The organism is Rhizobium sp. USDA 3886 (assembly GCF_056279785.1).
In genome coordinates, this window is the sequence record NZ_JBWCDC010000001.1 from 3,389,656 (window position 1) to 3,447,326 (window position 57,671).

The window sequence follows — 57,671 nt, forward strand, 5'->3', positions numbered from 1 at the left end:
CGGCGATCGCCGAACCAGGGCTTGGCAATATTTGCCCACTTGGCGCTGCTTGCCCAATGGATCGTGCCGCGATGATGCCGGTGGCGCTCGCCGGCCACGGCGGGAACCGCAATTAGAGCACATAACAGCAGCGAAACGACTTTCGAGATGCGCTGGAACATGGGACGTCAGCCTCCGGAAACTCGGTCATTAACAAATCGTTAACGCCAGCTTGCGTCAAAACTACCCCTCTGTCCACTTGAGCGATGAAAAATCAGCATAAAATTTGAGCCGAAAAGGCCAGTTTCCATTTCCGGCAACTTCCCGGTAACGCGAATCGATTAAATTAAAAGCAGACAGCAATTGTGCTTGTCGTCGGGGGTTTCGGTGATTAAACGTCGCCGTTGATGCAACGCACACAGACAAATTTGTCATTCCTGTGGTTGCCTCGAAATGCTCCGAAATTCGGGAGCGCAGAGAAGACGCCGCGAGGTTCTGATGGCGAATGTGACAAATAACCGGCCCCTGTCGCCGCATTTGCAAGTTTATAAACTTATTCCTACCATGGTCATGTCGATCATCCATCGTATCACCGGTGCCGCTCTTTATTTCGGCACGCTGCTGATCGCCTGGTGGCTGATTGCGGCTGCGACCGGCCAGGCTTATTACGACTGGGTGAATTGGGTGCTCGGCAGCCTCATCGGCAAGGTCGTCCTGCTTGGTTACACCTGGGCACTGCTTCACCACATGCTCGGCGGCCTGCGCCACTTGCTGTGGGACCTCGGCCATGGTTTCGGGAAGGAATTCTCCACCAAGCTCGCCATCGCCAATATTATCGGATCGCTCTGTCTTACCGTGCTGGTCTGGGTGATCGGCTTTATCATTCGCTTCTGAGGTCGCTCACATGGATATGCGTACCCCTCTGGGTAAGGTTCGCGGCCTCGGTTCCGCCAAAGAAGGCACCGAACATTTCTGGCGTCAGCGCCTGACGGCTGTTGCCAACATCCCGCTCATCGTCTTCTTCGTCATCTTCATGATCGTTTATGCTGGCGCGCCTTATGCGGATGTCGTGCATGCGCTGTCGAACCCCTTCGTGGCGGTCATCATGGGGCTGATGGTGATTTCAGGCATCGTTCACATGCGTCTCGGCATGCAGGCCATCATCGAGGATTACGTGCACAGCGAAATCGGCAAGCTCGTCCTGCTGATGCTAAACACGTTTTTCGCGATCTTGGTCGCGGGGCTCTGTCTTTTTGCCATTCTGAAAATTGCTTTCGTAGGATAACCGCATCATGGCACCGACTTCACCTGCTCAGAATGGGAAAGCCTACAAATATGTCGATCACTCCTATGACGTGATCGTCGTCGGCGCCGGCGGCGCCGGTCTTCGCGCCACGCTCGGAATGGCCGAACAGGGGTTCCGCACGGCCTGCATCACCAAAGTATTTCCGACCCGCTCGCACACCGTTGCGGCGCAGGGTGGCATTGCCGCCTCGTTGCAGAACATGACGCCGGACAGCTGGCAGTGGCACCTCTACGACACCGTCAAGGGTTCGGATTGGCTCGGCGACGTCGATGCCATGCAGTATCTCGCCATGGAAGCGCCGAAGGCGGTCTATGAGCTCGAGCACTACGGCGTGCCTTTCTCGCGCAATGAGGAAGGCAAGATCTATCAGCGCCCGTTCGGCGGCCACATGCAGAACTACGGCGAAGGCCCGCCGGTGCAGCGCACCTGCGCCGTTGCCGACCGCACCGGCCATGCCATCCTGCACACGCTTTACGGCCAGTCGCTGCGCCACAACGCTGAGTTCTTCGTCGAATATTTCGCACTCGACCTCATCATGTCGGAAGACGGCAATCGTTGCACTGGTGTTGTTGCCTGGTGCCTCGATGATGGCTCGATTCATCGCTTCGCGGCGAAGATGGTGGTGCTGGCGACCGGCGGCTATGGCCGCGCTTATTTCTCCGCGACCTCCGCCCATACCTGCACCGGTGACGGCGGCGGCATGGTGGCGCGCGCAGGGCTTCCGCTGCAGGACATGGAGTTTGTGCAGTTCCATCCCACCGGCATCTACGGCTCCGGCTGTCTGATCACCGAAGGCGCGCGCGGGGAAGGCGGCTACCTGGTCAACTCCGAAGGCGAGCGCTTCATGGAGCGCTACGCGCCGTCGGCAAAGGACCTTGCCTCGCGCGATGTCGTCTCGCGCTGCATGACGCTGGAAATCCGCGAAGGCCGCGGGGTTGGCAAGAACAAGGATCATATCTTCCTGCATCTCGACCATCTCGATCCGGCCGTTCTGCACGAGCGCCTGCCGGGCATCTCCGAGAGCGCCAAGATCTTTGCCGGTGTCGATGTGACGCGCGAACCGATCCCGGTCCTGCCGACCGTCCATTACAACATGGGCGGCATTCCGACGAACTATTGGGGTGAGGTGCTCAATGCCGATAACGCCAATCCGGAACGCGTGATTCCCGGGCTGATGGCCGTCGGCGAAGCGGGCTGCGCTTCGGTGCATGGGGCCAACCGCCTCGGCTCGAACTCGCTGATCGATCTCGTCGTTTTCGGCCGAGCAGCGGCAATCCGTGCCAGTGAGGTCATTGACCGCTCCGCACCGACCCCGCATCTGAATATAGCTGCCTGCGACAAGATCATGGATCGCTTCGACGGTCTTCGCCACGCCAATGGCGGAACGCCGACGGCGTATCTGCGCGAGAAGATGCAGCGCGCCATGCAGGAAGACGCTGCCGTGTTCCGCACTCAGGAATCGCTGGAATCTGGCTGCCAGCGCATTTCGGCGATTTGGCAGGAAATGTCGGATATCAAGGTCACCGACCGTTCGATGATCTGGAATTCCGATCTCGTCGAGACGCTTGAATTGCAGAACTTGATGGCGAATGCGATCACCACGATCTACGGCGCCGAGGCCCGCAAGGAAAGCCGCGGTTCGCATGCCCGTGAGGATTACACCGAAGGCGCATACGCTGGCCGCGACGACGTCAACTGGCGCAAGCACACGCTCGCCTGGGTCAACAATGCCGGCGAGGTCAAACTCGACTACCGCCCGGTTCACACCGAGCTCATCGCAGAAGGCATCGATCCCAAGAAGATCGCGCCGAAGGCTCGCGTGTATTAAGAGGACTGGACATGGTTGAACTCGCTCTCCCCAAGAACTCTCAGATGCGCGAAGGCAAGGTCTGGCCGAAGCCGGCGGGCGCAAAGAACACCCGCGAATTCCGCGTCTACCGCTGGAGCCCGGATGACGGACAGAACCCGTCGATCGACACCTTCTATATCGATATCGACGACTGTGGCCCGATGGTGCTTGATGGCCTGCTCTACATCAAGAACAAGATCGATCCGACGCTGACGCTGCGCCGTTCCTGTCGTGAAGGCATCTGTGGTTCCTGCGCGATGAATATCGACGGCACGAACACGCTTGCCTGCACGAAGGGCATGGAGGAGATCAAGGGCACGGTGAAGATCTATCCGTTGCCGCATTTGCCGGTGGTGAAGGATCTCGTTCCGGACCTGACGAATTTCTATGCGCAGCACCGCTCGATCGAACCCTGGCTGAAGACTATATCTCCGGCACCCGCCAAGGAGTGGAAGCAGAGCCACGAGGAACGCCAGAAGCTAGACGGCCTCTACGAGTGCATTCTCTGCGCCTGCTGCTCGACCTCTTGTCCGAGCTATTGGTGGAACGGCGACCGCTATCTCGGCCCGGCCGTCCTGCTGCAGGCTTATCGCTGGCTGATCGACTCCCGAGACGAGGCGACCGGCGAACGTCTCGACGACCTCGAAGATCCGTTCCGGCTTTACCGCTGCCACACGATCATGAACTGCGCGCAGACCTGCCCGAAAGGCCTCAATCCGGCAAAGGCTATTGCCGAGATCAAGAAGATGATGGTCGAGCGCCGGATTTGATAGCCGATGCTCGCCAATTGCCCGGCGCTCAGAGAGGCGGCGCCGGGTCTTACCGAGTTTTTGCCCCCACCGGTCCGAATCCGGCGATAGATCGTGCAGATCATCACCTTGCTGACAAATTCTATCTGCAGGAAGTTCTCCGGCAGGCAAGTTGAATTGCTCTATTTCCGGCATAAGCGTTGTCGCGAGCAATTTATGGCTGTGCCGACTTGATTAACTAAAGTGAAATACGTTAATTCGAAATTAGTCTGATGACCAATTCTGTGCTGCAAGAGCGGACAATCGGGAGCATGATGATGCAGTTGCGATATGCGATGACGGGTGTGGCGGTTGTTCTGTCATTGGCGGGCTGCCAGCGCACGGCATATGACAATGCGAGTTACAGCTCGCCGGCACCGCTGACCGCGCAGCCTGTTCCTTCCGTCCAGGGCGGGCAGCTGCCGCCGCCTGCGGGCGCTTCGCAGTTTCCCGCCGCTCCGACGGCGGCGCCGGCGACTCCGGGCCAGCCGGGTGCCATGGCGGCCAATGCACTTGACGTCACCAAGGAATCCATGGTCGGCAGCTGGCGCGTCAACGGCAGCTGCGACATGTTCCTGACGCTCACCAATCTCGGCAGCGGCTCGCGCGGCGGCACGCGCGGCTGCGTCGGCGAGCTGACGGCGATGGGCTCTTGGGAAGTTGCAGGCAAGCAGGTTCTTCTCAAGGATCGCAGCGGCAACCAGATCGGCAGCGTCTACAAGACGGCCGACAACAGCTTCAGTGGCCAGACGAGCACTGGCCAGCCGATCACCCTCAGCCGGTAAGACAACCGGCGGCCACCCCGCCGACGACGCGTAGGCGGACTTCTCCATGCAGCCTATCCCCGATTATACTTCGAGCGTCAGCGAGCACTTGAAATCGCTGACAGCTTCAGGCGCTCTCCAGATCGATTCAGCGCAGATGGATGTGGCAAAAAGCCTCGATCGGGTGCTTTTTGAACTGAAGCGCCGCCGCCCCGCCGCGAAATCCAGCTCGCTCGGCTGGCTCTTCGCTCCGAAGAAGAAGGCGGAGGATCACATCAAAGGGCTTTACATTCATGGCAGCGTCGGCCGCGGCAAGACAATGCTGATGGATATCTTTTACGGGATGGCGCCCTGTTCCAAGAAACGCCGTGCGCACTTCCATGAGTTCATGACCGATGTCCACAACCGCATCGCCGCGCACCGGCTCAAGCTGAAGAACGGCGAGATAAAGCAAGCCGATCCCGTGCCGCCGGTGGCGGCCGCACTTTACGAGGAGGCCGAACTCCTCTGCTTCGACGAGTTTACGGTGACGGACATCGCTGATGCGATGATCCTCTCGAGGCTGTTCTCGGAGCTTTTTGCGCGCGGCTGCGTGCTCATCGCGACCTCGAATGTCGAACCTGACAATCTCTATAAGGACGGCCTCAATCGCGGTCTCTTCCTGCCTTTCATCGGTCTCCTCAAGAAGAATGTCGAGGTCGTGACGCTCGACTCCCCGACGGATTACCGGATGGAGAAGCTGAACAGCCAGCCCGTCTATCTGACGCCGATCGACGAGCGGACGGATATGGCGATGGATGCTTCCTGGGCGCAGGCGCTGCACGGGCGCAAGGCGCAGCCCCTCGATATTCCGATGAAAGGCCGCTCGATCCATGTGCCGCTCGCGGTCGATCGCATGGCGCGCTTTTCCTTTGCCGATCTTTGCGAGAAGCCGCTCGGTGCTGCAGACTTTCTCGCAATCGCCAAGCGCTTCGATACGATTTTTGTCGACCGCATCCCAAAACTGGGTCCGGACAAGCGGAACCAGGCGAAGCGCCTCATCATTCTCGTCGACACGCTCTACGATCACGGCGTGCGGCTTCATGCGTCCGCAGCGGAAATGCCGGAAGATTTGCTGGTCGAACGGCGTGGGACGGAAGGCTTCGAATTCGATCGGACCGCCTCGCGTCTTTTCGAGATGCGCAGCGCAGAATATCTTGCGGTGCACCATGAAAAGCATGCCGCCGAGTAACAATTTGGTGACGAAATATCTTACGTTTACGTAAGAATTTTTATATCTAAACGATTGAAATTGCTGCACCAAAAATAACACGTTGCCATTTTTTGGCTTTAAGGCTATGCGATTGCGGCATTGGACGACGCTTGGACGCGCCGCCCGACTGATTTTGATCGCAAAGGAAACAGCGAAATGGCGCGTAACAAGATCGCACTTATCGGTTCTGGCATGATTGGCGGCACGCTGGCACATCTCGCCGGCCTGAAAGAGCTCGGTGACATCGTTCTCTTCGACATTGCCGACGGCATTCCGCAGGGCAAGAGCCTCGATATCGCGCAGTCGTCTCCGGTCGAAGGCTTCGATGCCAATCTGACGGGTGCCAGCGATTATTCCGCCATCGAGGGCGCAGATGTCTGTATCGTCACCGCCGGCGTTCCGCGCAAGCCGGGAATGAGCCGCGACGACCTCCTCGGCATCAACCTCAAGGTCATGGAGCAGGTCGGCGCCGGCATCAAGAAGTACGCCCCGAACGCTTTCGTCATCTGCATCACCAATCCGCTCGACGCCATGGTTTGGGCGCTGCAGAAGTTCTCCGGCCTTCCGGCCAACAAAGTTGTCGGCATGGCCGGCGTTCTCGACTCGTCGCGCTTTCGCCTCTTCCTTGCCAAGGAGTTCAACGTTTCCGTCCAGGACGTCACGGCTTTCGTTCTCGGCGGCCATGGCGATACGATGGTGCCGCTCGCCCGCTACTCGACCGTCGGCGGTATTCCACTCACCGACCTCGTCACAATGGGTTGGGTCACCAAGGAACGCCTCGAGGAAATCATCCAGCGCACCCGTGACGGCGGCGCCGAAATCGTCGGCCTGCTGAAGACCGGCTCGGCCTATTATGCTCCGGCTGCTTCGGCAATCGAAATGGCTGAATCCTACCTCAAGGACAAGAAGCGCGTCCTGCCCTGCGCGGCACATCTTACCGGACAGTACGGTGTCAAGGACATGTATGTCGGCGTTCCGACAGTTATCGGCGCCGGCGGCGTCGAGCGCGTCATCGAGATCGACCTCAACAAGGCCGAGAAGGAAGCCTTCGACAAGTCCGTCGGCGCTGTCGCCGGGCTGTGCGAAGCCTGCATCAACATCGCCCCCGCGCTGAAGTAATCGAAACAGGGATAAACCCATGAACATTCATGAATATCAGGCCAAGGCTCTGCTGAAGAGCTATGGCGCGCCCGTCGCCGAAGGTGTGGCCATCTTCAAGGCCGACGAGGCTGAGGCTGCTGCAAAGCAATTGCCGGGTCCGCTCTACGTCGTGAAGAGCCAGATCCACGCCGGCGGCCGCGGCAAGGGCAAATTCAAGGAGCTCTCGCCGGAAGCCAAGGGTGGCGTTCGCCTTGCGAAGTCGATCGACGAAGTCACCGCCAATGTCAAGGAAATGCTTGGCAATACGCTGGTTACCAAGCAGACCGGTCCTGCCGGCAAGCAGGTCAACCGCCTCTACATCGAAGACGGCGCCGATATCGACCGCGAACTTTATCTCTCGATCCTCGTCGATCGTTCCGTCGGTCAGGTTGCCTTCGTCGTTTCGACCGAAGGCGGCATGGACATCGAGACCGTTGCGCACGACACGCCCGAGAAGATCATCACTGTCGCGATCGACCCGGCAAAGGGCGTGACGGCTGAGGACAGCAAGAAGCTTGCGGACGCTCTGAGGCTCGAAGGCGACGCCCGCAAGGATGGTGACACGCTGTTTCCGATCCTCTACAAGGCGTTCGTCGAAAAGGACATGAGCCTGCTCGAAGTCAATCCGCTGATCGTCATGAAGAACGGCCGCCTGCGCGTCCTCGACGCCAAGGTATCCTTCGACGGCAATGCGCTCTTCCGTCACGAAGATATCGTTGCGCTGCGCGACAAAACGGAAGAAGACGAGAAGGAAATCGAAGCCTCCAAATACGACCTCGCCTACGTTGCCCTCGACGGCAATATCGGCTGCATGGTCAATGGTGCAGGCCTTGCCATGGCGACCATGGACATCATCAAGCTCTACGGTGCCGAGCCTGCGAACTTCCTCGATGTCGGCGGCGGTGCTTCGAAGGAAAAGGTCACCGCGGCTTTCAAGATCATCACCGCTGATCCGGCCGTGAAAGGCATCCTGGTCAATATCTTCGGCGGCATCATGCGCTGCGACGTCATCGCCGAAGGCGTGATTGCGGCAGTGAAGGAAGTGGGCCTCCAGGTGCCGCTGGTCGTCCGTCTCGAAGGCACCAATGTAGAACTCGGCAAGAAAATCATACGAGAGAGCGGGCTGAACGTGATCCCTGCCGACGATCTTGACGACGCGGCGAAGAAGATCGTCGCTGCTGTGAAAGGGAACTAAGGCATGTCCATTCTCGTCAACAAAGATACCAAGGTCCTGGTCCAGGGGCTGACCGGCAAGACCGGCACTTTCCACACCGAGCAGGCGCTTGCTTATTACGGCACCAAGATGGTGGGCGGCATCCATCCGAAGAAGGGCGGCGAGACCTGGGGATCGCTCGAAGGCGAAGCGCAATTACCGATCTTCGCCTCCGTCGCCGAGGGCAAGGAAAAGACCGGCGCCGATGCATCGGTGATCTATGTGCCGCCGGCCGGCGCCGCCGAGGCGATCATCGAGGCGATCGAAGCGGAGATCCCGCTCATCATCTGCATCACGGAAGGCATTCCGGTCGAGGACATGATCAAGGTCAAGTCCAAGCTCGACAAGTCGAAGTCGCGCCTGATCGGTCCGAACTGCCCGGGCGTTCTGACGCCTGAGGAATGCAAGATCGGCATCATGCCGGGCAACATCTTCCGCAAGGGCTCGGTCGGCGTTCTCTCGCGCTCCGGCACGCTGACCTACGAAGCCGTCTTCCAGACCTCGAATGAAGGCCTCGGCCAGACGACAGCTGTCGGCATCGGCGGCGACCCGGTCAAGGGCACCGAGTTCATCGATGTACTCGAGATGTTCCTTGCGGACGACGAAACCAAGTCGATCATCATGATCGGCGAAATCGGCGGCTCGGCCGAAGAAGATGCGGCTCAGTTCCTGAAGGACGAAGCCAAGCGCGGACGCAAGAAGCCGATGGTCGGCTTCATCGCCGGGCGTACGGCACCTCCCGGCCGCACCATGGGCCATGCCGGCGCCGTTATTTCCGGCGGCAAGGGCGGTGCGGAAGACAAGATCTCGGCCATGGAATCGGCTGGCATCACGGTGTCCCCGTCTCCGGCCCGTCTCGGCAAGACGCTGGTTGAAGTCCTCAAGGGCTAAGCCAACTTATACCCGGGCGGAAGAAAGCATCTGCGCTTCCGCCCGGCCCCAAGTTTCGACAGCAGATGTGCCGCGGACAGGCGGCAAATTCGAATGCGGCAGCCGGGTAGAGCCGGCAAATTCATCAAAGTCAGGAGGCGGGCGGAAAGCGTCCGCGTAAAACCATGGCACGGCAAGAAGCCAACGAGCAGTTTCAGATCACCTCGTTTCTGGATGGCGCCAATGCTGCCTATATCGAGCAGCTCTATGCGCGCTACGAGGAGGATCCGTCTTCGGTCGACGATCAGTGGCGGACTTTTTTCAAGGCTCTGGAAGACGATCCGAACGATGTGAAGAAGGCGGCCAAGGGTGCTTCCTGGCGCAAGAAGCACTGGCCGATCCAGGCCGGCGGCGATCTCGTATCGGCGCTCGACGGCGATTGGGGCACGGTCGAGAAGGTCATCGAAACCAAGGTGAAGGCAAAGGCCAAAGCTGCGGGCAAGCCGACCGACGGCGCCGACATTCTCCAGGCGACGCGCGATTCCGTCCGTGCCATCATGATGATCCGTGCCTATCGCATGCGCGGCCATCTGCATGCCAAGCTCGATCCGCTCGGCATCGCGGCGGCGGTCGAAGACTACAAGGAACTGTCGCCGGAAGCTTACGGTTTCACCCCAGCCGATTATGATCGCAAGATCTTCATCGACAACGTGCTCGGTCTCGAATACGCGACCATTCCGCAGATGATCGAGATTCTCGAGCGGACCTATTGCTCGACACTCGGCGTCGAGTTCATGCACATGTCCAATCCGGAAGAAAAGGCCTGGATCCAGGAACGCATCGAAGGACCGGACAAAGGCGTCGCATTCTCGCCGGAAGGCAAGAAGGCGATCCTTGCGAAGCTCATCGAGGCGGAAGGCTACGAGCAATTCCTCGACGTCAAGTTCAAGGGCACCAAGCGCTTCGGCCTCGATGGCGGTGAATCGCTGATCCCGGCTCTTGAGCAGATCCTGAAGCGCGGCGGCCACCTCGGCCTCAAGGAAGCCGTGTTCGGCATGGCGCATCGCGGCCGCCTGAATGTGCTTAGCCAGGTCATGGGCAAGCCACACCGTGCCATCTTCCACGAGTTCAAGGGCGGTTCCTATGCACCCGACGAGGTCGAGGGTTCAGGTGACGTGAAGTACCATCTCGGCGCATCTTCCGACCGCGAATTCGACGGCAACAAGGTTCACGTCTCGCTGACGGCAAACCCTTCGCACCTCGAAATCGTTGATCCGGTCGTCATGGGCAAGGTCCGCGCCAAGCAGGATATGAGCGCCACCGTCTGGGAAGGCGATATCATTCCGCTCTCCGAGCGCGCCAAGATTCTGCCGTTGCTGATCCATGGCGACGCGGCTTTCGCTGGTCAGGGCGTCATCGCTGAAATTCTCGGCCTTTCGGGACTCCGCGGCCACCGTGTCGCCGGCACGATGCACGTCATCATCAACAACCAGATCGGCTTTACGACGAACCCGGCCTTCTCCCGCTCGTCGCCCTATCCGTCCGATGTTGCGAAGATGATCGAGGCACCGATCTTCCACGTCAATGGTGATGATCCGGAAGCTGTCGTCTACGCAGCCAAGATCGCGACCGAATTCCGCATGAAGTTCCACAAGCCGGTCGTGCTCGACATGTTCTGCTACCGGCGCTACGGCCACAACGAAGGCGATGAGCCGTCCTTCACCCAGCCGAAGATGTACAAGGTTATCCGTGGCCACAAGACGGTGTTCCAGCTTTACGCCGAGCGTCTAGTTGCGGAAGGCCTGCTGACCGAAGGCGAAGTCGAGAAGATGAAGGCCGACTGGCGCGCCCATCTCGAGCAGGAGTTCGAGGCCGGGCAATCCTACAAGCCGAACAAGGCCGACTGGCTGGACGGCGAATGGTCTGGCCTGCGCACGGCAGACAACGCCGACGAGCAGCGCCGTGGCAAGACGGCCGTGCCGATGAAGCAGTTGAAGGAGATCGGCCGCAAGTTGTCGGAAATCCCGGCGGGCTTCCACGCGCACCGCACGATCCAGCGCTTCATGGAAAACCGGGCCAACATGATCCAGACGGGCGAAGGCATCGACTGGGCAATGGGTGAGGCGTTGGCATTCGGCGCGCTCTGCCTCGAAGGACATAAGATCCGCCTTTCGGGTCAGGATTGCGAACGCGGCACTTTCTCGCAGCGCCATTCGGTCCTCTACGATCAGGAAACTGAAGAACGCTATATCCCGCTCGCCAACCTGTCGCCGACGCAGGCCCGTTACGAAGTCATCAATTCGATGCTTTCCGAAGAGGCTGTTCTCGGCTTCGAATACGGCTATTCGCTGGCCCGCCCGAATGCGCTCACACTCTGGGAAGCCCAGTTCGGCGACTTCGCCAACGGTGCGCAGGTCGTCTTCGACCAGTTCATTTCGTCGGGCGAACGCAAGTGGCTGCGCATGTCGGGTCTCGTCTGCCTGCTGCCGCATGGCTACGAAGGTCAGGGTCCGGAGCACTCGTCAGCCCGCCTCGAACGCTTCCTGCAGCTTTGCGCGGAAGACAACATGCAGGTTGCCAACGTCACGACGCCGGCGAACTATTTCCATATCCTGCGCCGTCAGCTGAAGCGTGACTTCCGCAAGCCGTTGATCCTGATGACGCCGAAGTCGCTGCTGCGCCACAAGCGGGCGGTTTCGGGCCTCGCAGAGATGGCGGGCGAATCCTCTTTCCATCGTCTTCTCTGGGACGACGCGGAGGTCATCAAGGACGGGCCGATCAAACTGCAGAAGGACAACAAGATTCGCCGCGTCGTAATGTGTTCCGGCAAGGTCTACTACGACCTTCTGGAAGAGCGCGAGAAGCGCGGTGTCGATGATGTCTACCTGCTGCGCGTCGAACAACTCTATCCTTTCCCGGCCAAGGCGCTCATCAACGAGCTCTCCCGCTTCCGCAATGCGGAAATGGTCTGGTGCCAGGAAGAGCCGAAGAACATGGGGGCATGGTCGTTCATCGATCCATATCTCGAATGGGTTCTCGCCCACATCGATGCGAAGTACCAGCGCGTGCGCTACACCGGACGTCCGGCTGCGGCTTCACCTGCAACGGGCCTGATGTCCAAGCATCTGTCGCAGCTCGCCGCATTCCTCGAGGATGCGCTGGGCGGCTGAGGAGTTGGGGACGATGGCATATTTCTTCTTGAGACTCGTGCCGCCTCGTTCCCACTTTCCGAACGACGCGACCGAGGAGGAAATGGCTGCGATGGAACGGCATGCCGAATATTGGCGCCAGAACGCAGAAGCGGGATCGGCAATTGCTGTCGGCCCCGTCTTCGAGGGCGAAGGTGCCTGGGGCATGGCTGTCGTCTCGGTCGAGGATCAGGAGGCCGCGAAAGCGCTCGCCGATGCCGATCCGATCATCCGCTCCGCTTTCGGTTTTCACTTCGAAATTTTGCCGATGCCCTCGATCATTCTCCGGCCGTCTGGTGCCGGAAACGAATAAATGAAAACAACCAAATCAGGATTTGAACAATGGCCACAGAAATCCGCGTTCCAACTCTCGGTGAATCCGTCAGCGAGGCAACCGTCGGCACCTGGTTCAAGAAGGTTGGCGACGCCATCAAGGCCGATGAGCCGATTCTTGAGCTTGAAACCGACAAGGTGACCATCGAAGTACCAGCACCCACCTCCGGCACGCTGTCCGAAATTGTCGCTCAGGCTGGTGAAACCGTTGGTCTCGGCGCGCTGCTTGGCCAGATCGCCGCGGGCGCTGCTGTCCCGGCTGCCGCTCCCGCAAAGGCCGCCGAGCCGGCCATCGCGGCTCCGGCCGAGGCAGCGCCTGCCGCTCCGGCCGCTGCCGCTGCAGCATCGGTTGCTTCCGCCCCGGTTTCGACGATGCCGCCGGCGCCGGCTGCCGCCAAGATGCTTGCTGAAAACAATCTCTCGGCCGATCAAGTCGAAGGCAGCGGCAAGCGCGGCCAGGTGCTGAAGGGCGATGTAATCGCTGCCGTCGCCAAGGGTCTTTCCGCGCCGGCCGCTGCGCCTGTGGCTCCCGCTGCAGCCCGTGGCCCGTCGACGGTGGAGGACGCCACCCGCGAGGAGCGCGTGAAGATGACGCGCCTGCGCCAGACGATCGCCAAGCGTCTGAAGGATGCGCAGAACACCGCAGCCATGCTCACCACCTACAATGAGGTGGACATGAAGGCGGTCATGGACCTGCGCGCCAAGTATAAGGACGTCTTCGAGAAGAAACACGGCGTTAAGCTCGGCTTCATGGGCTTCTTCACCAAGGCCGTGACGCATGCGTTGAAGGAATTGCCGGCCGTCAACGCCGAGATCGACGGCACCGACATCATCTACAAGAATTACTGCCACATCGGCATGGCCGTCGGCACAGACAAAGGCCTGGTTGTTCCGATCATCCGCGATGCCGACCAAATGTCGATCGCCGAGATCGAGAAGGACCTTGGCCGTCTTGCCAAGGCTGCGCGCGACGGCACGCTCTCGATGGCCGACATGCAGGGCGGCACCTTCACGATCACCAATGGCGGCGTTTACGGCTCATTGATGTCCTCGCCGATACTCAACGCACCGCAGTCGGGCATTCTCGGGATGCACAAGATCCAGGACCGTCCGGTCGTCGTCGGCGGTCAGATCGTCATCCGTCCGATGATGTATCTCGCCCTCTCCTACGATCATCGCATCGTCGACGGCAAGGAAGCCGTGACCTTCCTCGTCCGCGTCAAGGAAAGCCTGGAAGATCCGGAGCGCCTGGTTCTCGATCTCTAAGAGAATGATGGGGCCGCACGAGCGGCCCTGTTTTTCGCGGCAAGGAGTGCCTTATGGCGCGTGGAGTTCCGGCGGTGGACGGCAGTTCGCATCGCATCGTTAGGCTGAAACTGGCCGCTGCCTTGGCGGCGCCGTTCTTCCTGTGCGCGATGACGGGTGCTGCGCTGCCGGCCGATTGCAAGCAGTCGAATGCTGTCTATGCGGATCGCAATGATGCCTACGAACTCCGCTTTTCGCCGCTCGGTTCCGATGCTGCTGCTGCAAGCAACCAGTTCAAGATCAGTGTGGTGAAAACCTCGATCTCCCTGGACGGCTATGTAATGCCGTCGGAGGATCCGGATCGTGCGATCGGCATAATCATGTTCAATTGCCCAGGTGGGGATGTGACAGGTGCCGACCTCGACGCCTGCACGATCTGGCAGGGCCCGGTCTACAGCGTCAGTGCTGCGGGCGAACTGGACAACCTTCAAGCCGAGACGGCGAGCGCCGCAGATAGGATCGTGCTACCTGGTTTTGGTCCGGCGATCCGCGAGTCCTCGATCTGGGGCGAAGGCAAGGCGACGGTCGCGCCCTGGGACGTCCTGACCTTCAAGGAATGCGCGAAATGAGCGATGCGCCTGTTCTGCTCGTGACCGGCGGAAGCCGTGGCATCGGTGCTGCCGTCTCAAGGCTTGCTGCTATGCAAGGCTGGCGGGTTGCCGTGAATTACGCCTCGAACAAGGTCGCCGCGGATGCCGTCATTGAAGCGATCACGGCGGACGGTGGCGAGGCGATTGCCGTGAAAGGCGATGTCGGCAACGCCGCTGATATCGCTTTGATGTTCGAAACCGTTGATCACCATTTCGGCCGGCTTGATGGGCTGGTGAACAATGCCGGGATCATCGATAAGGCTCAGCGCGTCGACGAAATGAGCGTCGATCGCATCGAGCGGATGATGCGCGTCAACGTCACCGGCTCCATTCTCTGCGCGGCGGAAGCCGTGCGCCGCATGTCGAGCAAGCACGGCGCCAAGGGCGGAGCGATCGTCAACATCTCGTCGATGGCTGCGATCATCGGATCGCCGTCGCAATATGTGGATTATGCCGCATCGAAGGCTGCGATCGATACCTTCACGATCGGGCTCGCCCGCGAAGTCGCCGCTGAAGGCATTCGGGTGAATGCGATCCGCCCGGGAATTATCGACACCGATATTCACGCCTCCGGCGGATTGCCGGACCGTGCGCGCGATATGGCGCCGAGCATTCCGATGCAGCGGTCGGGAACGGCGGAGGAGGTAGCCGATGCCGTGCTCTATCTTCTTTCTCCGGCAGCCTCTTATGTCACGGGTGCAGTCCTCAACGTCAGTGGCGGACGCTAGGTCGCAAAGGGCGAAACGATGCAATATATGTTTGAATTCCTGGGCCTGATGGCCATCTTCTCGATCTTCATCGTCGTTCCGGGTGCCGACTTTGCCGTGATCCTTCGCCAGAGCATCGTGCATGGCCGCCGCGCCGCGATGATGACCGGCCTCGGCATGGGTTTTTCGCTGCTCTTCCACATCAGCTACACGATCCTCGGCCTCGGCCTCGTCGTGTCGCAGTCCCTGATGCTGTTTGCGATGATCAAGTGGGCGGGTGTGGCCTATCTGGTCTATCTCGGCATCAAATCCTTCCGCGAGCCCGGCTTTAAGGTGAATGAGATCGATGTCACGGAGGCGGATCGCAGGCCGTTTTCGGCGATCAAGTGCCTCGGCACGGGTTTCATCACCAATGCCCTTAATCCGAAGCCGGTGCTCTTCTTCCTGTCGCTGTTTTCGACGCTGGTGCATCACGATACGCCGGCGCTGATCCAGTTCGGCTATGGCATTGGCATGGCATCCGCACTCGTTGCATGGTTTGCCGGCGTCTCGATCTTCTTCACGGTCAAGCCCATCCGCGACCGCTTCATTGCCAGCGGCAAATGGTTCAACCGCATCACCGGCGCCGCATTGGTTGGCTTCGGCTTCCGCCTCGCACTCACCCGCGCGGCCGACTAAACGATTAAAGCAAAGGAAAAGAAATAATGTCCTATGATGTGATCATTATCGGAACCGGCCCCGGCGGCTATGTCGCCGCGATCAAGGCGGCCCAGCTTGGCCTCAAGGTCGCGGTCGTCGAAAAGCGCGCGACCTTCGGCGGCACCTGCCTCAACGTCGGCTGCATCCCCTCCAAGGCGCTGCTGCACGCTTCCGAAATGTTCCATCACGCCGGTCACGGCATGGAAGCGCTCGGTATCGAGGTGACGGCTCCGAAGCTCAATCTCGAAAAGATGCTGGCGCATAAGGATACGACGGTGAAGGCGAATGTCGACGGCGTCGCCTTCCTCTTCAAGAAAAACAAGATCGATGCCTTCCAGGGCACTGGCAAGATCGTTTCGGCCGGGAAAGTCTCCGTGATGGGCGACGATGGCAAGGCGCAGGAAATCGAAGGCAAGAACATCGTGATCGCCACTGGCTCCGATGTTGCCGGCATTCCGGGGGTCCAAGTTGAATTCGATGAAAAAGTGATCATCTCCTCGACCGGTGGTATTGCGCTGGAGAAGGTGCCGGAAACGATGATCGTCGTTGGTGGCGGCGTCATCGGCCTCGAACTTGGTTCGGTCTGGTCGCGCCTCGGCGCGAAGGTAACCGTCGTCGAATATCTCGACACGATTCTGGGCGGCATGGATGGCGATGTCGCCAAGCAGTTCCAGCGCATGCTCGCCAAGCAAGGCATCGACTTCAATCTCGGCGCCAAGGTTGTCGGCGTCGAGAAGGGCGGCAAGGGTGCGAAGGTGACCTTCGAGCCGGTCAAGGGAGGCGACAAGGTGACGCTTGACGCGGAAGTCGTTCTTATCGCCACTGGCCGCATGCCCTATACTGAGGGCCTTGGTCTTGAAGAAGCGGGCGTCAAACTCGACAATCGCGGCCGCGTCGAGATCGACGGCCACTTCAATACCAATGTCGCTGGCATTTATGCGATCGGCGATGTCGTGAAGGGTCCGATGCTGGCGCACAAGGCGGAAGACGAAGGCGTGGCGCTTGCCGAAATCCTTGCCGGCCAGGCCGGTCATGTGAATTACGATGTCATCCCGAGCGTCGTCTACACACAGCCGGAAGTCGCTTCCGTCGGCAAGACCGAGGAAGAGCTGAAGGTTGCAGGCATCGCCTATAAGGTTGGCAAGTTCCCGTTCACCGCAAATGGCCGCGCTCGCGCCATGCTCGCGACGGACGGCTTCGTGAAGATCCTGTCGGACAAGGCAACGGACCGCGTTCTCGGCGGCCATATCGTCGGCTTCGGTGCCGGCGAGATGATCCACGAGATTGCCGTCCTGATGGAATTCGGCGGTTCTGCCGAGGATCTCGGCCGCACCTGCCATGGGCATCCGACAATGTCCGAAGCCGTGAAGGAAGCAGCACTCGCTGCCTTCTTCAAGCCGATCCATATGTAAGCTTCGAAGGTATCCGGATCAAAAGCCGCAGTTCGAAAAGGCTGCGGCTTTTTCAATTCACGGTGCTAACAGTGAAACCCTGCTTGCGGAGCAGTTCGACCACGCCAGCCTCCCCAGGAAGATGAAGCGCGCCGACGGCCATGAAGACATTGCCGTTAGCGAGGATGGGGGCGGCGCGCTCGGCCATTATTTTGTTGCGGTCAAGGATGATGCGCTGCTCGAAGCTGGCGTAGTCGCTCTCCTCGTTCTTGCCGTCCGGCGAAACCGTCTTCAGCATTGGTATGGTCATGCCGATATCGCCGGAGAGATAGAGATCGGTCATCGTTTCCACGACGTCGTTCATCTTGGAGCCGAGCTCCAGGGTCTCGATCAGTGACTTCAGGTGAAATTCGACCGGAAGTTCGGCCATTGCCTGCAGTTGTTCGGCGAGCGTTTCAAGCCCGCGCACCTGCTTGCCTTCGGCGGCAGCGTCGGCTGCGATTTCCTGATCGAGGAACTGGATGCCCTTCGCCTTGCGAGAAATCTCGCAGGCGGGGAGCGCGACGGCGCTCGCAATCATCCACGGTCGCATGCGTGAAACGGCGGCGAGCGGAATGCCGCGTTGCTTGAGGCCCGCGTCGAGACGGGCATAATCTTCAGGCGAGAGCAGTTTTTCGATCGTCGTGCCATCGGTGAACATGGTGAGGTCCGGCCGGGCAAGGAGCGCCGCTGCCGCCTTTTTCTCACTCAGGATCTCATCGGATTCGATGATAATCGTATCGACGCTATCGCGGGCTGCCTGGGCATAGGGCGGCAGGTCGAGCACGCGCGGATCGGTGACGTGCATGCTGCCAAGCAGCCACGAAGGCTTCAGACCAGGCTTTTCAATTCTCCAGAAAATGCCTTTGCCGTTCGGCACCGCATCCGCTTCCTTGACGACCTCTGCATAGCGGGCAGGGTTTTTTTGCTGCAACTCGGTCATCAGATTCTTGCCGGTGCAAGTATCGTCGGCAGCCTGAGCTGAAGACACCGAAAGGAGCGTAGCGAGAAGGGTAGCTGCAAGCAGCATATGCAAGGCCGCGATCAGCAAGAGCAGGATATTGCCCGGCCGCGCAATTCCGAAGGCGCGGTGGCCGATGGAAATCGTCATGATGGTGTTCCGCTCGCAGTCCATGTCAATCTCTGCTCTACGCCTTTCCGGCGCATATTCCTTTAAGAGAATGCGTTAACGAAAGATTACGCCCTTGGATGGGCACGATCGTAGACTTCGAGCAAACGTGCTGAGTCGACACCGGTATAGACCTGTGTCGTGGAAAGGCTCGCGTGACCAAGCAACTCCTGGATGGTCCTCAGATCACCGCCTCCGGCCAAAAGGTGCGTCGCAAACGAGTGCCGCAGCGCATGCGGCGTCGCCGTTTCCGGCAGGCCAAAGGCTCCACGCATCCTCTGCATCGTACGCTGGATAATCCCAGCCTGGAGCTTCCCGCCTCGTGCGCCGCGGAAGAGCGGCACTGCGTTCTCCAGATGGTAAGGGCAGAGTGAACGGTATTTCTCAACCGCTTCAAGAACGACGGGCAACAGTGGCACCAGGCGGGTCTTGTTGCCCTTGCCGGTGATGCGCAATGTCGTAGCGCCCGCGTGCAAGTTATCCGCTGTCAGGTCGAGTGCCTCGGAGATGCGCAAACCGCAGCCATAAAGGAGCGTGAAGACGGCGGCATCGCGCGCAGCGATCCATGGTTGCTCGTGAAGCTGTGCCGCGTCGCTGGCGACAGTGATCGCCTGCTTGTCGGAGAGCGGTTTTGGCAGGGATTTCGGCTGTTTCGGCGAGCGAACCGCACCGGCGCCTGCAGCGTTCACTAGCCCTTTTTTTTCCAGATAGCGCAGCAGCGAGCGAAGACCGGCCAGATTACGGCCGAGCGACCGGGCTCCGGAGCCCTCCTTCCGGCGGGCGGCCAGGAAAGCGCGGAAATCGGCCGGGCGAAGAGACGCTATATCCTTCACCGTCGCCGGGCCACCGATATGGCCGGTCAGAAAGGTGAGGAACTGGCGGCTGTCCCGCTCGTAGGCGTCGAGCGTGTGTTCCGAAAGGCGCCGCTCGCGCTTGAGATTTTCAAGCCAGGCGCTGCGTTCGGCCATCAGGCGCGGGTCGGCGATAATCAGGAGTTCGTTCACGGCGCGGGCCTTGATTTTGTTCTTTCCTTTGCCAAGTTTGAACGGGGACAGTTAGGGAATTGCTAATATCGGCCAAGCGCTTGTCATGCTTCCATCATAATAGGTTGCGATAGCTGTTCCGAACGAAACAGGACTTTGCATGGCACGGCGCCAATCCACGACGGCTTTCGGACAGCTCGCGGAAGCGATCACTCTGGTTTCCCACGGCAACCCCGGACACATCGTAGATACATTGATCGCCGAGCGCGGCAGGCGCATCGTCCGCCACCCGCTTTGGCCGGTAATGCGGCCCTTTCTCTATACGCTTCTGCGCTATAACAAGGCGCTTCAGTTCGCCAACGACGTGGCGAACATGCCGGGCTTTCAGTGCTTCGAATATATGAGCAACCTGCTGATGCTGGATATCGCGGTCAGATATGGCGAGCGTATCCCCGCTTCCGGCGGCTTCATCCTCGTCAGTAATCATCCGACCGGTATCGCAGATGGCGTCGCTGTCTTCGATCTTCTGAAGAGCCGCCGCCCGGACATGATGTTCTTTGCCAACCGAGACGCGGTGCGCGTCAATCCGCGTTTTGCGGAAATGGTGATCCCTGTGGAATGGCGGGACGAATACAAGACGAAACTCAAGACTCGCGAGACGCTGCAGTTCACGAACCACGCCGTGAAAGAAGGAAAGGCGACCATACTGTTTCCCTCGGGCCGCATTGCCTATTGGGCGAACGGCCGGCTGAATGAAAGGCCGTGGAAAAATTCTGCCGTCGGCCTCGCCCGCAAATACAATCTGCCGATCCTGCCCGTGCATATGACCGCGCGCAATTCCGGTCTTTTCTACTGGTTTGCCAAGTGGTCGACGGAACTGCGCGATATGACGGTGTTTCATGAGCTTCTCAACAAGCGCGGCGACCGCTTTGATTTCATCATCGGCAATCTCGTTCCGATAGAGCATCTGGACGGCGACATAAACGAAGTGACCAAGGCGCTTGAAAAACACACGGTGCATGATCTGCGTGCGGACAGCGATGCACGGTTCCTGCCGCTTGTGCAGCCGCCGGCGCCCGAGATAGTGGCGGCCCATTCATTTCGCTGACCGGATAGGTTAAAGCGAGGCATGCTGCTCCGTTCGATGTTCGCCCAGAACTACAGGTCACTGCGATCGATCCGCATGGATCTTTCGGGCATCAATCTTTTCATCGGCGAAAACGGCGCCGGGAAATCCAATCTCTATCGCGCGCTGCAATTGATCCAGGCTGCAACGCGGGGCCGCCTCGCGCATGAAATCGCGGCCGAAGGCGGGATGCTGTCCTCCCTATGGTCTGGCCCAAGACGGGAATCAGGGGGCCCGGTGCGCATCCGGCTGGAGGCCGAGCTGCTAGATCAGGAAAGAGCGATCACCTTCCGCTATCGGGTCGAGGCGGGATTGCGGCCCCCGAAGGCTGCCGCAGGCTTTCCTTTCGAGCCGCAGATCAAGGCGGAAGAGCTTTCGGTCGAAACCGGCACGCGTCCGGTCACAACGATGAAGCGCAATGGGCCGGCCATATCAGTCCGGGGGCCGAACGGCCGCATGCAGGATTATCCCGAACAGGCTCTGACCTCGGAAACAGCGATCGCTCTCCTGGGCGATGCCGGGCACTATCCGGAGGTTGGCACGCTCCGGCGCGCTATCGATGGATGGCGCTTCTTTCACGGGTTCAGGACCGATCGATCATCGCCGCTGCGCGCGCCATGCCGGGCCGTCACGGCACCGATGCTGGACGAGGACGGGGGCAATCTGGCGGCTGTCTTTGCAACGCTGGTGCATACGCGGGAAGATACCGTCGATCTCGACCGTGCGATCGCTGCTGCGCTTGGCGGCGCAGGACTGGTGGTACCGGAGCCGGGTGAGACGGCGGAGTTCGGTCTTGCCTTGCCGGACTTTCCGCATCGGGTGTTTCAGCCGCATGAACTTTCGGATGGCCAGATCCGCTTTCTCGGCTTGGCCGCAGCGTTGATGTCCTATCGCCTACCACCCTTGATTGCCTTGAACGAGCCGGAAGCAAGCCTCCATCCCGACATGCTCCCGCCGCTTGCCGACATGATTGCGGAAGCGTCGCGTAGCAGCCAGGTCTGGGTCGTCACCCACTCAGAGCTTCTTGCCGCCGCTGTCGGGGAGCGATGCGGCGTGCGGGCACGCCGGGTCGTGCGGCAGGACGGCGCCACATGGATCGAGGGGATGCGGTTGACCGGCATCATCGATGAGGACGAGTAGCTTATGTTCTCGCAGGTTTTCTTTTTGCCTCGTAGCGGGCATGGTCGCGCCTGATGAGCACAGATTCGTCCGATCTCTTTGGCGCGTTATTCGAAGCACCGGCCGCGAACCGCACGGTTCCGGTTCTGGTGCCCATGCCCGCGCCAAAACCCTATTCCTATTCGGTTCCGGACGGCATGGCGGTCGAGCCGGGTTCGGTTGTACAGGTGCCGCTTGGGCCACGGCAGGTGATCGGCGTTGTCTGGGACGGCGGCGAAGATGGCATCGATCCGAAGAAGCTCCGGCCGATCACGCATGTCTTCGATTGCCCGCCGCTTTCCAAGGAATTGCGGGATTTCATCGACTGGGTAGCTGCCTATACGCTATCCCCACCCGGTCTTGTTGCCCGCATGGCGCTTCGAGCGCCGAATGCCTTCGAACCGGAGCCGATGGTGGAAGGATTGCGCTTCGTCGGCGGCGCGCCGGAACGGATGACGCCTGCGCGTGCCCGGGTGCTCGATACCGCATCGGACGGTATCTCGTGGACACGGACCGGACTTGCGCACGCCGCCGGCGTTTCCACGAGCGTTGTCGACGGCCTCATCAGCCAAGGGCTCTTCGAGACGATTTTCCTGCCGCCGCCTCCGGTCGTGGCAAAACCCGATCCAGACTTTGCGTCTTCGCGGCTGCAGGGGCCGCAGAAGGATGCAGCCGAAGAGATTTTGACCGAAGTCAGAAAACGTGAGTTTGCCGTCTCGCTGATCGATGGCGTGACGGGGTCCGGCAAGACCGAGGTCTATTTCGAGGCGATTGCCGAGACGCTTCGCCGCGGCAAACAGGTGCTGATCCTCCTGCCGGAAATCGCACTCACCGCAAGTTTCCTCGAGCGCTTCCAGGACCGGTTCGGCGCAAAGCCGGCCGAATGGCATTCCGATCTTGCGCCGCGCATGCGCGAGAAAGTCTGGCGGCAGGCGGTGACCGGCGAGGTTCGCGTGGTTGCTGGCGCTCGGTCGGCATTGTTCCTGCCGTTCGAAGATCTCGGGCTCATCGTCGTCGATGAGGAGCATGATCCAGCCTACAAACAGGAAGACCGTGTCTATTACAATGCCCGCGACATGGCGGTCGTCCGTGGACGTATCGGCGATTTCCCGGTCGTTCTCGTGTCGGCGACGCCTTCTGTCGAAAGCCAGGTGAACGGCCAGAACGGGCGCTACAGCACCATCCATCTGCCGACGCGCTTCGGCAACGCGGCGCTGCCTGATCTGCATCTCGTCGATATGCGGCGGCATGCGCCGGAGAAGGGGGGCTTTCTCTCGCCGGTCTTGATCCGCGCGATCGGCAAGACGGTCGAAAAGGGCGAGCAGGCGCTGCTCTTCCTCAATCGCCGCGGCTACGCGCCGTTGACACTCTGCCGTGTCTGCGGCCACCGCTTCCAGTGCCCGCAATGCTCGAGCTGGCTTGTCGAGCATCGATTCCGCAAGCAGCTCCAGTGCCATCAATGCGGCCATGCGGAGCGCACGCCGGAGGCCTGTCCGGAATGCGGAACGCTTGACCATCTCGTTGCCTGCGGCCCGGGGGTCGAGCGCATTGCCGAAGAGGTGGAGCGCCATTTCCCCCACGCGCGGACGATTGTGCTGTCTTCCGACATCATGGGCGGCGTCAAACGCCTGCGGCTGGAGCTTGAGGCGATTGCCAAGGGCGAAGCGGATATCGTCATCGGCACGCAGCTTGTCGCCAAGGGGCATAATTTTCCGTTGATGACACTCGTCGGCATCGTCGATGCGGATCTCGGTCTCGCCAACGGCGATCCGCGCGCGGCGGAAAGGACGTTCCAGCTTCTTTCGCAGGTGACGGGCCGGGCGGGGCGAACGGGTCTGAAGAGTCACGGCCTCTTGCAGACATATCAGCCGCAGCATCCCGTCATGCAGGCGATCGTTTCAGGCGACGCGAGCGCGTTCTATGAGCGGGAAATCGGCGAGCGCGAGAGGGCAATTCTGCCGCCATTCGGGCGCCTTGCGTCGATCATCGTTTCGGCCGAAACGCGGCACGACGCGGAAAACCACGCCCGCAGCATGCGGAATGCGGCACCTCAGGTATCCGGCATCTCCATCCTTGGCCCGGCCGAAGCACCGCTGGCGCTGGTTCGCGGCCGCTACCGTTTCCGGCTGCTCGTGCACGGACGGCGGAATACCGACATGCAGGCATTTCTGCGAACGATGCTCGCGCAGGCGCCGAAAGAGCGCGGCTCAGTGCACGTGCAGCTCGATGTCGATCCACAAAGCTTCCTGTAGATCGGCGATGGACCGCCGTTTTCCATCCGGCGCAATCATGTCATAAGGTCGAGTATTCGCGGCATGATTTGGAGTTGATCCATGGAGTTCTATTTTCCGGAGACGTTTGGCGAACAGCTCGCCTTTTGCACGGCGGCGTTCACGGCTCTTGCGGGTCTCGTCATCATGTTCGCGCCCGGATATGCGATGCAGCTTTTCGGCCTTCAACCACGCGCAGAGCGCCGCGACGGTTACGCAGAGCAGCGCTCCGTCGGTGGTTTCTATCTCGGCTTCGGACTGGCGGCGGTCATGCTGGCGCAGGATTTCATCTACATGGCGCTCGGCGCGGCTTTTGCGATGGCGGCTTTCGCCCGGGTCGTTTCTCTTCTTTCCGATAGGGGGAGTACAATTCTCAACTATTTACTTCTGGTTGTGCAGACCGCTCTAGCGGCGCTCCCGCTCGCCTATTCCCTGGGTTTCTTCGCAACCTAAATTACAGGACCGCGAGCCGCTTGCTCGCCGGCCTTTGCGCCATTTCACGATTTTGCAGATAGAAAAGCATTCGAAAGGCATATTCGGGCACTACGCGTGTTGCGAGTCCCGACATCCTATGTTAGACGGACCCCGAATTTCGGAAGAAGCAAGAGGCTTCTCTTGCGATTTCTGGGGGAAATCATAACGAATTCAAGAATATAGGTCAGGCGCCCGCCAGCGGCCGGATTCTTGGGTTGAAATCAGGGAAATTTGTGCCCGTGGCAGACACGTCCCAGCTTACTTCTGGTGTTGCAGAACGATATGCGTCCTCGCTGTTCGAACTGGCGCTTGAAGAGGGCGCCGTTGAGAGCGTCACCGCAGATCTCGACCGGTTCCAGGCGATGCTGGATGAGAGCGACGACCTGAAGCGCTTCGTCGCAAGCCCGGTATTCTCCGCCGGCGAACAGCTCAAGGCGATCGTTGCAATCAGCGAGAAGGCCGGCATCGGCGGCTTCTTTGGTAATTTCCTGAAGGTTGTGGCGCGTAACCGCCGCCTCTTTGCCCTCCCGGGCATGATCAAGGCCTTCCGCATCATTGCTGCTCGCCAGCGTGGCGAAATTTCTGCCGAGGTTACCTCGGCCCATGCGCTGAGCACAGCGCAGGAAACCGAATTGAAGGCGGCGCTGAAGGGCGTCACCGGCAAAGACGTGGCGATTGCCGTCACGGTCGATCCGTCAATTCTTGGTGGTCTGATCGTGAAGGTCGGGTCCCGTCAGATTGATACGTCGCTTCGTACCAAACTTTCTACCCTCAAGCTTGCATTGAAAGAGGTTGGCTGATGGATATCCGCGCCGCGGAAATTTCCGCAATTCTCAAAGATCAAATTAAAAATTTCGGCAAAGAGGCGGAAGTCTCGGAAGTCGGCCAGGTGCTTTCTGTCGGTGACGGTATTGCTCGCGTTTACGGTCTGGACAATGTTCAGGCGGGTGAAATGGTCGAGTTCCCCGGTGGCATCCGCGGGATGGCGCTGAACCTCGAGTCCGATAACGTCGGTGTCGTTATCTTCGGATCCGACCGCGACATCAAGGAAGGCGACACCGTCAAGCGAACCGGCGCTATCGTTGACGTTCCGGTTGGTCCGGAACTGCTCGGCCGCGTCGTCGACGCTCTCGGCAATCCGATTGACGGTAAGGGCCCGATCAACGCGACGCGCCGTTCGCGTGTCGATATCAAGGCGCCGGGCATCATTCCGCGTAAGTCGGTTCACGAGCCGATGTCGACCGGCCTCAAGGCTATCGATGCTCTCATCCCCGTCGGCCGCGGCCAGCGCGAGCTTGTCATCGGCGACCGCCAGACCGGCAAGACCGCGATCCTTCTCGACACGATCCTGAACCAGAAGGCCATTCACGACTCCGGTCCGGAAGCTGAAAAGCTTTTTTGCGTCTACGTCGCCGTTGGCCAGAAACGCTCCACGGTTGCGCAGTTCGTCAAGGTTCTCGAAGAACGTGGCGCCCTGAAGTATTCGATCATCGTCGCCGCGACGGCTTCTGATCCCGCTCCGATGCAGTTCCTGGCTCCATTTGCCGGCTGCGCCATGGGCGAATATTTTCGCGACAACGGCCAGCATGCGCTGATCGGTTACGACGACCTCTCCAAACAGGCCGTTTCCTACCGCCAGATGTCGCTGCTGCTGCGCCGCCCGCCGGGCCGCGAAGCCTACCCGGGCGACGTCTTTTACCTGCACTCGCGTCTCCTCGAGCGCGCTGCAAAGATGAGCGACGCAATGGGCGCCGGTTCGCTGACGGCTCTGCCGGTCATCGAAACGCAGGGCAACGACGTTTCGGCTTTCATTCCGACCAACGTGATCTCGATCACCGACGGTCAGATCTTCCTCGAAACCGATCTGTTCTATCAGGGTATCCGTCCGGCCGTTAACGTCGGTCTGTCGGTTTCCCGCGTCGGTTCTGCCGCGCAGATCAAGGCGATGAAGCAGGTTGCCGGCTCGATCAAGGGTGAACTTGCCCAGTATCGCGAAATGGCAGCCTTTGCCCAATTCGGTTCGGACCTTGACGCCGCGACGCAGCGCCTGCTGAACCGTGGTGCCCGTCTGACCGAACTCCTGAAGCAGCCGCAGTTCTCGCCTCTGAAGGTGGAAGAGCAGGTCGCGGTCATCTTCGCGGGCGTCAATGGTTACCTGGACAAGATCGCCGTCGCTCAGATCGGCAAGTTCGAGCAGGCACTGCTTTCGTACCTGCGCTCGGAAGGCTCAGCCATCCTCGACACGATCCGCACGGAGAAGGCAATCAGCGACGATACCAAGGGCAAGCTGGTGGCTACTCTCGATACCTTCGCGAAGTCTTTCGCCTGATCGCACCCATTTAGGACGGAAAACGGATGCCTTCACTTAAGGATCTGAAAAACCGGATCGCCTCCGTCAAGGCGACGCAGAAGATAACCAAGGCGATGAAGATGGTCGCCGCGGCGAAGCTTCGGCGTGCGCAGGAGGCGGCCGAGGCCGCCCGGCCTTACTCGGAGCGCATGGCGACTGTTCTTTCGAACATCTCCAAGGCGATGACTGATGCCGACAGCGCACCAGTGCTCATGACAGGTACGGGCAAGGATCAGGTTCACCTGCTCGTTGTCTGCACTGCCGAGCGCGGCCTCTGCGGTGGCTTCAATTCGCAGATCGCGCGCTTTGCCCGAGATCATGCCCGCAAGCTCATCGCCGAGGGCAAGACCGTCAAGATCTTCACCGTCGGCAAGAAGGGCTATGACGTTCTTCGCCGCGAATTTGCTTCGCTCATCGTCGAGCGCAAGGAACTTCGCGACGTCAAGCGCATCGGCTTCGAGAATGCCGACCAGGTCGGCAGACGCGTTATCGAGATGTTCGAAGCCGGGGAATTCGACGTTTGCACGCTGTTCTACTCGGAATTCAAATCGGTCATCTCGCAGGTGCCGACGGCTCAGCAGCTTATCCCGGCTTCGGCTCCGGACGCTGTTGTTGAAGACGCCGAGCATTCGGGTGCCGTTTATGAATACGAGCCGGATCCGGCATCGATCCTGAACGACCTGATCCCGCGCAACATCTCGGTCCAGGTTTTCCGCGCGCTGCTTGAAAATGTCGCCGGCGAAATGGGCGCGAAGATGAGCGCGATGGACAGTGCGACGCGCAACGCTGGTGAGATGATCAATAAGCTGACGCTCAGCTATAACCGCCAGCGTCAGGCTCAGATCACCAAGGAACTCATTGAAATCATTTCGGGCGCGGAAGCGCTCTGAGGTTAGAGAAAGAGGGTATGAAAATGGCTAGGGCAGCTACCCCGAAGGCGGCAGCGAAGACCGCCGCTAAGAAGACCGCCACAGGCGCTGTCGGCAGGGTCACACAGGTTATCGGCGCCGTCGTCGACGTTGCTTTTTTCGAAGGCGAACTGCCGGCGATTTTGAACGCGCTCGAAACCACCAACATGGGCAACCGTCTGGTTCTGGAAGTTGCGCAGCACCTCGGCGAAAACGAAGTCCGCACGATCGCCATGGATTCGTCCGAAGGTCTGGTGCGCGGCCAGGAAGTCGTCGACACCGGCGCTCCAATTTCGGTTCCGGTCGGCCCGGAGACGCTCGGCCGCATCATGAACGTCATCGGCGAGCCGGTTGATGAAGCCGGTCCGCTGGTCACCGCTTCCAGGCGTGCGATCCATCAGGACGCACCGTCTTACGTCGAGCAGTCGACGGAAGCACAGATTCTCGTCACCGGCATCAAGGTCGTCGACCTTCTGGCTCCGTACGCCAAGGGCGGCAAGATCGGCCTCTTCGGCGGTGCCGGCGTCGGCAAGACGGTTCTCATCATGGAACTGATCAACAACGTCGCCAAGGCGCACGGTGGTTACTCGGTGTTTGCAGGCGTCGGTGAACGCACCCGCGAAGGCAACGACCTCTATCACGAAATGATCGAATCGGGCGTCAACAAGCATGGCGGCGGCGAAGGCTCGAAGGCCGCCCTCGTCTACGGCCAGATGAACGAACCGCCGGGTGCTCGCGCTCGCGTCGCTCTGACCGGTCTGACGGTTGCTGAGAACTTCCGCGACCAGGGCCAGGACGTTCTGTTCTTCGTCGACAATATCTTCCGCTTCACGCAGGCGGGGTCGGAAGTGTCGGCTCTGCTCGGCCGTATTCCTTCGGCTGTGGGTTACCAGCCGACGCTCGCAACCGACATGGGCCAGATGCAGGAACGCATCACGACGACGACGACCGGCTCAATCACCTCGGTTCAGGCTATCTACGTTCCGGCCGACGACTTGACCGACCCGGCTCCGGCAACCTCGTTCGCACACCTTGACGCAACGACCGTTCTGTCGCGCTCGATCGCTGAAAAGGGCATCTATCCGGCCGTTGACCCGCTCGACTCTACGTCGCGCATGCTCGACCCGCTGGTCGTCGGCGAAGAACACTACGAAGTTGCCCGTAAGGTTCAGTCGACGCTGCAGCGCTACAAGGCCCTGCAGGACATCATCGCGATCCTTGGCATGGACGAACTGTCCGAAGAGGACAAGCTCGCCGTCGCCCGCGCCCGCAAGATCGAGCGCTTCCTGTCGCAGCCGTTCTTCGTTGCCGAAGTCTTCACCGGTTCGCCGGGCAAGCTGGTTGCTCTCGAAGACACGATCAAGGGCTTCAAGGGTCTCGTCAGCGGCGAATACGACCACCTGCCGGAAGCTGCCTTCTACATGGTCGGCTCGATGGACGAAGCCATCGAGAAGGCTAAGAAGCTCTCCGCAGCTGCTTGATGAACGAAGCTCATGACGAGATTTTCTGCTGCGACTCCCTGAGGGAAGTCGTGGCAGGACTTCCTGCCCCGGCGGCGCCGACCGTCTACAAAGCGGATGACGGCGCACTGATGATGGTGGTAGGGTTGGTCCAGACCGAAGAAGGTCTCGGATATCTCGATCAGGCGATACTGCACTGCCCGTTCTGCGGGACCAAACTGCAAGATGCAAAAGCCATAGCCGAGAAGGTAAGTCACTGATGGCTGACAATTTCAATTTTGAACTCGTATCTCCGGAGCGTCTGCTCCTGTCGGAGATGGTGACGGAAGTTGTCATTCCGGCAACCGAGGGCGAGATGACCGTCATGGCGAACCACGCCCCGGCGATGACGACCATCAAGCCGGGTATCGTCAGCGTCCGCTCCAGCGGCGGCTCCAAGCAGGACTACGTCGTTTTCGGCGGTTTCGCCGACATCCTGCCGACCGGCTGCACGCTGCTTGCAGAATCTGCCGTCGCGGTCGAAGATCTTACCAAGGATGAGCTGACCCGTCGGATTGAGGCTGCGAAGAAGGAGCTCGAGGATGCCCTGCATCACGAGCATAAGTCCAGGCTCGAGCATTTCATCATGGAACTGACGCATATGCGCGGCATCGTCCAGCAGGATTGATCGGGATTGCAGGGAAATGACCTAAAGCGGCCTTAGCGGGCCGCTTTTTTTGTCGCGGCTGGGGTGGGGCCGGCTCAACGTGGAACGGCGTGGGCTCTCAGTAGGACCGGCCGTTCGATCAAAATATAGCTGAGGCTTCCGACGACCAACACAAGTGCTGCTGCGAGGAGCGACCAAAGCAGCCAGCCGTAGAGAAGATTATCGCCGATCGGGCCGAAGGCGGAAGGACAAAGCACCTTCAAGGCTGAAATGACCGGATCCTGCCAGAGGTAGATGCCGAATGAGATTTTCGCTGTAAAGCGGAGCGCTCGATTATCGAGAAAATTCCCTAGCCATAGCGCGTGTGCCAGCGAGACAAGCGCCGCTGCTATAGCGATCGGAAAGAGCGGAAAGCTGTAAGGAACTCCGAGCCAGCCATAGGCCTCCCAAGGCCCGTTCGCAGCTGAAACGAGGGCGGCAGCGCTACCAGCTATAGCGAGGCAGGCGAGGATATCGAAGAGAACTACCTTTCGCTCCGGCAGGATTGTCTCGACGCCCGAAGCAAAGATACCGAGCGCGAAAATCGCAAAGAAGCCGATCGGATTGTAACGCGGCATCCATTCCTTCGCACCGCCCGCCATCCCGAACTGCCAGCCGCGCTGTACGTCGTCGGGCTGCAAGGCGTTGACGACTAACCACTGCAAGACAAGAGCGGTGGCTATGGTGCCAAGCCAAAGGAGACGCGTAGCGAAGCGCGGCAGCGGATGGCTGAAGTGATGAAGAGCAAGCATGCACAGCGGTAGCAAAATATAACAGGTTGCTTCGAAGGGAATCGACCAGAGCGGTCCGTTCCCTTCGACGGGAAAGAAAGTTCGCCAATGCCACTGACTCATGAGAAGGAAGCCGGCGATATAACGCATGGCAAGTTCGGCCGTTGGCCGATGTCCGAACAACGTGAGGCTCAAAACGAAGCCTGCCGTCAGCGCCACCCAGTAACCAGGCAGGATGCGTGCCGCTCGGCGTGTGGCGTAGGTTTTCATATCCGGCAACGGACGGCGCTCATCCAGCGCGCGCCAGAAAGGGCGCGCCAGCAGATAGCCGCTCAGAACAAAGAAGATCGCCACGCCGAAATTGCCGAAGCGGGCAATGACGAAGGCCGATTGTTCGCCGGGATCCACCTGCTTGATGTCGATGCGCAGGACGAGATGATGAATGAGCACAAGCAGACACGCAGCCGCACGCATGGCATCTGCGCCTGCCAGCCTCCGATCTCTCTCCATTCGTGCCTCGCCTGGTCTGCCTCACCTCACGCCTAGGACATGATGGAGGGCAGGGCAAGGGCGCTGCTTGGGACAGCCGACATGTGGACGCGCAGCGCGCGATGCAATCCACCTTCGTTAGCCTGAATGGTCACACGTACGCTGGGCGGACACCCGGGCATGGGTTAGCCCAGGTGTCCGCCGGCGTTTCCGTACCTGCCGGAAACGGAAACAGGATCGGTTCAGGCGGCGATGCTCCGGTAGGGCCTCTCGGCGCGCGCGGCAGTCAGGGCATGCGCCCACCATTGCAGCCTTGCCATCATCCGGGCGAGAAGCTTGAGCGCTTCTTCGGGCCGATCGAGGTTGCCGTCTTCATCGAAGCGGTTCCAAGGTGCCGCAATGCTTACGGTGTCACGCACGGTGACGGCATGGAGTTCGGCGAAGACAAGCCGCAGCTGCTCGACAGCACGCAGACCGCCCGAGATGCCTCCATAGGATACGAAGGCCACAGGTTTTCCATGCCAGGGTTCGTTGAACGAATCGAGCACGAACTTGAGTGCCGCTGTGAAGCTGTGATTATATTCCGGCGTGACGACGATGAAGGCGTCCACCGCGTTCAGACGGGAGGCGAGACGCTTTACTTCGCGATGACCGTCATCATGCTGGGAAGGCAGGTCGAAATCGAGCGGATCGATGATATCGAGGTCGATCAGCGGATAGAGTACAAGCTGCCGGGTCAGCCATTTCACCACCCGGTCGCATATCCGGCCCTGCCGTATGCTTCCGTAGATGACGCCGACTTTGATGGCTGTTTTCATATATTGCCCCTTCTTTACGCTGCGAGGAGCTTGGCTTATAAAACCTCAACCATTATTGAGGTCAATAGGCGTATGGAAACAATTTCATCGACCAATTTCAGCAGGCTTCTGACTGTAGGCGAAGTGGCGGAGCGCAGCGGACTGGCGGTTTCGGCGCTGCATTTCTACGAGGCCAAGGGTCTGATTTCGTGCATGCGCTCGCGCGGCAACCAGCGGCGCTACGGGCGCGATGTCCTGCGCCGTCTCGGCATCATCAAGGTGGCACAGAGGGTCGGCATACCGCTGGCTGAAATTCAGGCGGCTTTCGATACCCTGCCGCAGGGGCGAACGCCGACGGCAGGCGATTGGCAGAAGCTCTCGCAGATATGGAAGGACGATCTGGATTCGCGAATCAAACGGCTGACGCTGCTTCGCGATCGCCTGACCGGTTGCATCGGCTGTGGCTGCCTGTCGATCGAAAGCTGCCCATTGCGAAACCCTTGTGACAAACTAGGCGAGGAGGGAACCGGTGCGCGCCTGCTGGAGGAGGCTTAGGCAGCCCCTGCAGTCGCCCCATCACCTGATAGATATGGCCCCCTTTCAGATCGGTGCACCACAAGTCCAACGCCATTAAACGAACTAGAATAGTGCCAAATCGAAGATAAATAGAATGTCAAACGAACATTCTATGGCAGTGTCTTTTCCGAGGTTTCGATCAGATTGATGTTGCTTTCCGCGCAGACCTTCCTGAGCGATTCGACATTACAGTCGTCGGTAACGAAGGTGTGGACCTGCGACAGGTGGCCGATGCGCACCGGAGCCGTGCGCTCGAATTTGGTGGAGTCGGCAACAAGGACGACGTGGCGCGCATTCGCCATGATGGCTTGGGCGACCTTCACTTCGCGGAAATCGAAGTCGAGAAGCGCACCGTCCGGATCGATCGCCGAAGCGCCGATGACGGCATAATCGACTTTGAATTGCCGGATGAAATCGACGGCTGCTTCGCCGACGATGCCGCCATCCGAATGGCGCACTACGCCGCCCGCGATGACGACCTCGATCGAGGGAAACAGACGCAAACGACTGGCAACGTTGATGTTATTGGTGATCACCATCAGTTCGTGGTGATCGACCAGCGCTTCCCCGACTGCCTCGGTCGTCGTTCCGATATTGATGAAGAGCGAAGCTTTGTCGGGAATAATGTCAGCGGTCGCGCGACCGATCGCGAGTTTTTCACCGGCGGCGATCGAGCGGCGTGCCTCGTATTTCACGTTCTCTGTCCCGCCCGGAAAAATTGCCCCGCCGTGAATACGCGTCAGCACGTGTCCATCGCAAAGGTCGTTCAGGTCCTTGCGAATGGTCTGCGGCGTGACGGAGAAGCGCGTTGCCAGATCCTCGACCAGCACGCGGCCTTCGGCTTTGGCGATATCGAGAATCTCCGTCTGCCGTCCGGACAGAAACATGGCTTCGTCTCCCTTTCTTTCGCTGGGCCGGATCATATGTTAAAGCGAAAATTGCGCAATCGGCGACTGGCGGCCGGAGCCGGGAGGGTTTCAAGCGTGTTTCACCCCAAGCTTTTTGAAAATCGCAATGTTGTCGTGACCGGCGCAGGGCGTGGAATCGGCCTCGAAGTCGCGCGGCAGTTCCTGGATTGCGGCGCGCACGTCTTGGTTCACACTGGCCGGAATAGCGAAAGGAACTTGCCGGACTTCCTGTTGACGGCAGAGCAGGAGCGACGCGCAGTTCTCGTTGCAGCCGATTTTCTGGCGCCGAACGGCACGGCTGCTTTCGCAGCGAAAGCTCTGGATACTTTTGGCGCGGTGCATGTGCTCGTCAACAATGCCGGCACGATGGTTGGCCGGTTTCCCGCAGGGGCGTTGACGGATGGAGAATACGACACGATCGTCAGGCTCAATCAGACATCCGTCGTTGAGCTTACGCGCGTTCTGCTGCCGGCTTTGCGGGCGGCCCACGGCGCGGCGATTGTCAACACGGTTTCGATCTCCGCGATGACAGGCGGTAGCCCCGGCTCCGCGATTTATTCCGCCGCCAAGGCATTCGTCTCCACCTATTCCAAAGCGCTCGCACGCGAACTGGCGCCGGATGCAATCCGGGTCAATTGCGTATCCCCGGGCACGATCGAAACCGACTTTCACGGGCGTTATTCCTCGCCGGAGAAGCTGGAGCAGACCCGCAAGGGCATACCGCTGCAACGTCTCGGGACTGCCGAGGATTGCGCACCTGCCTATCTCTTTCTGGCTGCGCCATCGCTGTCCGGTTACATCACGGGGCAAGTGCTCGAAATCAACGGCGGTCAGCTTATCTGCTGATTTGCTTGGACTTTTTTTGGTATTTCGACAATTCGGCACAATGCCGGCGTGTGGATATGCTATCGTTCCGGTCTACCTGAAGTGCATCCAGCAGAGAGTCCGAATGCCGTTGCCGAAGACCGAGCCGGGAATAACCGGCCAGGAACTGCAGAAGCTTGCCGCCAAAGCCCACGAAGCGAGTGATCTGCTGAAAGCAATGGCACATCAGACCCGGCTTCTCATTCTCTGCATCCTCGCCAATGAGGAAAAGACGGTCAGCCAAATCGAAGAATTGCTCGGTGTACAACAAGCGATGGTTTCGCAGCAGCTTGCGCGGCTGCGCATGGAAGGCCTCGTGAACACGCGCCGGGCAGGCCGGCTCATCTATTACAGCATCGGCAATGCCAATATAACGATCTTCATGGATTTGCTCTTCGGCATGTTTGAAGCGCCCGACGTTGGCTGATGCTTGCAGCCCTTGCGATTATTAACGGCTAAGGCCAATGATGGCTTGTCTCGAAGGCGGCTGGAGGTCGGATGATCGACAAGCTTGAATTCTTCATTGCCCTTGCCAACGAAAAGCACTTCGGCCGTGCTGCCGAGGAGTGCGGCATCTCGCAGCCCACACTGTCGGCCGCGATTCGGCAGCTCGAAGACCAGTTGGGTGTCATGCTGGTGCAGCGAGGCTCGCGCTTTCAGGGCCTGACGCCGGAGGGCCAGCGTGTTCTCGAGTGGGCAAGGCGCATCGTCGGCGACACGCGCACCATGCGCGAAGAGATGCGCGCCGCGCGCAGAGGCCTTTCCGGCCACCTGCGCCTTGCCTCAATTCCGACTGCCCTGGCGATGCTGGCGCGGATCACGACGCCCTTTCAAGAGCGGCATCCGGACGTCACCTTCTCCATCGTTTCACGCAATTCGTTGCAGGTGTTGAGCATGCTCGAAAATCTCGAGATCGACGCCGGGGTGACTTATCTTGAAAACGAGCCGCTCGGGCGTGTGACTACCGTGCCGCTTTATGCCGAGCGCTACCACCTGATCACTGCCGCCGGCAGCCCGCTTTCCGATCGCGAGACCGTGACATGGCGTGAAGTGGGCGATCTTCGGCTTTGCCTATTGACCGCCGACATGCAGAACCGCCGGATCATCAACCGGCACCTCGCAGAAGCGGGCTCGAGCGCGCATCCCACCTTGGAATCCGGTTCGATGATCGTGCTGTTTTCCCATGTCAGAACCGGGCGCTGGGCGAGCATCATGCCGCGAAATGTGGCTGAATCCTTTGGGTTTCCGGCCGAAATACGAATGATTCCAATTATCGAGCCGGCGGCCCATCATTCGGTCGGGTTGGTTGCAACGCATCGCGAGCCGTTTACGCCTCTCGTGTCTGCATTGTTGCATGAGGCGAGAATACTCGCGGAGAGCGAAAGTCTTTGATAGAAATTTCCTATCAATCGACGGAACAGCTTTATTGATCGCTCGATGTTTCCCTGAAAGACTTCCTTCGAGATACCGGATCGGCAGAGGGAGGCCGCTGCGGTGATCGACATAGGAAGCCCTGGGAGGCCCGCCGAAAATGAATGCTCATGTCGCCAATGGCGATATTGCCGAACGCACGTGCGCGATTGTTGGTGCCTTGCGCGCTCTTGAAGGTCCGCTCCTTCCAATCCTCCATGAAGTTCAGGATGAATTTGGCCATGTGCCGCAGGAAGCGCTTACTGTCATCGCCGACGAGCTCAATCTGTCGCGCGCCGAAGTGCATGGCGTGATGACGTTCTATCACGATTATCGCGATCATCCTGCCGGCCGCCATGTCCTGAAGCTCTGTCGTGCCGAGGCCTGTCAGTCGATGGGCGGGGATGCTGTTGCCGATCGTATCAAGACATTGCTCGGTGTCGATTTCCATCAGACTGCGCTCGATGGCAGCGTGACTTTGGAGCCCGTCTACTGTCTTGGGCTCTGCGCTTGCGCACCTGCAGCCATGCTCGACGGCGATCTCTATGGGCGGGTCGATGACGAGACCGTCGCCGAGCTCGTTGCGGAGGCGCGGCGATGAGCGTGACGATTTATGTTCCGCGCGACGCCGCAGCGCTGGCGCTCGGTGCCGAGAAGGTGGCTGAAGCGGTTACCCAGGAGATCGCAGCCCGCGGCATCGATGCGAAGATCGTGCGCAACGGCTCGCGCGGAATGTTCTGGCTGGAGCCTCTGGTGGAGGTCGAGGTATCCGGCAAGCGCATCGGCTACGGTCCGGTCAAAGCGAAGGACGTCGCCGCGCTTTTCGATGTCGGGTTCGCGAGCGGTGATGATCACGCCCTCTGTCTTGGGGAGGTCGAAGGCCTCCCATTCTTGAAGGAACAGACCCGCCTGACCTTCGCCCGCTGCGGCATCGTCGATCCGCTTTCCCTGGAAGATTATGAGGCACACGGCGGTCTCGCGGGGCTTCACCGTGCCGTGGCCATGGCTCCTGCAGACGTGGTCAAGGAGGTCACCGATTCCGGCCTTCGCGGCCGCGGCGGTGCTGGTTTTCCGACCGGCATCAAATGGAAGACGGTTTTGGATGCCGCCGGCGACCGGAAATACATCGTCTGCAATGCGGACGAAGGCGACAGCGGCACATTCGCGGACCGCATGATCATGGAGGGCGATCCCTTCGTGCTGATCGAAGGCATGGCGATCGCCGGTCTCGCCACGCGCGCCACAAAAGGCTTCATCTACATCCGTTCGGAATATCCGCATGCGATCGCGACGATGACGGAAGCGGTCGAGATCGCCCGCAGGGCATGCATTCTCGGCGCTTCGGTACTCGATTCCGGTCGCGCGTTCGATATCGAAGTCAGGACCGGTGCGGGCGCTTATGTCTGCGGCGAGGAAACGTCGCTGCTGAACAGCCTGGAAGGCAAGCGCGGTGTCGTGCGCGCCAAGCCGCCGCTGCCGGCGCACAAGGGACTCTTTGGCTGTCCCACGGTCATCAACAACGTGATCTCGCTGGCCTCCGTCCCGATCATCCTGGACAAGGGGTCCGCCTTCTACCGCGATTTCGGGATGGGCCGGTCGCGCGGCACGATTCCGCTGCAGATCGCCGGGAACGTCAAGCATGGCGGCCTCTATGAAACGGCCTTTGGTCTCTCGCTCGGCGACATCGTTGACAAGATCGGTGGCGGCACGGCGACCGGCCGGCCGGTGAAAGCAGTTCAGGTTGGCGGTCCGCTTGGCGCCTATTTCCCGCGGGCCCTCTTCGACACGCCTTTCGACTATGAATCTTTTGCCGCCAAGGATGGCCTCATTGGCCATGCAGGCATCGTCGTATTCGACGACACGGCGGACATGCTGAAACAAGCGCGGTTCGCCATGGAATTCTGTGCGGTCGAAAGTTGCGGCAAGTGCACGCCCTGCCGCATCGGCTCCACGCGCGGCGTCGAGACCGCAGACAAGATCGCGCGAGGAATCGAACCGGAGAAGAACCGGGCACTGCTCGCCGATCTCTGTAACACCATGAAATTCGGCTCTCTTTGCGCGCTCGGCGGATTCACGCCCTATCCGGTGATGAGCGCGATGACGCACTTCCCGGACGATTTCGCGCCAGTACCCTTCATCGAAGCGGCGGAGTAAGGACCTATGTCTCTCGTTCACGAAATCGACTACGGCACGCCGGCTTCGAAATCCGAAACAAGTGTGACGCTGACCATCGATGGCCGGCAGATCACCGTGCCGGAGGGTACGTCCGTCATGCGCGCCTCGATGGAGGCTGGTATTCAGGTGCCGAAGCTTTGTTCGACCGATATGGTCGACGCCTTTGGCTCCTGCCGCCTGTGTCTCGTAGAGATCGAAGGCCGCAACGGGACGCCTGCATCGTGCACGACGCCGGTTGCGGCGGGCATGGTGGTCCATACGCAGACCGGGCGCCTCAAGGATATCCGCCGCGGGGTGATGGAGCTTTATATTTCCGACCACCCGCTCGACTGTCTGACCTGTGCTGCCAATGGCGATTGCGAACTGCAGGACATGGCCGGCGCCGTCGGCTTGCGCGACGTACGCTACGGCTATGAAGGCGACAATCACGTCAAGGCACGCAACAACGGCGACATCAATCTCAAATGGATGCCGAAAGACGAGTCGAACCCGTATTTTACCTATGATCCGTCGAAATGCATCGTCTGCTCCCGCTGCGTGCGCGCCTGTGAGGAAGTGCAGGGAACCTTTGCGCTGACGATCGAAGGCCGCGGTTTCGGCTCGCGCGTTTCGCCAGGCATGCACGAGCATTTCATCGATTCCGAATGCGTCTCATGCGGCGCCTGCGTGCAGGCCTGCCCGACGGCGACACTGACAGAAAAGTCGGTCATCCAGATTGGCCAACCGGAACATTCGGTGGTGACCACCTGTGCTTATTGTGGCGTCGGCTGCTCCTTCAAGGCGGAAATGCGCGGCGAAGAGCTGGTGCGCATGGTGCCATGGAAGGATGGGCAGGCCAACCGCGGGCATTCCTGCGTCAAAGGCCGTTTCGCGTACGGCTATTCGACGCACAAGGATCGCATCCTCAATCCGATGATCCGAGAAAAGGTCACCGATCCCTGGCGCGAAGTGACTTGGGACGAAGCCTTCGCGCATGTGGCGTCGGAATTCCGCCGCATCCAGTATCAATACGGCCGCGACTCGATCGGCGGGATCACCTCGTCGCGCTGCACGAATGAGGAGACCTTCCTTGTCCAGAAGCTGATCCGCGCAGGCTTCGGCAACAACAATGTCGATACCTGCGCCCGCGTCTGCCATTCGCCGACGGGTTACGGTCTTGGCCAAGCCTTCGGCACATCGGCTGGCACGCAGAATTTTGACAGCGTCGAAGATTCTGATGTGGTCGTCGTTATAGGTGCCAATCCGACGGATGGGCATCCGGTCTTCGGATCCCGCCTGAAGAAGCGCCTGCGCCAAGGCGCCAAGCTGATCGTCATCGACCCGCGGCGCATCGATCTCGTCAGAACGCCGCATGTCGAGGCCGCCTATCACCTGCCGTTGAAGCCAGGCACCAATGTCGCGGTCATGACCGCGCTTGCGAATGTGATCGTCACCGAAGGGCTCTATGACGAAGCCTTCATCCGCGAACGCTGCGATTGGTCAGAATTCGAAGATTGGGCGGCTTTCGTCGCCGAACCACAGCACAGTCCGGAAGAGACAGAGAAGTTCACCGGCGTTCCCGCCGAAGATCTGCGCGGTTCTGCTCGCCTTTATGCGCGCGGCGGCAACGGGGCGATCTATTACGGCCTCGGCGTGACCGAACACAGCCAGGGTTCTACGACCGTTATGGCGATCGCTAACCTGGCAATGGCGACCGGCAATATCGGTCGCCCGGGCGTCGGCGTTAATCCGCTGCGCGGCCAGAACAATGTGCAGGGCTCCTGCGACATGGGTTCATTCCCCCACGAGCTGCCGGGCTATCGCCATATCTCGGACGATGCGACACGCGATATTTTCGAGAAGCTGTGGGGCGTCAAACTCAACAACGAACCCGGCCTTCGCATTCCGAATATGCTGGATGCCGCCGTGGAAGGCACATTCAAGGGCCTGTATGTCCAAGGCGAGGACATTCTCCAATCCGACCCGGATACAAAGCATGTGGCCGCCGGCCTTGCCGCTATGGAATGCGTCGTCGTTCAGGATCTCTTCCTGAACGAAACGGCAAACTACGCGCATGTCTTTCTGCCGGGGTCGACCTTCCTGGAAAAGGACGGGACTTTCACCAACGCCGAACGCCGCATCAACCGCGTGCGCAAGGTCATGACGCCACGCAACGGCTATGGGGACTGGGAGGTAACGCAGAAGCTGGCCCAAGCCATGGGACTTGGCTGGAACTATCAGCATCCATCCGAGATCATGGACGAGATTGCGGCAACGACGCCGAGCTTCGCGCTGGTTTCCTACGACTACCTGGAAAAGATGGGCTCGGTGCAGTGGCCCTGCAACGAGAAGAACCCGGAAGGTTCGCCGATCATGCATGTGAACGGCTTTGTTCGCGGCAAGGGCAAATTCATCCGCACCGAATATGTGGCGACCGACGAGCGCACCGGGCCGCGCTTCCCGCTGCTGCTGACGACCGGCCGCGTCCTCAGCCAATACAATGTCGGCGCCCAGACGCGGCGTACCGACAACGTCGTCTGGCACGCCGAGGACCGGCTCGAAATCCATCCGCATGATGCTGAAATGCGGGGCATTCGCGATGGCGACTGGGTCAAGCTCGGCAGCCGCTCCGGCGATACATCACTGCGGGCGCTGATCACCGATCGCGTTGCGCCCGGGGTCGTCTACACAACCTTCCATCATCCGAACACGCAGGCAAATGTCATCACCACCGACTTCTCCGACTGGGCGACGAACTGCCCGGAATACAAGGTGACGGCAGTGCAGGTCTCGCCTTCGAACGGTCCCTCGGATTGGCAGATCGAATATGACGAGCAGGCACGTCAGAGCCGCCGGATCGCCGGCAAGCTGGAGGCAGCCGAATAATGAAAAGGCGGCCGACGCGCATTTCCGTCAACCGAATCGCCCGGAAGGGCGGGGTCATGATGCCGGGTGAGCGCGTCGTGCCGGAGGAAGTACCGGTTGCCTTTTCCTATGGCGGCACATCGCATGCCGTAATGATGGCGACGCCGGGCGATCTGGAAGACTTTGCGGTTGGCTTCAGCCTGACGGAAGGCATAATCCAGGACGCGAGCCAGATCTCCGCAATCGAAATCATCGATGAGGAGCGGGGTATCGATGTCCAGGTAACGTTGATAGACGATGTCGCGGACGCCTTGCGTGCGCGCCGACGCAGCATGGCGGGTCCGGTCGGTTGCGGACTTTGCGGCATCGAATCGATCGAACAGGCTGTCCGTCAGATACCCGATGTTTCCTCTGCGGATCTCAAGCTGACGCATGGCGATATCGTCCGCGCCGTCTCGCTTCTCAATGACGCCCAGCCGCTTCACCGGGAAACACGGGCGGTACATGGAGCGGGCTTCTACGTTCGTGGAAAAGACCTGCTCGCCGCTCGCGAGGATGTCGGCAGGCACAATGCGCTCGACAAGCTCTGCGGTGCCGTCATTCGCATCGGAACGAGCGGCTCAAACGGGGCTGTAGCTGTCACAAGCCGGCTGTCCGTCGAGATGGTGCAGAAGGCTGCGATCCTCGGAAGCCCCGTTCTCATCGCGATTTCCGCGCCGACGGCTCTTGCCATCCGAACCGCCGAGCAAGCGGGCATGACGCTCGTTGCGCTTGTGCGCGGCGATGACTTCGAAATTTTCACCCATCCGCACCGTATATTGCCTGAAAGCATTGCCGATGTCGCATGATCCGCATTCCAAGCTCGTCTACATGGCCAACCAAATAGCGACCTTTTTCAAGAGCCAGCCGGAAAGCGAGGCGGCTCAAGGTGTTGCGACGCATATCAACAAATTCTGGGAGCCGCGCATGCGGCGGCAATTGTTTGAAATACTAGAAAAAGACAGCAACGGCCTGAACGCGCTTGTCGTTGAGGCCGCATCTCTGATCCACCGGCCCGAGCCGGCGGAGCCAATCCAGAAATAAACATCGATTTCAAGCAAGAGGGGAAACAGGCATTTCGCCTGCTTAAGCATGAATTATTGCAAGCAAAGTCTTTAATCTGGAGGAATTATTCTTAACATCTTCCCCGCCCTGAAGGACGGGGATTTTCAGGGGCGGCTTTAGGCCGCCCTTTCGAGTCCTCGGCTCCCGCCGGAAGTCTCCGACGCCGCCGATGGCAGTGTTCCAGCCAGTCGTATGTCGGTGGCTTAAGCTGCCAGTTCGTCGGTTTCGTTTTCTTTGAACATCTTGGCGAGGTTCAGGAAGCAGATCATGCCGTTTTCCGATGCGATGACGCCTTCGCAATAGGCGCGATCGAACGACGCCGTCACTTCCGGTACGGGCTGAACCTGGCTGGAGGCAATCGTCAGAATGTCAGAGACGCGGTCGACAAGCATGCCGATGACCATGCTGTGCACCTCTGCCACAACAATGGCGCTGCGTTCATTGGCGACGGTGCTCTTCATGCCAAGCTTGTAGGCGAGATCGATGATCGGGATAACGGAACCGCGAAGGTTCATGACGCCGATGACGTCAGCCGGCGCATGCGGGATCGGCGTCGATGGTGCCCAGCCGCGGATTTCGCGGATGGTTGTCGTCTTCACGCAGAACTCCTGATCGTGGAGACGGAATGCGATTATCTCGAGAGTATCGCCGCTGAAGTTATTTGAGTTGATCGTGGTCATTAGAAAGTCTTCCCAAGCCCGGCAGAAGCGGCTGCGCCACCATTGGCGCGAACACCCCTGCCTTCACACCACGCGACGTCCTCGCAATGATTTTCGAGGCCTCGTTACGATTATCCGGGACATTACCGGAAGAGTGTTGCGCAAATCTAAATTGCCATAGCAGACCGCAAGGTTTCTGGATTCCTTTGCAGTTTTGACCAACAATAGAAGCCAGAAGGGCCTTGCCTATGCGATTGTCTTCTCGATCTCAGAGACAGCCCATTCCACCTGTTCTTTGGTAATGACGAGCGGCGGCGCCAGGCGGATCGTATTCTCATGCGTATCCTTTGCCAGGAGGCCCCGCTCCTTGAGGCTGTAGCAATATTGCCGCGCGCCGCCTGCTTCCGGCTCCAGCTCGATCGCCATCATCAGGCCGCGGCCGCGCACGTCTTTGACGATATTGGAGCGGATCGATCTCAGGCCGTCGATGAAGTATGCGCCCATTTTCTCGGCATTTTCGATCATGCCTTCCTCGGTGAGCGCTTTCAGCGCCGCGCGGGCGACGGCGCACGCGAGCGGGTTGCCGCCGAACGTCGAGCCGTGCTGGCCGGGTTTCAGGACGCCGAGAACTTCCGAGTTGGAGAGGACGGCCGATACCGGATAGAAACCACCAGAAAGCGCCTTGCCGATCAGCGTCACGTCGGCTTCGATGCCTTCATGCTCCTCCGCCAGAAGCTTGCCCGTCCGGCCGAGCCCTGTCTGGATCTCGTCGAGGATCAGCGTGACGTTATGGGCCGTGCACAACTCGCGGATACGCTTGAAATAGCCCGCAGGCGGAATGACGACACCAGCTTCGCCCTGGATCGGCTCGATGAGGGCGGCAACGGTATTCTCGTTGATCGCGACTGCAAAGGCCTCCGCATCGCCGAAGGGAACCGTGCGAAAGCCCGGCGTGTAGGGACCGAAACCGGCACGTGCGTCGGGATCAGTGGAGAAGCTGACGATAGTGAGCGTCCGGCCGTGGAAGTTATCGGCACAGACGATGATCTCCGCCTTGCCTTCCGGGACGCCCTTCACCTCATAGCCCCACTTGCGAACCGCCTTGATGGCTGTCTCGACGGCTTCGGCGCCGGAGTTCATCGGCAGGATCTTGTGAGAGCCGGTGAGCGCTGCCAGCTCCTCATAGAGATGTGCGAGCTGGTCGTTGCGGAATGCGCGCGAGGTGAGCGTGAGTTTTCCGGCCTGTTCGATCATCGCAGCCAGGATCTTCGGATGGCAGTGCCCCTGATTGACCGCTGAATAGGCGGAAAGGCAATCGAGATACCGCTTGCCGTCCGTATCCCAAACGTACACGCCTTCGCCGCGGGTCAGAACGACATCGAGCGGCTTGTAGTTATGCGCACCAAGCAGCTGTTCGGTGGCGATCAGATTTGCAGATGCTGTCATTGCCGTTTCCCCCTATGCGGCGCGTGTCGGACGATCGAAGATGCGGCGGCCGAAGAGGCTTGCCGTCAGCTCCACGAGAACGCGAGCGCTCTTGCCACGATCATCCAGAAATGGATTGAGCTCGACGAGATCAAGCGACGAAACGAGCCCGCTGTCGGAAAGCATTTCCATGACGAGGTGCGCCTCGCGGAATGTCGCGCCGCCGGGAACGGTGGTGCCGACGCCGGGTGCGATATCCGGATCGAGGAAATCGACATCAAGGCTTACATGCAGGAGGCCGTTCGCCTTTTCAATCGTGCTGACGATATGGCGCATGGTGGCTGCGATGCCCTGCTCATCGATGGAGCGCATGTCGAAGACGTTGACGCCGTGTTTTTGGATTTCCACGCGCTCGGACGGATCGACGGAGCGAATGCCGACCTGAAACACATAGCGCGGATCAACGAGGGGTCGGTCCCTGGGCAGGATCTCCGCGACCTCGGCCTGGCCGCAGAAGAAGGCGACGGGCATGCCGTGCATGTTGCCGGAAGGCGACGTCACCGGCGAATTGAAGTCGGAATGGGCGTCGAGCCAGAGCACGAAGAGCGGGCGGCCCTTTTCAGCCGCGTAGCGCGCCATACCGGAGACGCTGCCCATCGACAGGCTGTGATCGCCTCCAAGAATCAGCGGAAAACGGCCGGCCGCGGCGGCGTCGTAGGTGCTTGCTTCGAGCGCACGCGTATAGGCGCCGATGAGACGCAGATTGTGCGCCTTCGGATGGTTCGGAAGGTCGCGCGCCGGAACGACGAGGATGTCGCCTTCATCGCGCACATCATGGCCGAGGTCGATCAGCGTCTGGTCCACACCGGCAATGCGCAGCGCTGCCGGCCCCATCGCCGCCCCGCGCCGACCGGAGCCTTCCTCTACGGGAACACCAATGAGTGTGACTGATCGAGATTGAACTTCCATTCTGGGCGCTCCGGATTCGAAATTGGATTGACGCATATTCGGATATCGACGTGACGGCAAAAAGATGGAAAAGTGCCAGAAATGAAATCCGATTATGCACTTTGCTAAGTGTGTTTCGACAAAGTGATCGCTATGGACGACCTTGACCAAGAACTTCTAAGTGCGCTTCGCCATAATGCGAGAACGCCGGTATCCTCTCTTGCCGCGATGACCGGCGCGTCGCGCACGACCGTTGCCGCCCGCATCGACCGGCTTGTCGCAAGCGGCACCATTGCCGCTTTCACCATCCGGACCGGCCATGAGACACGCGCCGCCGGCGTTCGCGCCATCGTCATGATCGAGGTTCTCGGCAAACTCGCAGACCGGGTGGCCGATCAGTTGCGCGGTCTTCCGCAGGTGCGCGCGTTGCACAGCACCAACGGCAAATGGGATTTCGTCGCAGAGCTTGAGGATCGCGATCTCGTCTCCTTCGATGAGACGCTGCGCCGTATCCGGCTCATCAATGGCATCAATTCGACCGAAACCAGTATCCTGCTGAAAACCAGGAAGACCGGATTCTAGTATTCATGCTCGTAGACGATGCCGGCTTCGCCAGCACCGTTTCCGCCTGCAGCACCGCGCAATTTCACGCCACGCCCGATATCGAGATTGATGATCGCCTTGGCGCCTGCCTCGCCGCCCTGCTGTAATTCGAAATAGGTGCGCTCATTCAGATAGCGGCCGACGCTGACGCTTGTCTGCCCCTTCTCGTCGGTGCTGATATTGAGGTCGTCGACACCAAGCTGGTTGCGGAGTCCCTCGAAAAGCGAGGTCGAGCGTCCACCCGCTAGCTGGCTCACCGCATCGGCGAGCTGCGCGATCTGGACCGGCGAGAGCTTCGACATGGATTGGCCGAAGATCAGCTGCGCGAGCACCTCGTCCTGCGGCAGGGTCGGCGAGGACGAAAAGGTGATCGAGGGATCCGTAGCAAGTCCCGTGACGTCGACGGTGAGCGTCGTCGTTCCCGAAGTGGAGCTTGCTTCCATATCGAGCGTCGGCGTCAAATCGCCAGCAAAGGTAATACGGCTCCTGTCGGTAAAGTTCAGGCGCCGATTAAGGATGGTCAAGCGTCCGCGACGCATGGTGAAGCCGCCGGAAACGACGGGCGTTGCCGCCGTTCCTCTGATCGTAACACTGCCACCGAGTTCCGAATCGATGCCGCGGCCGCGGACGAAGATTTGCGAGGGCGCGTCAATCTGCAGATCGAGCGCGAGCATCGTGGATTTCTCGCCGGGCTTCTGCGCGTTTTCGTCGCGCAGTTGGGCACGCACCGCCGGTGGTGCATGGACGTGTTTGATGTTGATTTCGCGCAGTGAAGTCGGCAGCTTGTCCGGCACCGTGATCGATGCTTTTTCGACGTTCAACCTGCCGCTCAGCGTTGGGTTGGTGAGCAGCGGACCCCGGAGGCCGAGATTGCCGTCGACCGTCGCGACGACAAGCGTTCCGTCAACATAGACTGCCCTGTCGAGCCTAACCTCGATGTTTACCGGATAGCCGCTGCCCGGCCGGATCCCGATCGTTCCACTTGCCGTAACGCTGCCGCCGCTCACGAAATTGCCGCTCAGGCGGGAGATGGTGGCCTGTTCGCCATCCATGGTGATGTTGGCGGTGACATTGTTGAGCGCAAGGTTTCTGCGGACATCGACCAACTTGGCGCCGCTCGTCGTAATGGTCCCGTTGACGACGGGGCCGGCAGCAGTGCCGGTGACACGGAGGTCTATGTCGGCGGTGCCTTCCGCGACGAAGCCCTGCTGCGCCAGCTGTGCGCCCACTATGGCAAAGGGGAGGTTGCCGCGGAATTGCAGATTGAGGGCCCGGTTGCCGGTGATCGCGACGGTGCCGCCGCCCTTCATGGAAAGGCCGCTCTCGCCTATAAGGTTGGTATCAATCGTAAGGTTGTTGTTGGCGAGTTTGCCGCTTGCCGCGATTTCGAACGGCGAAAGGCCCGCGCCTTTGGTCTGGCCCGTTGCCGCATCCTTCCAGTCAAGCTTGAAATCGACGGTCGGTGCGGAAAGGGAGCCGGAAACCGATATCGTTCCGGAGATCGTTCCCGACGCGGCGAGACCGGGCACGAAGCCGTTTGCCACGCTCGCCGGAAGATTGGAGACATTGGCGTCCACCTTGAGGCTCTTGACGGCCGTCCCCTCTATCATGACATTGCCGCCGGCCTTCAGCGTCACGTTGCCGGCGCCGTTCAGATCGGCATTGAAGTCGAGCCTGTTGTTCGCAAGCCTGCCAGTCGCGTTCAGTGCGAGCTGGGACAGTCCTGCCTTCTTGGTGTGGCTGGTTGCCGCATTCTTCCAGTCGAGTTTGAAATCGGCTGCGGGGGAGGCGAGGTTTCCCGAGGCCGTAACCGTCCCTGAAATAATGCCTTCTGCTGCAAGACCTGGCACGAAATTGTTGGCTATGCCTGCCGGAAGATTGGCAATGTTGGCGTCAACGCTCAGGCTCTCCACTGTCTTACCGGCAAGCGCGGCATTGCCGGTCGCTCTCAGCGAGGCGCCATCGGCGCCACGCGCATTTGCATCGAAATCGAGCCTATTGGCGGCAAATTTGCCGCTCGCGCTGAGATCCAAGGAGGACAGCCTTACACCCTTGGTTTGGCTTGTGGCTAGGTCCTTCCAATCGAGCTTGAAATCAACGGCAGGTGAAGTCGGTGTACCGGAAGCGGTCACGGTTCCCGAGACCGTGCCGGAGGCAGCTAGGCCTGGTACGAAGCCGTTTGCGATGCCTGCGGGAATGTTGGCGACGTTGGCGTCGATCTGCAAACTCTGAACAGTCTCCCCCGTAACAACAATGTTACCCGCCGCTTTCGCAGCCACATTTCCCGCGGCATTCGCATTTGCATCGAAGTCGAGCCTGCTATCTGCAAATCTGCCGGTGGCGCTTAGCCCGAGCGCTTTCAATCCGGCGGCTTTGGTATGGCTTGTGGCCGCGTCCTTCCAGTCGAGATCGAAATCGACGGCGGGCGCAACAGGTGCTCCCGACGCTTTGGCGGTTCCTGAGATCGTGCCCTCCGCAGCAAGTCCGGGCACGAAGCTGTTTGCAATGCTTGCCGGGACATTGTTGAGATTGGCATTCACATCGAGGTTTTGGACCGTCGTTCCCGCGATAACGATATTCCCGTCCGCGCTCAATCCCATGTTGGCTGAACCGGTCAGGTCCGCATCGAAGTCGAGTTTGTTGTCTGCGAATTTCCCCGTCGTGCTTAAGTTAAGCGGAGCGAGACCTGCCTGTTTCGTATGGCTTGTGGCTGCGTCCTTCCAGTCGAGATCGAAATCGACGGCCGGCGCAACAGGCGTTCCCAATGCCTTGGCAGTTCCTGAGATCGTGCCCTCCGCAGCAAGTCCCGGCACGAAGCTGTTTGCAATGCTTGCCGGGACATTGTTGAGATTGGCATTCACGTCGAGGTTTTGGACCGTCGTTCCCGCGATAACGATATTCCCGTCCGCGCTCAATCCCATGTTGGCTGCACCGGTCAGGTCCGCATCGAAGTCGAGTTTGTTGTCTGCGAATTTCCCCGTCGTGCTTAAGCCAAGTGGAGCGAGACCTGCCTGTTTCGTATGGCTTGTGGCTGCGTCCTTCCAGTCGAGATCGAAATCGACGGCCGGCGCAACAGGCGTTCCCAAAGCCTTGGCAGTTCCTGAGATCGTGCCCTCCGCAGCAAGTCCCGGCACGAAGCTGTTTGCAATGCTTGCCGGGACATTGTTGAGATTGGCATTCACGTCGAGGTTTTGGACCGTCGTTCCCGCGATAACGATATTCCCGTCCGCGCTCAATCCCATGTTGGCTGAACCGGTCAGGTCCGCATCGAAGTCGAGTTTGTTGTCTGCGAATTTCCCCGTCGTGCTTAAGTTAAGCGGAGCGAGACCTGCCTGTTTCGTATGGCTTGTGGCTGCGTCCTTCCAGTCGAGATCGAAATCGACGGCCGGCGCAGTCGGCGTTCCCAATGCCTCGGCAGTTCCCGAGATCGTGCCCTCCGCAGCAAGTCCGGGCACGAAGCTGTTTACAATGCTCGCCGGGACATTGGCGAGGTCGGCATTTACGTCCATGTTCTGAACGGCCGTGCCGGCAATCACGAAATTGCCGTTCGCCTTGAGTCCCATCTTTGCTGCGCCCGATAGGTTCGCATCGAAGTCAAGCTTGTTATCGGCAAATTTGCCGGTGGCGCTCAGCCCGAGCGTTTTCAATCCGGCAGCTTTGGTCTGGCTTGTGGCCGCATCCTTCCAGTCAAGATCGAAATCGACGGCCGGCGCAACAGGCGTTCCCGATGCTTTGGCAGTTCCTGAGATCGTGCCCTCCGCAGCAAGTCCAGGCACGAAGCTGTTTGCAATGCTTGCCGGGACATTGTTGAGATTGGCATTCACGTCGAGGTTTTGGACCGCCGTTCCCGCGACAACGACGTTTCCGCGGGATTTCAAGGACAACCCGTCGGCGCCATCGACGGCTGCGTCGAAGTCGAGCTTGTTATCGGCGAATCTTCCGGTCGTGGCGACGCCGAGCGGCGCGAGATGCGCACTTTTCGTGTGGCTGGTTGCAGCATTCTTCCAGTCGAGTTTGAAATCCGCAATCGGCGCCGCCCGCGTACCTTTGACCGTCACCGTGCCTGAGATGGCACCTTCGGCGTTCAGCTTCGGCACGAAGCCGTTGGCAAGGCTTGCGGGCAGGTCGCTGATGACGGCATTGATGTCGAGCGTCTCGCCCGCCGAGCCGGTGACTGCCACGGAACCGCTGGCGGTTTTGACCGTGAGGCCTCTCAGCGCCGCCTGGCCGTCCGCAATCGCGATTTCGGCCGGTTGAGAAAGCTCAACCGGAATGTCGCGCGGCTTGCCCGAAAATCGGGCAAGCCGGATCGTCATGCCGCCGGCATTCGCTTCGAGATCGCCTTCAGCAAGCAGCGGATTATTGTCGTAGACAGCGTTAAAATCGAAGTTCGTACGGTTCTGTTGCAGTACGAAATTCAGCGCCGGTCCTGCAAGCTTGTTGGCCCCGGAAGAGATCTCGCCGGCCTTGATGATGCCATTGACGGCGAGGGCTTTGAGATCGGTGACGGTGACAGCAATATCAGGTCTCACGATCGAAAGCGTGTCGCGCTGCAGGCCATTTCCTGCGGCCGTCACCTTGAGCGCGATCTTGCCTTTGTCGTTGGCGATGTCGAGCACACCCTTGAGATCGCCTTGGGCTCTCTGTCCGCCAAGTGCTGCCAGCGGGCTGATATCCGGAAAATCGAAAGCGAGCAGGCCAGTCGCCTCGAAGCGTGAGGACAGCTGGAGATTGCCTTCCAGCCGGTTCCTGCCGACATCTGCACGGAAAGACGGAATGCTGATGATGCCATCTTTGGACTGCGCATCGGCATTGACGGTGATCGGCTGGCCATCGATCGTGCCTTTGGCATCGACGGTGCCCTGTGGTGCGGCAGGATCAACCGTGCCGGAAATGTTGACGTCCAGATCGCCAAGCGTGCGGCCGGCGGTGCGAAGGGTTGCGGCCTTCAGGTTTGCCTTTATCGCCAGTGCCGTCAGCGGGCCGCTGGCATTGACCGTATAGCTCGCCTCGCCTTCAGCGGTTTCCAGCAGCTTGCTTATATCGGGTACGCGGCCGGAAAGGTTGGCGGTGAGGGTTTCATCATCAAGCGTCACCGTGCCGGCGGTTTCGATCGTACCCGATTTGATGACGATATCCGAGAGATTGATCTTGGACGGAATGGTCCCGGCGACCTGCGTATCGATCGAGATCGGCGTAGCGAAGCGCGGCGCAATCGCGGGCGGCAGCGCGGCCGGTTGAACGGTAAGCTTCGCATTCCCCGTCAGCGTGTTGTCGGTAAGCTTGTAGGTGCCGTTGACGGTGCCGCTAGCATTGGCGCTTTCGAACGTCGTCCCGTTGAAACCTACGCTGTCGGCGGCGATCTGAAGCGGCGCGGCAAGAGCCACGGGGCCTTGTACCGCACGACTGATATCCGGATTCAGGAACATCGTATCGCCGGCAACCATCCGCAATTGAATGGCGCCCGAGCGCTTGGCGAGGTTGAAGGCATCGCTCTTTGCCGTCAGCTTTACGTTGCCGATCGTCGCCTGCGGCAATGTTGCCGCATCGAGGGAGGCGCTGGCGTTCAATCGTGCTGACTGCGCATCGCCGGTGAGAGCGAGGTTCAGGCCCGTGACCATGAAACGGGCTTCGCCATCGGCAAGCGGCCAACGAAAATCGACCGGACCTGACGTACCGAGCACGTTGGCGTTCAGGCTGTTGTTGCCCGCTCGGTCCAGAGTGCCGGATGCCGCAATGACGACGCTTCCGGTCGCTATGTTGCCGGTCTGGATGTCAAGTTTGCCCCTATTGTCGAAGGTGGCGGAGACATCGATGTTCGTCTGGCCGGAAAACAGTGGCCGGAAGGCTGGAGGCAGAAGTGTGCTCAGATCGCCGCCGCCCTTGAGATCCAGGTGGTGCAGACCATCCTGCGTGAGGGCGTGATGTCCTTTAATCGAAGCGCGCTCCTGGCCGTCCAGGGCGGCTTGAAGCCTGCCGTTCCAATCCGAAATCGGCCCTTCGCCGTCGACGACGATATCGACTGCAGGGTCGCCCGGCAGCGACAGGAAAGTCGCAAGTAGTCCACCCTTCGGTTCAGAAAGCTGCGCCTTCAGCCGCAGCCGGTTCTGATCGGGCATGAAAGCCATATCGGCTGAGAGTCTAGCGTCCGGCACGTCGCGGCGGCTGAGATTGATTGCAGCGATCCCGCCGTTCTGGTCGGCCCGCAGATTGCCGCCGGCCGTTAAAGTAAACGCACGCCCAGTGAACTGTTCGCTGAGGCTGACCTCCGGGACGGCGATCTTGTCGACATCGATTTTGATCGGCAGGATGAAACCCTCATCCTCACCGCTTGCCGGCGGCGACGGGATAGTGCGTACAGGCTTCCGAATAAGGTTGACCGAGCTGATGGAGATCTCGTTTGCGTGGAACGTGCCGCGGAGCAGCGCAAGCGGATTCCAGTCTATCGAGAGACCTGTTACCTGCGCGAATACGCCCCGCGTATCCGAGACCGTTATCTCCGCTGCGCGCAATCCGCCAGTCAACAGGCTGCTTGGTTCACGGACCGCGATCTTCATGTCACGGTTCGAAAGGATTTCTGCGACCTCTTCCGTGATGATGCGGGAGCCGAACGAGGTAAAGCCGACGATTGCGATCGCTATGGAGGCGAGGATCAGCATAATGCCGGTCGTGACGCCGAGCACCCGGATGGTCCAATTCACGAATTTCGTCAGCGTCTGCATGGAGGAGGAACTACCCCGTTCTCGTCATCATTCGCGGGTTTGAAATCCGCGAATATCGCATTCTAAAAAGACTGGCCGATCCCGGCATAGATGCCGTAACTCGTGCCATTCTCGTACTTGTTCAACGGTACGGCAAAATCAAGCCGCAGAGGACCAAAAGGCGTGGCGTAGCGAATTCCGATGCCGGCACCGGCGCGGATGTCGGAAAAATCGGGAAATTCCTCGCTCCCAACCGTTCCGACGTCGATGAAGGGGACGACGCCGATGGTTTCGGTGATCCGGACGCGCGCTTCCAGCGAAGCCGTGACATAGGATTTGCCGCCTGTCGCTTCGTTCTCCGCATTGTACGGCGAAATCTCTTGGAAGCCATACCCCCGCACAGAGCCGCCACCGCCGGCAAAAAAACGTCTTGTTGCGGCAATCTCGTGCAATTCTCCGCCGATCAGCAGGCCGGCGGCAACCTTGCCTGCAAAAACAACATTGTCTTCCGCACCGATTGACTGATAGCCGGATATCGAACCCTCGAAGGACGAATAGATGGCGCCGTTGAATGCCTCGTAGCTCGGTGTTGCTGCGAGCGTTGCCCGATATCCTTCTGTGGGGTTGAGTTTATTGTCGCGCGCATCGCGCTCGTAAGTGAGCGGCAGGGCGAAAGTCAGATACTCATTGTCGCCGAACGCGTCATCGTCCTTTTCATAGCTGATTTCAGCGCTCGCCGAGACGATATCCTGATCGGTCAGTTCATGAGACAGGCCGAGCGACGCTGTGATCAGCGAGGCATTGTAGGCATCTGGATTTTCGGTCTTTGCGAGAATGCCGGCCTTCAGCGTTGCCGCAGGAAAAAAGGCACCGGGCTTGGTGAAGAGAATGCCTGTAGAATAGTCAAGATTTGTGATGTCGTTTTCGCCAAGGCGGCCAACGGCTCCCTCGATCCGAAGGGATTCCGCTTCGCCGAAAAGGTTGCGGTGTCCCCAATAGCCTTGGACCCCTATGCCGTCGATCGTCGAGTAATTGGCGCCGAAGCCGAAATAGCGTTGCTTGCCTTCCGAGACCTCGATGGTCATCGGCAAGGTGCCGTCGGCAGCAAGGGTATCGGCTTCGTGAATGGTGACGCTCGAAAAAACGCCAAGCGCGCGTAACCGCTCGCCCGCCTTCTTGAGCGCCTCGGGAGAATAGGCTTCGCCCTTTTCGAGGCGCGAATAACGCTGGATGAAAGCAGGTTTAACAGCTTTCTGCCCCGTGACGCCGACATTGCCGATCGGGGCCACCGGACCGCCTTCCGTCGCGATGACGATATCCACGGTACTGGTGCTGTGATCGGCCACCACTTGCCGCGTGGTCAGCTTCGCAAGTGGTCTTCCTTCGCTCTTCAGCTGTTCGACGATCTTGTCACCGGCCTTGATGATTGTCAGCGACCCGGCTTCTTCGCCAGGTGCCAAATCGTAATCGGCGGGATTGCGGCTTGCAGCATCGCCGCCGAACTGCACTTCCTTGACGCGGAAGACGGGTCCCGGCTCGATTGTAACATGAACAGGGACTGGCTTCGACCGATCGAAAGTCGGATTGGGAGGCAGGTCATCGATATTCTTTCCGTCGATCGTGATTGTCACGACGCCACCGTAACGCGCTTTCTCATAGAGCGTCGCGATCAGGCGGTCGCGGTCGTCGCGCGCCTTGACGACAATTCCGAGATCGCCGGAAACCGGGCGATCTTCGTCGCCGATCAGACGGGAACTGTTCTCCAACGCTTCTTTGAGATCGGGATCGGCGGTATCGGTTGTGAGATCGGCGTCGTAGCGCACAGGATCGGGTACCTGCTCGCTCTCACTGTCGTCTTCGCCAAAAATGGTGATGCCGAAAAGCTTGAATGCATAGGCCTCGCCAGTCAGAACCGGTGAAAACGCAGCCGTTGCCGCGATCACCATCATGGTGCCTGCCCGCCGATACGCAAAACCCGATTTCGGTGTCTTCCCTCTGATATGCATCCGCCGCTTTTGATTACATGCGTTGCCCAGCCATTAACAGCTTAGCGGCAAAAATGCACGGGGTGTATCGATTTAAGTTATTTTCGAGCTAATTTAGCACGAAAAAATGAAAAATCCCGGTTTGAAGCCGGGATTTTCGGACCTTGCATAGCTACGTCTCGGCGTTACGGGCAATCGTCGATATAGCGGCGGCCATAACGATCGCGATAGTAGCATTGTCCAGGCTGTTCTGAGACGCGGCCAATGACGGCACCTGTGACGCCGCCGATTGCAGCGCCGACTGCCGCTCCGCGAACATTGCCTGTGGCGACGCCGCCGATCACCGCGCCGGATGCCGCACCGATCCCGGCACCCTGTTCCGTCGGCGTGCAACTCGCAATCGAGAGGCCGATCAGAGCGAATGCGATTACGTTCTTCATTTCTTTTCTCCAAGGTTGGCCGTCCTAGGCAGCCGCTGTCCCTTCCACCGTGTCTTTTTGATTCCACCGTGTCTTTTTGATAGTTAAAACTATGTCGCGACAAGATGGCGTCTACCTTGTGCTTGAAATTTTTGTGATCACGGTTCTTTTCAGCGCGATTCAGATGTCGTGCGGAATCTTGCGTTTATCCGTGAAGCAAATTTGATAGAGCGCCCTAAAGTAGCGGTTGATCACGAAGCGAAAAAGTCAAATGATGCTCCTGTGCCTGGAGGGCACGAGGAGGAAATTATGGCGAAGGTGAAACTGACGGTGAACGGCCGGGCGGTGAGCGGCGATTGTGAAGAGCGCATGCTTCTCGTCCATTTCATTCGCGAAAAACTTGGCCTGACGGGAACGCATGTCGGCTGCGATACCACACAGTGCGGCACCTGCGTCGTCGATATGGACGGCAAGTCGGTCAAGAGCTGCACGATCCTCGCCGTTCAGGCATCAGGCTCGTCTGTCACGACGATCGAAGGCTTGGCCGCGAATGGTGAACTTCATCCGGTTCAGGCCGCCTTCAAGGAACATCATGGGCTCCAGTGCGGATTCTGCACGCCTGGCATGGTGATGACCGCGGTCGACATGATCAGCCGTCACGGCGGACAGCTAGATGAACAGACGGTTCGCCGGGAGCTCGAAGGCAATATCTGTCGCTGCACTGGTTACCACAACATCGTCAAGGCCGTGCTTTCCGCCAACGCGGAGATGCATGGTGGCGCCAAGCAGGCTGCCGAGTAAGATTTCTCCAGAATTGCCTGGCTGACTGCCGAACACAATCCTTTTTGGCGGAATGCCTGGCCCGAAACCCCATTGGGAGGACGTCATGGGTGTCGAAGGAGTTGGTGCACGCGTCGCACGCAAGGAAGACAAACGGTTTTTGACCGGCAAGGGCCGCTATACGGACGATATGGTCGTGCCTGGCATGAAATACGGCTATTTTGTTCGCAGTCCGCATGCGCATGCCAAGATCGAGAGCATCGACACCTCGACTGCAAAAACTATGCCCGGCGTCATCGACGTGCTGGACGGCAAGCAATTGCTCGCCGATGGCATCGGCAACCTCATCTGCGGCTGGATGATCCATTCGAAGGACGGGTCTCCGATGAAAATGGGCGCGTGGCGCCCATTGGCGGCAGAGACAGTGCGCTATGTCGGCGATGCTGTTGCGATCGTCGTGGCGGATTCGCTCGGAGAAGCGCGCGACGCGGCAGAAGCGGTCGTTGTCGATTACGAGGAACTGCCGACCGTGATCGAGGCGGTTGATGCGCTGAAACCCGGCGCGCCGCAAATCCATCCGGAAGCGGCCAACAATCTGATTTTCGACTGGGAGATCGGCGATGCTGCCGCTGCCGACCAGGCGATTGCGGAAGCAGCGCATGTGACTGAGGTCGATATCGTCAATAACCGTCTCTCCCCCAATGCGATGGAGCCGCGCGCGACGCTCGGCATCTACGATGCGGGCGAGGACCATTTTACCTGCTACACCACCAGCCAGAATCCGCATCTGGCGCGATTGGTCATGAGCGCTTTCTACAACGTGGCGCCGGAAAACAAGCTGCGGGTTATCGCGCCGGATGTCGGTGGCGGCTTCGGTTCCAAAATCTACATCTATCCGGAGGAGGTCATCTGTCTCTGGGCATCCAAGAAAACCGGCGTGCCGGTGAAATGGACTGCAGACCGCACGGAGGCCTTCCTTACGGATGCCCATGGCCGCGACCATGTCTCAAAGGTGAAGATGGCGTTCGACAAAGACCACCGTATCATTGGATTGAAGGTCGACACGATTGCCAATCTCGGCGCCTACATGTCGCTATTTTCGTCCTGCGTGCCGACTTATCTCTACGCCACGTTGCTTTCCGGCCAATATGACATCCCGGCAATCCACGCCAATGTGCGTACGGTCTATACCAACACCGCACCTGTCGACGCCTATCGTGGTGCGGGACGGCCGGAGGCAACCTATCTCCTCGAGCGGACCATGGAAACGGCGGCGCGCGAGCTCGGCGTTTCGCCGGCGGAACTCAGGCGGAAGAATTTCATCCGCGTGTTCCCGCATCAGACGCCGGTTATCTTGAACTACGACGCGGGCGATTATGAAGCCTCGCTTAACGCGGCGATGCAGGCGGCGGATTGGAACGGTTTTGCCGCGCGCAAGGCAGAGGCCGAGCGCCGCGGCATGAAACGCGGCATCGGCATGAGCTGCTACATCGAGGCATGCGGGCTTGCTCCGTCGCAGGCGGTTGGTTCCCTCGGAGCTGGTGTTGGCCTTTGGGAATCCGCCGAGGTGCGGGTCAATGCCGTCGGGACCGTGGAGGTCCTGACCGGATCGCACAGCCACGGGCAAGGACATGAAACGACGTTCGCACAACTCGTTGCGGGCCGGCTCGGCGTGCCGATCGACAGCATATCCATTGTTCACGGCGATACCGACAAGGTGCAGATGGGCATGGGTACCTACGGCTCGCGCTCTGGTGCCGTCGGCATGTCAGCCGTCGCCAAGGCGCTCGACAAAGTCGAGGCCAAGGCGAAGAAGATCGCCGCCCACCTCATGGAGGCGGATGAGAGCGATATCGTGATCGAAAACGGCGAGTTGAAGGTGGCGGGCACGGACAAGACGCTGCCCTGGTTCCAGGTGGCGCTTGCTGCCTACACCGCCCACAATTTGCCGGCGGGCATGGAGCCGGGATTGAAGGAGACGGCGTTTTACGATCCGTCGAACTTCACGTTTCCGGCAGGCTGCTACATCTGCGAGGTCGAAGTCGATCCTGAAACGGGCACGACAGAAATTATCCAGTTCGTCGCAGCCGACGACTTCGGCAATATCATCAACCCGATGATCGTCGAAGGCCAGGTTCACGGCGGCATTGCGCAGGGTATCGGTCAGGCGCTGCTTGAAGGCGTGCACTACGATGAAAATGGCCAGCTCCTGACGGCGAGCTACATGGACTATGCCATGCCCCGCGCCGCCGACCTGCCGTCATTCAAGATATCCCACCAAAACACGCCATGCCCGA

General features: G+C 59.8%; 50 protein-coding genes (2 of these 50 only partly in view). 38 read left to right on the forward strand and 12 right to left on the reverse strand.

Annotated features, from left to right (window positions below; genetic code table 11):
- Positions 1-161 carry the 5' end (the start) of a hypothetical protein gene (locus ACZ9BX_RS17155; RefSeq protein ID WP_476219097.1) on the reverse strand. Its footprint begins 301 nt before the window's first position, so the window shows 161 of its 462 coding nt (coding positions 1-161); the start codon lies at positions 159-161; its stop codon lies off the left edge, out of view.
- 316 nt (positions 162-477) lie between these two features.
- Here ACZ9BX_RS17155 and sdhC point away from each other — a divergent pair, with 316 nt between their 5' ends.
- The 16 genes from sdhC (at position 478) to lpdA (ending at position 17,395) form a co-directional block, all read left to right on the forward strand.
- Positions 478-873, forward strand: coding sequence for a succinate dehydrogenase, cytochrome b556 subunit (sdhC, locus tag ACZ9BX_RS17160; protein ID WP_476219098.1), 396 nt, complete (start codon positions 478-480; stop codon positions 871-873).
- 10 nt (positions 874-883) lie between these two features.
- Entirely contained in the window at positions 884-1,264 is a 381-nt protein-coding gene (gene sdhD / locus ACZ9BX_RS17165) for a succinate dehydrogenase, hydrophobic membrane anchor protein (protein ID WP_086999932.1), read from the forward strand.
- A gap of 7 nt (positions 1,265-1,271) precedes the next feature.
- A complete protein-coding gene (sdhA, locus tag ACZ9BX_RS17170; protein ID WP_476219101.1) occupies positions 1,272-3,113 on the forward strand; it encodes a succinate dehydrogenase flavoprotein subunit in 1,842 nt (613 codons plus the stop codon).
- A gap of 11 nt (positions 3,114-3,124) precedes the next feature.
- Complete coding sequence (locus ACZ9BX_RS17175) at positions 3,125-3,904, forward strand: succinate dehydrogenase iron-sulfur subunit (RefSeq protein ID WP_476219103.1); 780 nt, start codon at positions 3,125-3,127, stop codon at positions 3,902-3,904.
- 296 nt (positions 3,905-4,200) lie between these two features.
- Positions 4,201-4,707: a protease inhibitor Inh/omp19 family protein gene (locus tag ACZ9BX_RS17180; RefSeq protein WP_476220056.1), complete on the forward strand. Its 507-nt coding sequence runs from the start codon at positions 4,201-4,203 to the stop codon at positions 4,705-4,707.
- A gap of 46 nt (positions 4,708-4,753) precedes the next feature.
- Positions 4,754-5,917, forward strand: a complete 1,164-nt coding sequence (zapE, locus tag ACZ9BX_RS17185) for a cell division protein ZapE (RefSeq protein ID WP_476219105.1) — start codon at positions 4,754-4,756, stop codon at positions 5,915-5,917.
- 177 nt (positions 5,918-6,094) lie between these two features.
- Positions 6,095-7,057 (forward strand): malate dehydrogenase, encoded by a 963-nt coding sequence (gene mdh / locus ACZ9BX_RS17190; RefSeq protein WP_027511712.1) that lies wholly within the window; start codon positions 6,095-6,097, stop codon positions 7,055-7,057.
- A 19-nt stretch (positions 7,058-7,076) separates the two neighbouring features.
- A complete protein-coding gene (sucC, locus tag ACZ9BX_RS17195) occupies positions 7,077-8,273 on the forward strand; it encodes an ADP-forming succinate--CoA ligase subunit beta (RefSeq protein ID WP_476219107.1) in 1,197 nt (398 codons plus the stop codon).
- Between the two features lie 3 nt (positions 8,274-8,276).
- Positions 8,277-9,182 (forward strand): succinate--CoA ligase subunit alpha, encoded by a 906-nt coding sequence (sucD, locus tag ACZ9BX_RS17200; protein ID WP_027511710.1) that lies wholly within the window; start codon positions 8,277-8,279, stop codon positions 9,180-9,182.
- A gap of 164 nt (positions 9,183-9,346) precedes the next feature.
- Positions 9,347-12,331 (forward strand): 2-oxoglutarate dehydrogenase E1 component, encoded by a 2,985-nt coding sequence (locus tag ACZ9BX_RS17205; protein ID WP_476219108.1) that lies wholly within the window; start codon positions 9,347-9,349, stop codon positions 12,329-12,331.
- A gap of 13 nt (positions 12,332-12,344) precedes the next feature.
- A complete protein-coding gene (locus ACZ9BX_RS17210; protein WP_027511708.1) occupies positions 12,345-12,662 on the forward strand; it encodes a YciI family protein in 318 nt (105 codons plus the stop codon).
- 29 nt (positions 12,663-12,691) lie between these two features.
- Positions 12,692-13,948, forward strand: a complete 1,257-nt coding sequence (odhB, locus tag ACZ9BX_RS17215; RefSeq protein ID WP_476219109.1) for a 2-oxoglutarate dehydrogenase complex dihydrolipoyllysine-residue succinyltransferase — start codon at positions 12,692-12,694, stop codon at positions 13,946-13,948.
- 53 nt (positions 13,949-14,001) lie between these two features.
- Positions 14,002-14,556, forward strand: a complete 555-nt coding sequence (locus ACZ9BX_RS17220) for a hypothetical protein (protein WP_476219110.1) — start codon at positions 14,002-14,004, stop codon at positions 14,554-14,556.
- Positions 14,553-15,305 (forward strand): SDR family oxidoreductase, encoded by a 753-nt coding sequence (locus ACZ9BX_RS17225; protein ID WP_476219111.1) that lies wholly within the window; start codon positions 14,553-14,555, stop codon positions 15,303-15,305. Before ACZ9BX_RS17220 ends, ACZ9BX_RS17225 begins: the two co-directional genes overlap by 4 nt.
- A gap of 18 nt (positions 15,306-15,323) precedes the next feature.
- The gene (locus ACZ9BX_RS17230; RefSeq protein ID WP_476219113.1) at positions 15,324-15,962 is read left to right on the forward strand and encodes a LysE family translocator; all 639 of its coding nucleotides are present in this window, start codon (positions 15,324-15,326) and stop codon (positions 15,960-15,962) included.
- Positions 15,963-15,988: 26 nt separating this feature from the next.
- The gene (gene lpdA / locus ACZ9BX_RS17235) at positions 15,989-17,395 is read left to right on the forward strand and encodes a dihydrolipoyl dehydrogenase (RefSeq protein WP_476219114.1); all 1,407 of its coding nucleotides are present in this window, start codon (positions 15,989-15,991) and stop codon (positions 17,393-17,395) included.
- A 52-nt stretch (positions 17,396-17,447) separates the two neighbouring features.
- On the opposite strand, the gene ACZ9BX_RS17240 is transcribed toward lpdA, so the two are convergent.
- A complete protein-coding gene (locus ACZ9BX_RS17240) occupies positions 17,448-18,524 on the reverse strand; it encodes a TraB/GumN family protein (RefSeq protein WP_476219116.1) in 1,077 nt (358 codons plus the stop codon).
- Between the two features lie 86 nt (positions 18,525-18,610).
- Positions 18,611-19,546 (reverse strand): tyrosine recombinase XerC, encoded by a 936-nt coding sequence (locus tag ACZ9BX_RS17245; RefSeq protein WP_476219118.1) that lies wholly within the window; start codon positions 19,544-19,546, stop codon positions 18,611-18,613.
- A gap of 139 nt (positions 19,547-19,685) precedes the next feature.
- Here ACZ9BX_RS17245 and ACZ9BX_RS17250 point away from each other — a divergent pair, with 139 nt between their 5' ends.
- The 10 genes from ACZ9BX_RS17250 (at position 19,686) to ACZ9BX_RS17295 (ending at position 29,938) form a co-directional block, all read left to right on the forward strand.
- Positions 19,686-20,633 carry a GNAT family N-acetyltransferase gene (locus tag ACZ9BX_RS17250; RefSeq protein ID WP_476219120.1) on the forward strand — a complete coding sequence of 316 codons (948 nt, stop codon included), beginning with the start codon at positions 19,686-19,688 and terminating at the stop codon, positions 20,631-20,633.
- A gap of 21 nt (positions 20,634-20,654) precedes the next feature.
- Positions 20,655-21,791, forward strand: coding sequence for an AAA family ATPase (locus ACZ9BX_RS17255; RefSeq protein ID WP_476219121.1), 1,137 nt, complete (start codon positions 20,655-20,657; stop codon positions 21,789-21,791).
- A 53-nt stretch (positions 21,792-21,844) separates the two neighbouring features.
- Positions 21,845-24,061, forward strand: coding sequence for a primosomal protein N' (locus ACZ9BX_RS17260; protein ID WP_476219123.1), 2,217 nt, complete (start codon positions 21,845-21,847; stop codon positions 24,059-24,061).
- Between the two features lie 81 nt (positions 24,062-24,142).
- Positions 24,143-24,532, forward strand: a complete 390-nt coding sequence (locus ACZ9BX_RS17265; RefSeq protein WP_476219124.1) for an AGROH133_08824 family phage infection protein — start codon at positions 24,143-24,145, stop codon at positions 24,530-24,532.
- Positions 24,533-24,786: 254 nt separating this feature from the next.
- Entirely contained in the window at positions 24,787-25,353 is a 567-nt protein-coding gene (locus ACZ9BX_RS17270) for a F0F1 ATP synthase subunit delta (RefSeq protein WP_476219125.1), read from the forward strand.
- A complete protein-coding gene (gene atpA / locus ACZ9BX_RS17275; protein WP_027511695.1) occupies positions 25,353-26,882 on the forward strand; it encodes a F0F1 ATP synthase subunit alpha in 1,530 nt (509 codons plus the stop codon). Before ACZ9BX_RS17270 ends, atpA begins: the two co-directional genes overlap by 1 nt.
- A 26-nt stretch (positions 26,883-26,908) precedes the next feature.
- Complete coding sequence (locus tag ACZ9BX_RS17280) at positions 26,909-27,793, forward strand: F0F1 ATP synthase subunit gamma (protein WP_027511694.1); 885 nt, start codon at positions 26,909-26,911, stop codon at positions 27,791-27,793.
- Positions 27,794-27,816: 23 nt separating this feature from the next.
- On the forward strand, positions 27,817-29,292 hold the full coding sequence (gene atpD, locus ACZ9BX_RS17285; protein WP_476219126.1) for a F0F1 ATP synthase subunit beta: 1,476 nt from the start codon (positions 27,817-27,819) through the stop codon (positions 29,290-29,292).
- Complete coding sequence (locus ACZ9BX_RS17290) at positions 29,292-29,531, forward strand: hypothetical protein (protein ID WP_100772486.1); 240 nt, start codon at positions 29,292-29,294, stop codon at positions 29,529-29,531. The genes atpD and ACZ9BX_RS17290 overlap by 1 nt, the downstream gene beginning before the upstream one ends.
- The gene (locus ACZ9BX_RS17295; protein WP_027511691.1) at positions 29,531-29,938 is read left to right on the forward strand and encodes a F0F1 ATP synthase subunit epsilon; all 408 of its coding nucleotides are present in this window, start codon (positions 29,531-29,533) and stop codon (positions 29,936-29,938) included. Before ACZ9BX_RS17290 ends, ACZ9BX_RS17295 begins: the two co-directional genes overlap by 1 nt.
- A 74-nt stretch (positions 29,939-30,012) precedes the next feature.
- Here the strand turns inward: ACZ9BX_RS17295 and ACZ9BX_RS17300 are convergent, their stop codons facing one another.
- Both ACZ9BX_RS17300 and ACZ9BX_RS17305 read right to left on the reverse strand, forming a co-directional pair.
- Positions 30,013-31,197, reverse strand: coding sequence for an acyltransferase family protein (locus ACZ9BX_RS17300; RefSeq protein ID WP_476219129.1), 1,185 nt, complete (start codon positions 31,195-31,197; stop codon positions 30,013-30,015).
- A gap of 221 nt (positions 31,198-31,418) precedes the next feature.
- Positions 31,419-31,994, reverse strand: a complete 576-nt coding sequence (locus tag ACZ9BX_RS17305; protein ID WP_476219131.1) for an NADPH-dependent FMN reductase — start codon at positions 31,992-31,994, stop codon at positions 31,419-31,421.
- 72 nt (positions 31,995-32,066) lie between these two features.
- Between ACZ9BX_RS17305 and soxR the strand changes: the two genes are divergently transcribed.
- Positions 32,067-32,528, forward strand: a complete 462-nt coding sequence (gene soxR / locus ACZ9BX_RS17310; RefSeq protein WP_476219133.1) for a redox-sensitive transcriptional activator SoxR — start codon at positions 32,067-32,069, stop codon at positions 32,526-32,528.
- A 131-nt stretch (positions 32,529-32,659) separates the two neighbouring features.
- On the opposite strand, the gene ACZ9BX_RS17315 is transcribed toward soxR, so the two are convergent.
- Positions 32,660-33,436, reverse strand: coding sequence for a DeoR/GlpR family DNA-binding transcription regulator (locus tag ACZ9BX_RS17315; RefSeq protein WP_132562475.1), 777 nt, complete (start codon positions 33,434-33,436; stop codon positions 32,660-32,662).
- 96 nt (positions 33,437-33,532) lie between these two features.
- On the opposite strand from ACZ9BX_RS17315, the gene ACZ9BX_RS17320 reads away from it, so the two are divergent.
- The 8 genes from ACZ9BX_RS17320 to ACZ9BX_RS17355 all read left to right on the forward strand — a co-directional run bounded on the left by ACZ9BX_RS17320 (position 33,533) and on the right by ACZ9BX_RS17355 (position 41,833).
- A complete protein-coding gene (locus ACZ9BX_RS17320) occupies positions 33,533-34,303 on the forward strand; it encodes an SDR family NAD(P)-dependent oxidoreductase (protein ID WP_476219136.1) in 771 nt (256 codons plus the stop codon).
- Positions 34,304-34,406: 103 nt separating this feature from the next.
- A complete protein-coding gene (locus ACZ9BX_RS17325) occupies positions 34,407-34,748 on the forward strand; it encodes an ArsR/SmtB family transcription factor (RefSeq protein WP_027511685.1) in 342 nt (113 codons plus the stop codon).
- A 71-nt stretch (positions 34,749-34,819) separates the two neighbouring features.
- A complete protein-coding gene (locus tag ACZ9BX_RS17330; RefSeq protein ID WP_027511684.1) occupies positions 34,820-35,713 on the forward strand; it encodes a LysR family transcriptional regulator in 894 nt (297 codons plus the stop codon).
- A 139-nt stretch (positions 35,714-35,852) separates the two neighbouring features.
- A complete protein-coding gene (locus tag ACZ9BX_RS17335; RefSeq protein WP_476219139.1) occupies positions 35,853-36,332 on the forward strand; it encodes a formate dehydrogenase subunit gamma in 480 nt (159 codons plus the stop codon).
- Positions 36,329-37,885, forward strand: coding sequence for a formate dehydrogenase beta subunit (locus ACZ9BX_RS17340; protein ID WP_476219141.1), 1,557 nt, complete (start codon positions 36,329-36,331; stop codon positions 37,883-37,885). The genes ACZ9BX_RS17335 and ACZ9BX_RS17340 overlap by 4 nt, the downstream gene beginning before the upstream one ends.
- A gap of 6 nt (positions 37,886-37,891) precedes the next feature.
- Complete coding sequence (gene fdhF, locus ACZ9BX_RS17345; RefSeq protein ID WP_476219143.1) at positions 37,892-40,771, forward strand: formate dehydrogenase subunit alpha; 2,880 nt, start codon at positions 37,892-37,894, stop codon at positions 40,769-40,771.
- Positions 40,771-41,598, forward strand: coding sequence for a formate dehydrogenase accessory sulfurtransferase FdhD (fdhD, locus tag ACZ9BX_RS17350; RefSeq protein ID WP_476219145.1), 828 nt, complete (start codon positions 40,771-40,773; stop codon positions 41,596-41,598). Before fdhF ends, fdhD begins: the two co-directional genes overlap by 1 nt.
- On the forward strand, positions 41,588-41,833 hold the full coding sequence (locus ACZ9BX_RS17355) for a formate dehydrogenase subunit delta (RefSeq protein ID WP_132562489.1): 246 nt from the start codon (positions 41,588-41,590) through the stop codon (positions 41,831-41,833). Before fdhD ends, ACZ9BX_RS17355 begins: the two co-directional genes overlap by 11 nt.
- Before the next feature lie 224 nt (positions 41,834-42,057).
- Here ACZ9BX_RS17355 and ACZ9BX_RS17360 read toward each other — a convergent pair whose 3' ends face one another.
- The 3 genes from ACZ9BX_RS17360 to rocF form a co-directional block, all read right to left on the reverse strand.
- Positions 42,058-42,534, reverse strand: coding sequence for a chemotaxis protein CheW (locus tag ACZ9BX_RS17360; RefSeq protein WP_027511677.1), 477 nt, complete (start codon positions 42,532-42,534; stop codon positions 42,058-42,060).
- A 225-nt stretch (positions 42,535-42,759) separates the two neighbouring features.
- Positions 42,760-43,959, reverse strand: a complete 1,200-nt coding sequence (rocD, locus tag ACZ9BX_RS17365; protein WP_476219148.1) for an ornithine--oxo-acid transaminase — start codon at positions 43,957-43,959, stop codon at positions 42,760-42,762.
- Between the two features lie 12 nt (positions 43,960-43,971).
- A complete protein-coding gene (rocF, locus tag ACZ9BX_RS17370; protein ID WP_476219150.1) occupies positions 43,972-44,907 on the reverse strand; it encodes an arginase in 936 nt (311 codons plus the stop codon).
- Between the two features lie 132 nt (positions 44,908-45,039).
- Here rocF and ACZ9BX_RS17375 point away from each other — a divergent pair, with 132 nt between their 5' ends.
- On the forward strand, positions 45,040-45,468 hold the full coding sequence (locus ACZ9BX_RS17375) for an Lrp/AsnC family transcriptional regulator (protein WP_476219152.1): 429 nt from the start codon (positions 45,040-45,042) through the stop codon (positions 45,466-45,468).
- Here ACZ9BX_RS17375 and ACZ9BX_RS17380 read toward each other — a convergent pair.
- The 3 genes from ACZ9BX_RS17380 to ACZ9BX_RS17390 form a co-directional block, all read right to left on the reverse strand.
- Positions 45,465-52,211: a translocation/assembly module TamB domain-containing protein gene (locus tag ACZ9BX_RS17380; protein WP_476219154.1), complete on the reverse strand. Its 6,747-nt coding sequence runs from the start codon at positions 52,209-52,211 to the stop codon at positions 45,465-45,467. The genes ACZ9BX_RS17375 and ACZ9BX_RS17380 overlap by 4 nt on opposite strands.
- A gap of 62 nt (positions 52,212-52,273) precedes the next feature.
- Positions 52,274-54,196: an autotransporter assembly complex protein TamA gene (locus tag ACZ9BX_RS17385; protein WP_476219156.1), complete on the reverse strand. Its 1,923-nt coding sequence runs from the start codon at positions 54,194-54,196 to the stop codon at positions 52,274-52,276.
- A 164-nt stretch (positions 54,197-54,360) separates the two neighbouring features.
- Positions 54,361-54,615 (reverse strand): YMGG-like glycine zipper-containing protein, encoded by a 255-nt coding sequence (locus tag ACZ9BX_RS17390; RefSeq protein ID WP_476219158.1) that lies wholly within the window; start codon positions 54,613-54,615, stop codon positions 54,361-54,363.
- Between the two features lie 288 nt (positions 54,616-54,903).
- Between ACZ9BX_RS17390 and ACZ9BX_RS17395 the strand changes: the two genes are divergently transcribed.
- A complete protein-coding gene (locus tag ACZ9BX_RS17395; RefSeq protein ID WP_087005940.1) occupies positions 54,904-55,395 on the forward strand; it encodes a (2Fe-2S)-binding protein in 492 nt (163 codons plus the stop codon).
- Positions 55,396-55,480: 85 nt separating this feature from the next.
- Positions 55,481-57,671, forward strand: partial view of a xanthine dehydrogenase family protein molybdopterin-binding subunit gene (locus ACZ9BX_RS17400; RefSeq protein ID WP_476219159.1) — the 5' portion only. It continues 155 nt past the right edge of the window; 2,191 of the gene's 2,346 nt are visible here — the first part of the coding sequence; the start codon lies at positions 55,481-55,483; its stop codon lies beyond the right edge, outside the window.

Excerpts from the sequence above, each read along its gene's own strand:
- soxR (WP_476219133.1), top strand. The coding sequence starts at position 32,067 with ATGGAAACAATTTCATCGACCAATTTCAGCAGGCTTCTGACTGTAGGC.
- ACZ9BX_RS17225 (WP_476219111.1), top strand. The coding sequence starts at position 14,553 with ATGAGCGATGCGCCTGTTCTGCTCGTGACCGGCGGAAGCCGTGGCATC.
- ACZ9BX_RS17280 (WP_027511694.1), top strand. The coding sequence starts at position 26,909 with ATGCCTTCACTTAAGGATCTGAAAAACCGGATCGCCTCCGTCAAGGCG.
- ACZ9BX_RS17180 (WP_476220056.1), top strand. The coding sequence starts at position 4,201 with ATGCAGTTGCGATATGCGATGACGGGTGTGGCGGTTGTTCTGTCATTG.
- sucD (WP_027511710.1), top strand. The coding sequence starts at position 8,277 with ATGTCCATTCTCGTCAACAAAGATACCAAGGTCCTGGTCCAGGGGCTG.
- atpD (WP_476219126.1), top strand. The coding sequence starts at position 27,817 with ATGGCTAGGGCAGCTACCCCGAAGGCGGCAGCGAAGACCGCCGCTAAG.
- ACZ9BX_RS17255 (WP_476219121.1), top strand. The coding sequence starts at position 20,655 with ATGCTGCTCCGTTCGATGTTCGCCCAGAACTACAGGTCACTGCGATCG.
- ACZ9BX_RS17260 (WP_476219123.1), top strand. The coding sequence starts at position 21,845 with ATGAGCACAGATTCGTCCGATCTCTTTGGCGCGTTATTCGAAGCACCG.
- ACZ9BX_RS17300 (WP_476219129.1), bottom strand. The coding sequence starts at position 31,197 with ATGGAGAGAGATCGGAGGCTGGCAGGCGCAGATGCCATGCGTGCGGCT.
- ACZ9BX_RS17375 (WP_476219152.1), top strand. The coding sequence starts at position 45,040 with ATGGACGACCTTGACCAAGAACTTCTAAGTGCGCTTCGCCATAATGCG.
- atpA (WP_027511695.1), top strand. The coding sequence starts at position 25,353 with ATGGATATCCGCGCCGCGGAAATTTCCGCAATTCTCAAAGATCAAATT.
- ACZ9BX_RS17395 (WP_087005940.1), top strand. The coding sequence starts at position 54,904 with ATGGCGAAGGTGAAACTGACGGTGAACGGCCGGGCGGTGAGCGGCGAT.
- ACZ9BX_RS17340 (WP_476219141.1), top strand. The coding sequence starts at position 36,329 with ATGAGCGTGACGATTTATGTTCCGCGCGACGCCGCAGCGCTGGCGCTC.
- ACZ9BX_RS17390 (WP_476219158.1), bottom strand. The coding sequence starts at position 54,615 with ATGAAGAACGTAATCGCATTCGCTCTGATCGGCCTCTCGATTGCGAGT.
- fdhF (WP_476219143.1), top strand. The coding sequence starts at position 37,892 with ATGTCTCTCGTTCACGAAATCGACTACGGCACGCCGGCTTCGAAATCC.
- fdhD (WP_476219145.1), top strand. The coding sequence starts at position 40,771 with ATGAAAAGGCGGCCGACGCGCATTTCCGTCAACCGAATCGCCCGGAAG.
- ACZ9BX_RS17325 (WP_027511685.1), top strand. The coding sequence starts at position 34,407 with ATGCCGTTGCCGAAGACCGAGCCGGGAATAACCGGCCAGGAACTGCAG.
- mdh (WP_027511712.1), top strand. The coding sequence starts at position 6,095 with ATGGCGCGTAACAAGATCGCACTTATCGGTTCTGGCATGATTGGCGGC.
- lpdA (WP_476219114.1), top strand. The coding sequence starts at position 15,989 with ATGTCCTATGATGTGATCATTATCGGAACCGGCCCCGGCGGCTATGTC.
- ACZ9BX_RS17210 (WP_027511708.1), top strand. The coding sequence starts at position 12,345 with ATGGCATATTTCTTCTTGAGACTCGTGCCGCCTCGTTCCCACTTTCCG.
- ACZ9BX_RS17175 (WP_476219103.1), top strand. The coding sequence starts at position 3,125 with ATGGTTGAACTCGCTCTCCCCAAGAACTCTCAGATGCGCGAAGGCAAG.
- sdhA (WP_476219101.1), top strand. The coding sequence starts at position 1,272 with ATGGCACCGACTTCACCTGCTCAGAATGGGAAAGCCTACAAATATGTC.
- ACZ9BX_RS17230 (WP_476219113.1), top strand. The coding sequence starts at position 15,324 with ATGCAATATATGTTTGAATTCCTGGGCCTGATGGCCATCTTCTCGATC.
- ACZ9BX_RS17265 (WP_476219124.1), top strand. The coding sequence starts at position 24,143 with ATGGAGTTCTATTTTCCGGAGACGTTTGGCGAACAGCTCGCCTTTTGC.
- odhB (WP_476219109.1), top strand. The coding sequence starts at position 12,692 with ATGGCCACAGAAATCCGCGTTCCAACTCTCGGTGAATCCGTCAGCGAG.
- ACZ9BX_RS17220 (WP_476219110.1), top strand. The coding sequence starts at position 14,002 with ATGGCGCGTGGAGTTCCGGCGGTGGACGGCAGTTCGCATCGCATCGTT.
- ACZ9BX_RS17290 (WP_100772486.1), top strand. The coding sequence starts at position 29,292 with ATGAACGAAGCTCATGACGAGATTTTCTGCTGCGACTCCCTGAGGGAA.
- rocF (WP_476219150.1), bottom strand. The coding sequence starts at position 44,907 with ATGGAAGTTCAATCTCGATCAGTCACACTCATTGGTGTTCCCGTAGAG.
- ACZ9BX_RS17250 (WP_476219120.1), top strand. The coding sequence starts at position 19,686 with ATGGCACGGCGCCAATCCACGACGGCTTTCGGACAGCTCGCGGAAGCG.
- ACZ9BX_RS17295 (WP_027511691.1), top strand. The coding sequence starts at position 29,531 with ATGGCTGACAATTTCAATTTTGAACTCGTATCTCCGGAGCGTCTGCTC.
- ACZ9BX_RS17355 (WP_132562489.1), top strand. The coding sequence starts at position 41,588 with ATGTCGCATGATCCGCATTCCAAGCTCGTCTACATGGCCAACCAAATA.
- ACZ9BX_RS17360 (WP_027511677.1), bottom strand. The coding sequence starts at position 42,534 with ATGACCACGATCAACTCAAATAACTTCAGCGGCGATACTCTCGAGATA.
- ACZ9BX_RS17205 (WP_476219108.1), top strand. The coding sequence starts at position 9,347 with ATGGCACGGCAAGAAGCCAACGAGCAGTTTCAGATCACCTCGTTTCTG.
- ACZ9BX_RS17240 (WP_476219116.1), bottom strand. The coding sequence starts at position 18,524 with ATGACGATTTCCATCGGCCACCGCGCCTTCGGAATTGCGCGGCCGGGC.
- sucC (WP_476219107.1), top strand. The coding sequence starts at position 7,077 with ATGAACATTCATGAATATCAGGCCAAGGCTCTGCTGAAGAGCTATGGC.
- ACZ9BX_RS17330 (WP_027511684.1), top strand. The coding sequence starts at position 34,820 with ATGATCGACAAGCTTGAATTCTTCATTGCCCTTGCCAACGAAAAGCAC.
- sdhC (WP_476219098.1), top strand. The coding sequence starts at position 478 with ATGGCGAATGTGACAAATAACCGGCCCCTGTCGCCGCATTTGCAAGTT.
- ACZ9BX_RS17380 (WP_476219154.1), bottom strand. The coding sequence starts at position 52,211 with ATGCAGACGCTGACGAAATTCGTGAATTGGACCATCCGGGTGCTCGGC.
- ACZ9BX_RS17385 (WP_476219156.1), bottom strand. The coding sequence starts at position 54,196 with ATGCATATCAGAGGGAAGACACCGAAATCGGGTTTTGCGTATCGGCGG.
- ACZ9BX_RS17335 (WP_476219139.1), top strand. The coding sequence starts at position 35,853 with ATGAATGCTCATGTCGCCAATGGCGATATTGCCGAACGCACGTGCGCG.
- zapE (WP_476219105.1), top strand. The coding sequence starts at position 4,754 with ATGCAGCCTATCCCCGATTATACTTCGAGCGTCAGCGAGCACTTGAAA.
- ACZ9BX_RS17305 (WP_476219131.1), bottom strand. The coding sequence starts at position 31,994 with ATGAAAACAGCCATCAAAGTCGGCGTCATCTACGGAAGCATACGGCAG.
- ACZ9BX_RS17315 (WP_132562475.1), bottom strand. The coding sequence starts at position 33,436 with ATGTTTCTGTCCGGACGGCAGACGGAGATTCTCGATATCGCCAAAGCC.
- sdhD (WP_086999932.1), top strand. The coding sequence starts at position 884 with ATGGATATGCGTACCCCTCTGGGTAAGGTTCGCGGCCTCGGTTCCGCC.
- rocD (WP_476219148.1), bottom strand. The coding sequence starts at position 43,959 with ATGACAGCATCTGCAAATCTGATCGCCACCGAACAGCTGCTTGGTGCG.